The organism is Allobaculum sp. JKK-2023 (genome assembly GCF_034745455.1).
Taxonomy (GTDB): Bacteria; Bacillota_I; Bacilli_A; order Erysipelotrichales; family Erysipelotrichaceae; genus Allobaculum.
On sequence record NZ_JAYERV010000003.1, the window covers coordinates 865,073 to 922,743 of the forward strand.

Below are 57,671 nucleotides of genomic sequence, written 5' to 3' on the forward strand. Positions count from 1 at the left end.
ATACTTTCTGACTTTTCTTTCCCGGCTGATCTTTCTTTTTCACTTGCCAGCTTGTTTTCGCTTCTTTTTTCCAGCGTATTTTTCTGTCGCTGTTGCGGCGTGTGGTTTTTTTCTTGTTCTGGCGTGTGTTTCTTTCCTTGTTCTGGCGCCTTCCCCTTTTCCAGCTTTTCTTCAGCGGCAAAATTTTCGGATGAATTCGTTGGGCTGGAAGAATCCGCCGCACCGGAAGAATCTGCCGCCTTGATATGGTAGATCAGGCTGTCCTGCACGGCCATAATATAGGTGCCCTGCTCGGTTTTGATCGGGTGGTATTCATCGGGATCTTTCCAGAAACTGCGAAGAGCGCCGCGTTGGTGGGATTCTGTTTTTTCGGCAGTCCTCTTGGCGGCCGATCCTCCCTCTTCCACATCCGCATACCGCACCAGGCTTGAGCCTTCGGATTGAATGTAGTCCTGGGACAAAGCCATTTTCAGCGCTTTGGCAACAGCTCTGGCCATGACATGATCGTGCCGGCCGCCAAATTCCCCATCGAGTGTCCAGGCCGCCTGCTTACATTCAAAATCAAACCAGGGAGACTGGACCTGGATAAACAGCGGATTGGAAAAATCAGAGCGGGTAATCCCCGCAATGATCGCATTGAGTTCAATCAGATTCATTGGCCGGCGGATAAACAATCCTTCCAGCAGGCCGTCATGCCAGTTGAACAGGTCTTTGGTAAAAACATCCGTTCCGGCGACATATCTTGAATTGGAGACCATGCCATACAGAAAATCCCCTTCACAGGCATTATCCTGCCATGAGATTTTCATCGTTTCGCAATTGTTTTCCCAGTGCGCAAAGTCCACGGTATTGAGCGCTTCAAGAATATAGGCCGTTGGACCCAGTCTTTTCTTTTTTTCCTGCGGTGTCTTATAGGAAACGCTTGTGCCCACGCCAAAGGCTGCGACATAGCTGAAATATTCGTCATTGAACTGGCCGACATCCAGATACGTCCAGCTCTCCCCCGCTGCAACTTTGGCCGCCGGCAGAATTTCCCTTGGAATATCATGTGTATTGGCAAAGTCATTGACGGTTCCGGAGGGCACATAGCCTAAGATTGGCAAATCATGGCCCGCAATCCAGCCATTGATCGCTTCATGCATCATGCCATCCCCGCCGCAGACAACAATTCGATCATAGAGATGTCCCTGGGTTTCAATCATGGATTTTGCATCCCCGGCCCCCTGCGTCGGGTAGACGGTCACCAGATATCCATTTCGGGTAAGTTCATCTACCAGTTCGGACAACGATCCCTGAATCCGGCCATCCCCGGAGCAGGGATTGTAGAGCATGAGCATTTTGAGCATCGCCAACGCCTCCTCATTTCTATGTGCAGTTTTGTTTCTTTTTTCCCTTACTTGTCGATTATACTTGTTTCTGTTCCTTATACTTGTTTCTGGTTTTCTATTGCTTGTTTCCGGTTCCTGTTTGACTCGCTTCTGGTTTTCTATTGCCTGTTTTCCGATTCCTGTTTGACTTGTTTCTGGTTTTCCTGGTTCTTCTTTTGTCTTCCGATTCGACTTCTGATCCCTTTGTGAGTCTTTGAAGATCTGTTTTTCTGTTGTCGAATTGTCTGGCGAACATTTTTCTGCGGGCAGACCGGCAAGAGATCGTCACTTCAGAAGATCATTGTAATCAGTTCAACCTGCTTCGAAAACACCATTCTTCGCATTTCTGTTTCACTTTTATATCCGTCTGAAAAAATGAAAAGAAGTTTGTTGAAATGGTACGGGTGTTTCACTTTGGAAAACCTTTCATCGTTTCCTTCCCTTTGAATCCGGTCTGGTTATCCGCCGAGTTTCTGCCGGTTTTCAATTATGATCGGTCTGGGCAGTTGAAAACTCTATTTTAAATAGACCAGACGCTGCAACAATCCTGATCCGATTGTACCGGCTGAAACTGGATTTCAGCGGCTGTGCGCTTAGGATTTAGCTGGCGATTTTCTTTCATTTCCTTTGGAGGATCTGCCCTTGCCTGATTCCATCAGGACGTTCAGTTTTTGTGAATATGAAAGCGGGCGGCTTGCCAAAAACTTTGCCTGAATGGGGATCAAAACCAAAAGTACAAAGTCCAAACGCGCTGGAAGGTGGCAAGGGCGCCTTGATCATGTAAAATAAGAACGATCTGCCCAAAGGATGTAGATCATCTTTTTTGTATCCAGTTTCAACTGGAGACCTTGTTTGAAGAACTTTTTGTTTTCTTTGTTTTTTATTTTTTTGTAAATCACGCCATGCTGGCCGGATGCTTTTTTTCGGGTCGAGTGTGGCGATCGCTGGAAGGGGGCTGCTATGAATACCATTCTGGCTTTTGGCGTTCCGTTTGGGCTTTCGGCCCTGTTGATCCCATTTGTCAAATGGATCTCAAAACTGACGGATGCCTGGGCCAAACAGAACAGCCGGACGATCCACCATGGCATTATTTCGCGCATTGGCGGGATCGCAATTTTTCTGTCCTTTTCAATCGGGATGATTCTGTTTTTTAAACCAGACCGCTCGATTCTGGGGATTTATCTATGTACCTCGCTCATGTTTTTAATTGGGCTCTGGGATGATTTTGTCGATCTGCCTGCCAAGTTTAAATTTCTTTTGCAGGTGCTGGCGGCCTTGATTCTGCTCTATTATGGCGTCGGGGTCGATACGCTGCGCATCCTTGGCTGGAAGATTACCAATCCCGTGGTATGCGCCGCGTTTACCGTGGTGTGGGTAGTCGGCATTACCAATGCGATCAACCTGCTGGATGGTCTGGATGGCCTTTGCGGGGGCATGATTCTGGTCGTACTTTCGATTGTCTGTGCGATTTCCATTGTGGACCGGCGCGGGGACATGGTGCTGCTGTCTTTGATTTTAATGGGATCAATTTTAGGATTCCTGCTCTATAACTCGCATCCGGCTTCCATTTTCATGGGCGACTGTGGATCGTTGTTTTTAGGCAGTACGATTGCTTCCCTGTCGCTTTTAGGCTTTAAGTCTTCCACCATGATGACCTTAAGCTTTCCGATTCTGATTCTGCTTCTGCCAATTATTGATACGTTCTCGGCCATTTTAAGGCGAAAGATCAAACGGATCCCGATGGATCAGGCGGATCGTTCACATCTGCACCATCAGCTGATGAAGCGCTTTGGCCAGACCAACAGCGTCATCATCATGTGCGGCTTTACATTCGGATTTGGATTGAGTGCCTTTATTTACATCTACAACCGGATCGCCGGTCTGGTTGTCATGTGTGTCCTTCTTTTCTGTATTGAAGTCTTTATTGAACGAACCGGCATGATTTCTTCTTCATTCCATCCGGTGCATTCGATCTACCGGGCTTTTCGCAAGCTGCTGCGCAAGATCTTTGGCCGGCAGAATTTTGAAGATCTGTTTGATCAAAGTGAAGACAATTCAAAAACAGGATCCAAAGCGCAAGCCGATGCCAAGAAGGACTCTGAAGCTTCTTTTCAAGAAAAGCAGCCATCCACTGCAGCCAGTGCTTCCTTGAAGCCTGGAAAGATCGCCCGCTTTGTTTCAGATTCTCAGACAATGTCCTTTACGGATACCAGCCTGGATCTGAAGATTCGCGATGAGCTGATGGCTTCGATGCACGAAGGCCGGGATTCAACGCTGGAGCTGAGTGATGTCCTGTTTGAAAAAACGCGTCTGGATTCAGATTTCAATGCGGCTGATCTGAATGCTGGCAACGTCACCGCTGCTTCCCTTTTCCGTCCCCAGAAACCAAAAGAAAAGAAGGACCGCCAGAAAGAAACCGTGGGCAATTACACGCACACCGGCGTGTACGAGACTTCAACGCCTGAACAATCATCGAATGCCGCCATTCGAAAGGATGGATCAGATTCGAAGATAGCCAGTGTGGATGAAATCACCCGAATTGCGATTGAACAGGCTTCCCATCAGGAACGAAAAGAAGCCCAATCCATCATGCAGGCACTGACTGGAATTGAAGTGAGGGCATCCGATCAAGCCAGATCCGCCAAAGCGTCTGATTCAAACCAGACAAAAGACTCAAATCCGGCTTCCTATCCACTGGTCGACGTTTCCAAGACGTCGATGCAGCCCCGAATGGATCTGGCCATCGAAATGGACGAAGCTTCAAAAACATCTTCTGACGGATCCAATGAGACTGAAACAAGATCAAAATCCGATTTAGAGTCTGAACCCAAAGAGCATTAGACTCTGCATTTCTGTTCTGTTTGGAATTTTCAATCTTTACCTATCACCCGCTGCTTTTGCGGCGGGTTTTTTCGTGCGCTTTGCATCCATGCATCTGAAACTATCCTTCTGGAACCGGTGCATATCAATCTCTCTAAAGATGAGAGAAAAACAAAGAGAAAAAAGAAGAGACTGTGATTGATTTTGATCAGAAACCTCTGTACAACAGCTCCTTTTTCTATTTGTTTTTCTCTTTCTGATCATTTAATTAATTTATAAGTTAATCTATCAATCTGTATATTAATATGTACAAATAAAGTAATTTATTTTTTGTACGCACCATCCTTCAGATGCCAAAAAAAAAAAACGAAATCCGCTCTGGAATTTCGGCCGGTTTCGATCGGGTTGAATATCAAATGGCATTCCTTTTTCTGTTTCTGGTCCATTTTTCACTGCGATAATTGTGAATATTTCAGATAGAAGATTCAATTTTATACCTGCAAAATTTACGCATTTCCTTTGCATGCCTGCCGTTTTCTCAAGCAAAATCAAAATGGAAGAAGTATCTATTAGAATTAATATTAAAACGAATGGATCATATTTATTTTATTTGTTTCTTCATATACTGGATATTTAAAGGACGAATCTGCTTCAACTTCACGAAAGCACAAAAAAAGGCCACCGGATAAGCGAGAGAGAATATCCAGCAGCTTTGTTGAAGAGCCCAGGAGTGTCAGGAGGGGTTCAAAGGAATCTGGCTGCAGTGAGAAATTTGTTCAGGATTTCTTCCAGATCTCTGATCCTGATCACGGGCAGAAGCCTGTCTCCCGTGTGTACAAAACCGACCGACTGGTATGTACAGGGACGGGATTGCACTCAAATTATTGCGGACTCTTCGGCTAATTATTTTAACGGATTTTTACGAAATTTCAGTACCAAACGATAAATCTCGATCACTTTCTGACGAAGATAGCACTTTTTATTTTGTGTCCGTTTTCAAACCGGTAAAAAAAGACACAATCTCTCTTTTTAAAAGAGAACCGGTTTGCGAAGGAATGAACAAGACCTGGCCAGAAGCTAAAGCCATTTCTTCTTTTTAGGACTCTGAAAAATAAAACTTCTCTTAAACCGACACCTTTCTCCTTTACCAAAACCTTCCTGGCTTGGCTTGGGTTGACAAAGAGGTTTCGAATCAGATCCGGGAAATTTTTTCAAAAAAACTGGCAAACAGCAAAACAGATTCCGTTTTTTGCGTATATGGAGTCAGAAGGATACGCAAAATTATGAAGAAAACACCTAAACAAAAAGAAGCAGTTCGAAGTCAAAAACTGTTTTGCCAACAAAAAGTAGATCAAATGGTTGCTGATTCCTGTTTTCTGGATAATTCATTCAGCGGATCAAGCAAAAGAAGAAAGGCGAAAAATTATGACAAGTACTTTTAAAGAGCTTTTTGATGAAATAGTTGAAGAAGCAGTCGAAGAAGCCTTCGAAAAAGACCTCAAAGAAGCAAAAGAAAAAGCCTGGCAAGCGCAGGAAAAAGTCGGGGCTCTTACGCAAATATTGTGTTTAGCTATCATCATTATTATCGACGATAGCAATTGCCGCTAAGCCCAATAACCCAAGATGCGATAGGCCAACTCATCTCGAATTAGGTATTGATTATTTAATCAACAATATGAATGATGCAAGCTTATTCATTCGCTAGGATTACTCGTGTTAAAAACTACATTTGCGTAAGATCCTTATTTCAGACCTGCCTGCTTCAAGATTTTTGATTTCAACCCTTTTAATGGAGCAGTTGAGAAAACGAGACCAAAAGAGATGAGTAAAACCTATAATTTGATATCACAGTTGTGTGGGATATCCCACTTTGGAAGGAGGCTGCTTTATGGAAGTGACCAACCAATATAATGCACATCTCGACGCGAAAAAACGTTTAACGCTTCGGAGAGCATCGTTTCAATACTACAATGTAAAAAAATATGCTAATAGCTGTATTGTTTTGGAACCGCGCCAGTTAACCAAGCCAAAAAGCATTTCTGCTCGGACACTCAAAGCAATGGACCAGGCAGTTCGCAATTTTAAAGTTGAAGAAGTTTCAGAACCGGTTGATCTTTCTGACTTTTGAGGACTTAGTGGATGAGTAAACAGTACCCATGAATTCGTACAGCGTTTTTAGATCGCCCCCTGAGTACGACAACATGTTTAGATCTTCTGGGATACCATTCTGAAAAGATCTCACTGACCCCATGGCAAGCCATGGGGGTTGAAATACACCCCTGTTGCTTGACAGGACAGCTTCGGCTGTTGTCTGTGAGTAGCCTTGGTGAATATTGTCTTCGGACGATACGAACTCCGTTGTTTATGTCATCACACCTTAGGATATCGTTCTAGTCTTAAGCTCTGTGGCTCTGCTTTAAAAACCTGTTCGGGGTAACAGGCGGTGAGTTTGAACGTAAAAAGCATTTACAACATTGGCGAAGGACACCTTACAGCCTTCGGGCTGGTTTATTTACCGAAAGGAGGCATCTGTAATGCCGGAAGCTTTGACCTATGTTCTGGACATTGATGGCAATCCATTGATGCCGACCAAACGATGCAAAAAGGTTTGCAGACTCTTAAAAGCAAAGAAAGCTAAAGTCGTAAAGAGAACTCCTTTTACCATTCAGCTTTTATATGAACCTGATAGTCATGTGGTTCAGCAGATCACATTAGGCGTCGACGCAGGATCTAAACATATTGGATTGTCCCCATGTACAGACGCAAAAGAACTCTATGCAGAAGATGCAAAGTTGAGAACCGATGTGTCTAAAAAACTGACCGCAAGAAGAGAGGCGAGAAGAACAAGAAGAAACCGCAAAACAAGATATCGAAAGCCAAGGTTTAACCACCGGGTGCATTCAAAACACAAAGGATGGCTGGCGCCTTCTGTGGAACAAAAGATTACATGCCATTTAAATGTCATCCGGAAAGTGACAAAGATCCTGCCCGTTTCAAAGATCGTAATCGAGACAGCCTCTTTTGATACACAGAAACTGAAAGCACAGCTTGCAGGGCAAAAACTTCCTGAAGGCAAAGATTACCAGAATGGTGAAATGAAAGACTGGCTCAACATCAGAGACTATGTACTGTCCAGGGATGGATACACTTGCCAGTGCTGCAAAGGAGAATCCAAAGATAAGGAACTGCAGGTCCATCATATTCATCAAAGAAAAGATGGCGGCAGCAGCCGTCCGGAAAACCTGGTTACGCTCTGTAAACACTGCCATCAGGAATACCATAAAGGAAATATCGAACTTCCAGATAAGATTCTTAAGCCGGCTTCATTTGCAGATGCGGCTTTTATGGGGGTCATGCGAAAGACTCTGCTGGAAAGAGCGCAGACAGAATTTGCTCCCATTCCTGTAGAAGAAACATTCGGATATCTGACCAGAGCAAAACGTCTTGGGCATGGTCTTGCCAAAGAGCACTACGTTGATGCGAGATGCATTGCAGGCCATCCAGAAGCAAGACCCGCTCAAACCGTCTTTTTTAGCAGGAAAGTGCGATGTCATAACCGACAGATTCATAAATTCAATCCTTCTAAGGGCGGCATCAGAAAACTGAATCAGTCCGCAAAGGTCATTATGGGCTTTCAGCTGTTCGATAAGATCAGATACCAGAAAACAGAGTGTTTTATCTTTGGAAAACGAACATCAGGCAGATTCGATATCAGGATGCTTGATGGAACCAAGATATCTGCTTCTGTTTCCTGGAAGAAATTAAAAAGACTTGAGTCATCGAATGGATGGCTTATTGATAAGCGACAAAACAATATTGTAAACATTGAATAGGTGGTGTAGGCGGCAATTCCTCCCCACAGCAAGCTATGGGGTTTCCTTGCCGCATTAGATGACGCATATCTCAAAGAAGAAAACCACACAGTTGACTGCGTTTGTCTACCGTGCGCATTTTGAATATAATATAAGCACGAAAGGATGGTGATTCCATGAATGAGATGGCAAGATTAGTTCAAAATCACGATTATCTGACACCGAAAATTGCGGGACAATCCGGCGTTTCAAAATATGAATTCTATAAATATGTCCATGAGAATGGGCTGGAGCCTGTAAGTCGGGGAATCTATTCTGCGAGGGACGAATGGATAGATGAATTATATGTTCTGCATCAGAGGTGCCCTCATGCTGTTTTTTCCCATGATGAAGCATTTTACTATCACGGGCTGACAGACAGGGAACCAATCGTTCATACCTTTACCATTTACAGTGGATATAATACGCATCGTCTTACAGCAGATGGAAGTAGTAAATCGTACACAATTAAAAAAGAGTTGCTGGATGTGGGGAAGATTATTGTGAAAGACAACAATGGCAATCTGATTCCGATGTATGACCTGGAAAGAACGATCTGCGACTTAATGAGAAGTAGAAGTTCCATTGAAGTACAGGATTTTAGCTCCGCTCTTAAGAGGTATGTTTCCAGAAAAGACAAAAATCTGAATCGGCTTATGGAGTATGCCAAGCTGTTTCGGGTGGAAAATGTGATCCGCAGATATATGGAGGTATTATTGTAAAATGCAGCTTACGCCAGAGCAGGTTAAGGGAAGAATAAAAAATGTAGCAAAGAAAAATAATGCGGATGCCAGAACGCTCATGCGTATTTATATGATGGAACGTTTTCTGGAACGACTGTCTAACTCTAAGTATAAAGACAACTTTGTCATCAAAGGTGGGATGCTTGTGACTGCAATGGTAGGAGTAGCTAACCGTTCTACGATGGACATTGATACAAGCCTCAAAAATCAGAATCTCTCGGCAGAAGATGCCAGAAAAATTATTAATGAGATAGCAAACATTGATCTTGATGATGGGGTAGTTTTCGAAATCAAGGAAGTTTCCAATATTATGGATGAAATGGAGTATCCGGGAATTCGCCTTACAATAAACGCTATGATGGAAAAACTGATCACACCAATGAAAATCGACATCTCAACAGGAGATGTAATTACTCCACGAGCAATCGAGTATCAATACAAACTGTTGCTAGATGGTCGCAGCATTCAATTGTGGTCCTATAATCTTGAAACCATTTTATCCGAAAAGCTTCAGACAGTCCTTGTGAGAGGCCTTCTGAATACAAGAATGAGGGATTTCTATGATATAAATATGCTCCTGTCGATCTATAAGCAGGAGATTGATGAGGATATTCTGAAAAAAGCATTCCAAGCAACCTGCGAAAAGCGAGGGACCGAGAGCCTGAAGACAGAAGGAACTCGAATTATCACTGCGGTTGAAAAAGATACACAGTTACGCCACCTGTGGAAATCGTATCAAAAAAAATATTCGTATGCTGCGGATATCAGTTACGAGGATATTATTGGAAGTGTGAAACACCTATATCGTAAAGTTTAATATTTCATCTCCATTCATCTCCTGCTAAAGAGTTCTGTCAGAAACGATAGAACTCTTTTGTTCTGTATAAACGTAAATAAACATCGCTCATTTTAAACTAGAATAAACAGTACCCATGAAGTCGTACAGCGTTTTTAGATCAGCCCTGAATCCGACAGCATTTCGATCCTCTGAAATACCACTCTGAAAATAAATAGCATCAGTTGGTGTATCCACCATTTTATATTCGACACTTCGTTCGCCCCAGCCACAAAAAGAAAAATAGTGTGAATGATAAAGGTATTCCTCATTCACACTATTTTGACTGGTTCTTATTTTTCTGGTTTTTTTTTGGCTCTGACATTGAGAAACCAGGAGTTCGAAACCAAATGATTCAAATTGTATTGAAAGACAGTTCGGCTAAACCTGACCGTCAGCTTTCAAGCTTTAAAGTTCGCCAGTTGTCTTGAGATATTCCAGATAACGGCTTAAGGCATCCTGCCAGGCAGGAAGCTGTTCAAAGCCATTGGCACTCAGTTTTTCCAGATTGAGACGGGAGTTGGTTGGGCGCTTTGCCTTGGCAGGATACTGGTCGGATCCAACAGGAACGACTTTCACTTTGTTCATACCTGCCTGATGGAAGATTTCTTTGGCAAAATCGTACCAGGAGATAAAGTCACCGGTATTGCAGACATTGTAGATACCGTATTTATCGGTTTCGATCATATCGACGGTCAGTTTGGCAAGGTCAACAGTATAGGTTGGCAGGCCCACCTGGTCGTCAACAACGGTCAGCGTGTCTCTGCTCTTGCCTAAACGGATCATGGTGCGGATGAAGTTCTGTCCGCTTGCTCCAAATACCCAGGAAATACGCAGAATCCAGTTTTTCGGATTCTGAAGAACGTAGTCTTCGCCTTCGGATTTTGTTAAACCGTAAACATTGAGCGGGTTCTTTTCGTCGTCTTCTTTCCATGGCGTTGTTCCCTGACCATCAAAAACATAGTCAGTGGAGAAATACATTAATGGGATATCGAGATCGCGGCATACGTCCGCAATATATTTGGTTCCTAATGCATTGACGGCTTCAACCGTTTCGAACAGTTCTGGTTCTTCGGCCTTATCAACGGCTGTCCAGGCTGCGCAATGGACAACAACATCGTAGTCACCACGGGAGATGACTTCTTCAACCTGTTCTTTGTTTGTGATATCCATTTCGGCAACATCAACGCCGACTGGGTTGTATCCTCTTTTTCTGGCTTCGATGCACACATCGTTGCCAAGCTGGCCTTTGGCTCCGGTTACAAGGATTTTCATAATTTCCTCCTTTGAAAAACCGGATACAGAAGATTCGATTCCGGATCCGGCTGGTTGATTGTATAAGAATTTTAGATGGAAGCGGGTATTCGTGCTCCAATCTGAAAAAAGTGTTCGTTTAATTGTTCACTGAATGGCTCTCTGCTTAAAGAGGGCTTCAGGTTTCAGAAAATGTATGGAATGAAAACAATCTTCAAAAGATAATTTCGATTGTCTGATTCAGGAACGGGTACTCTTATTCAGAAACACGGCCCTTGTCGATGTACATTTTCTGGAAGTAGTTCTGATAGTCACCGGACAGAATGTTTTTCCACCAGTCTTCATTGTCGAGGTACCACTGGATCGTTTTCGCAATTCCAGTATCGAAGTTTTCTTCTGGCACCCAGCCCAGTTCGTTTTCGATCTTTGTTGGGTCGATCGCGTAACGACGGTCATGGCCTTTGCGGTCTTCGACGTAAGTGATCAGGCTTTCTGGTTTGTCTACAGCTTTTAAGACAGTTTTTACAACTTCAAGGTTTGTCTTTTCGTTGTGTCCGCCAATGTTGTACGTTTCGCCGACTTTCCCTTTGCGCAGGATCAGGTCGATGGCTTTGCAGTGGTCAAGAACGTAGAGCCAGTCACGAACGTTGGCGCCATCCCCATACACTGGTAATTTTTCATCCGCTGTTGCACGGGAGATCATTAATGGGATCAGTTTTTCAGGGAACTGGTATGGACCGTAGTTGTTGGAGCAGCAGGAAATCGTGATGGGCAGACCGAATGTGCGGTGGTAAGCACGTACGAACAGGTCAGCAGCTGCTTTTGAAGAAGAATATGGAGAGCTGGTGTGGATTGGTGTCTCTTCTGTAAAGAACAGATCTGGGCGATCCAGTGGCAGGTCACCATACACTTCGTCCGTGGATACCTGGTGGAATCTCTTGATGCCATATTTAACGGAAGCGTCCAGGAGAGTGGTTGTTCCCAATACGTTAGTCTGAACGAAGATGGATGGATTTTCGATGGAACGGTCAACATGGCTTTCAGCAGCAAAGTTTACGACTACATCTGGTCTTTCTTTTTCGAACAGGTTGAAGATGAATTCGCGATCCGCGATATCGCCTTTGTAGAATTTGTAGTTTGGCTTGTTTTCTACGTCCTTGAGGTTTTCAAGGTTGCCCGCATAGGTCAGTAAGTCGAGGTTGATGATTTCATCTTCCGGATGTTCGTTGACCATGTAGTTGACGAAGTTGGCACCGATAAAGCCAGCGCCGCCGGTTACTAAAATTTTCATAGAATACTTCCTTTTCTAAGTGGTGCAGATCTTTAAGGTCAATGATTCTGACAGGCAAAGCCTGCTCATTGGCCCAATGGGCAAGGCAGGTGTTCAGGCCTGCCTTGTTTTTTCTTTGGGGATCTGCGGGATGCACCCATTCAAATGCATGGGATATTTCTCAATTCTTCCAGGAAGGAAGAGGGGGTTTGCTTGATTGTATTGCTTAGTTTTGTTCCTGTGATCAGGTTCTATTCCTGTTGACAGGTTTTGCTCCTGTGATCAGGTTTTGCTGGTGTGATCCAGTCCTGCTGGGGATTCGAGGATCGATTCCTGTTTTCAGGGGCGGGTTTTGCCGCTTACTTTTTGATCATTTCTTCATAAACGAAGTGATTGTTGCTGTCGGCAAGTTCAGGCGCGATTTTGTCTTTATCAGAAAGAATGGCTTCGCGTCCTTCTAACAAAGTTCCCCAGTCTACATTAACGGTTGGATCATCGTAGCGGATGGCGCCTTCGGATTCTTTGTTATAGACGTTGTCGACTTTGTAGCGGAACTCAACATCCGGGCTGAGGGTTAAGAAACCATGCGCAAAGCCCTGCGGGATGAAGAACTGACGATGGTTGTCTGCAGACAGTTCACAGGAGACCCATTTGCCAAAAGTCGGGGAACCCTTGCGGATATCCACCGCTACGTCAATGACACGGCCTTTTGTGCAGGAAACGAGTTTGGATTGTGCATACGGCGGATTTTGCCAGTGCAGGCCTCTGACTGTTCCTTCGGCTGCGGAAAAGGACATGTTATCCTGGACGAAGTCGACATCAATGCCCAGTTTTTCATATTTGGGCTTGGAATACGTTTCAGTAAAGTAGCCGCGATGATCGCCGAACACATCGGTGTCGATGATCAGCACGCCTGGAATTGCGGTTTCAGTAACTTTCATGATGCTTTTGTCCTTCCAGACTTAAGGCCGGCCAATAAAAATCCTGTGCCACGCCTTTCAGTCTTTTCTTATTTCTTTCTGTTTTCTGTAAAATCTCTTCTTGTTTATAAGCTTCTAATTTCGAAATTTAATCAGATCAATATGGTTCTCTATGGTATTTTTCTATATTCTAGGAACGTTTATCGACGTATTTGCGGTCAATCAGCTTTTTGAGGTAGGCGCCATACTGGTTCTTTTTATAAATTTCGTAAGCGTCTTTTAACTGATCGAGTGTAATCCAGCCCTGACGGAAGGCAATTTCTTCCAGGCAGGCGATTTTGCGATGCTGGTGTTCTTCGACAGTTTTAACGAAGTTGGTCGCATCCACTAAGGATTCATGCGTCCCGGTATCTAGCCATGTAAAGCCATCGCCAAGCAGTGTGACATTCAAGCGGCCCTGATCGAGATAAATCCGGTTCAGGTCGGTGATTTCAAGTTCGCCGCGGGCGGATGGTTTCAGATTTTTTGCATAGTTGACAACGTCGTTGTCATAGAAATACAAGCCGGTTACCGCATAGTTGGATTTGGGGTTTTCCGGTTTTTCTTCGAGCGAAATGGCTTTGCCGTTTTCATCGAATTCCACCACGCCAAAACGTTCCGGGTCTTCAACATAGTAGCCAAAGACAGTTGCGCCTTCTTTGCGGTTGGCGGCTTCTACCAGGCGCTTGGTCAGGCCATGGCCATGGAAAATGTTATCACCCAGGATCATGGCAACGGAGTCATCACCGATAAATCCTTCTTCATCTGCCAGGATGAAGGCCTGAGCCAGTCCATCGGGGGAAGGCTGGACTTTGTAGCTGAGATTCAGACCAAACTGATGGCCGTCCCCCAGCAATTCTTCAAAGCGGGGGGTGTCCTCAGGGGTTGAAATGATCATGATATCTTTAATTCCCGCTTCCATCAGAATGGACATTGGATAGTAAATCATCGGTTTGTCAAAAACGGGAAGCAGCTGCTTACTTGTGACTTTGGTTAAGGGATAAAGTCTGGTTCCGGACCCACCGGCAAGAATAATGCCTTTCATAGATTACAGATCTCCTTTTACATTCAGGCTTATTTTAACCACTAATCGTGCCAAATGAAACTGATTGCCATTTCAGGGGCTTATGTAAGCCTTCAACATTGATTTTCGGTCTGGATTGCGTGATCCTTGGCCAGCTTACAGGAAAATGAAACATTTTCACTTCTTTTTTAGGATACAGGTGCCTCATTCTTGACATTTGTCTGAAAACAAATTCAAAAAGCGTCCAGCCAGAATCTGGCTGGACGCAAAAGATCAACGAAACTTTATTTTTATGCCCGCACAGGCGGAAGAATCGGTTTGCCAAACGAAAGACTGGCAAGAAAAGCAAGATGAAACAGACCAGAAAAGATGGGCCAGAAAAGAGGAATCAGCAACAGAAGTGGATCACATCTTTCTTTTCCCAGTTCAATGCGCTGTTCAATTGTTCTATGCGCTTGTTCAATGCCCTATTCAGCACCTTCTTCAATAGGCCCGGATTCAATGTGCGCGGGATTGTGGCTTGCGTTTCCAGAGTGCTTTTACAATCTGCATGCGCCAGCGAATCTGCTCGCCTAAAGAACTTGGATGGAGTTGGCTGGCATTGTGATCATGGCGCCTGTAATCCACGAGGACTTCATCAATGAATTCAACCTCTCCCATGCGAAGTGCCTGCAGGCCGATCAGCTGATCATGCATGGGGATGGGCTTGGGAAAGGGCAGGCAGGCATCAATAACGGGTTTGGCCACTGCCATGCAGCAGCCAATGAACGAATTGCGGACCAGATTCTGGAAGAGACCATTTTTCGAGCCATGGGCTTTCATAAATGATGGTTCTAAAGTCTCCATCTCTTCGGAGCAGATTCTGGCATCGTGAACTAAAGCCGCCAGCTTTGGATTTTTCGCAAATTCATGGCGGATGACATCGAGCTTGTCACCTTTCCAGCGATCATCCTGGTCGGAAAGAACGATGACCGGATTATGCGCATAGCCAAGCGCATTTTCAAAGTTGGCAATCAATCCCTGCCCCGGCCCATGAACAAGCAAAATGTTCAAATCGACATTGGTACTTTGAATATTCTGAATAATCTGCTGGGTATTGTCGTTTGAGGGATCCAGGGAAACAATCAGCTCATCCTGATGCTCCATCTGGCAGACAATGCTCATCAGCTGTTCGCGGATGTATGGCTCGCCATTATAGGCAGCCAGCACGATCGACAGTGCCGGCAGATCTTCGTATTCTTCTGTTTCCAGTGCAGATTGGGCATGGAGATGTTTTCCCGAAGTCGGTTCATACCGGTCAATCGGGTCAATAGTATCGGCCATGCGAAATAATCTGGCCGGATTTTGCGTAGCCAGAAACTGTCCGGACAATTCACGAAAGGAAAGAGTATCGAGGAAGTCGCTGACTGGACTTTCTTTTCCTGTCCTGGCGGGCAGGGCTTTTGTATACATAGGGTTAGTCGTCATCTTGGTGCGGGAGGTTTTGAATCTCCTGCGCTTCCCTCCTTTCCTTTACTTATTTTAGGTGGTATTCAGTTTCTTCTTTCAGTTGATCTTCAGTTGCTTTTTTGGCTGATCTCCAGCCACCTTTTTAATCAGTCTTCAGTCTTGATCGCTTTAGACCTGATCTCTATGGACCGACTATGAACTGTTATACCATTTCTATGAATTCGAGAAATCCAAGCTTGTATGGATGAATCTGTTTCTCTGAATCCATTTTTGAACGTCTATGACAGTATCGTAAGCTACAAACGGCCAGATTTTCTTTTTCACGCCCTTTACAGAAACAGATGAAAGTCAGATCGTATCAGATTGCTGTCGATCTTCACTCTCTTTCGATCAGATTGAAAAGATCAGGAATACAAATTCAGGAAGATGGGAAGTCAGAAACTGACCTGAATTTTACCCGAATTCCTTTTCTTCCTGTTTTTTTCTTCCTGTGTTGCGAAGTCATTTCTTTTCCATCATCGTTTTCAGATCCATGCCCAGAGTCAGACGAAATCCCTTTGGAACCGGGGCAAAAAACAAAGGCAGAAGAATCATCGGATTTCTTTTTTTCAGACTTCTCGCCCGACGCGCATACATGTTGGCAACTTTATTCATCCGCACCTGTTGCCAGCTGGAAGCATGAAAACGTTTAGCCAGGGTCGAAAGTGACTTTTTCTGTTCGGCTTCTAAAAGGGCCGTCTGTGTGCGGGTCACGTAAGAAGTCCGGCGCGCAAGGCCCAGGGTGTTGGTTCCATGCTGGCGATACCCGATTAAGGGCTGGTCGAGATACCCCAGACCATTTTGAATGGCCGCAATCGCACTGATCGCCCAGTCATGCGGCAGATTCAGATCCACCGCCCTGTTCAGATACTGATCTTTAATCTCTCTGGTTAAAGCCAGGGTGCAGCCCGGGGCAAAATTATAGCCCATCAGATCTTCAAATGTGATTGGCGTAAATCCGCCGGGAATGACAGGCTTGCGGATGAGATTGTGGTTTCCATGATGGCTGGATACCTTATCTTCAATTTTTCTGTCTGCTCCATCAATCAGATCAAAGCTGCAGGCCAGAACCTGCAGGCCGGGTCTGACATCAAATTGCTTGGACATGATCTCGACTTTATCGGGGTACCACAGATCATCATGGTCGCACAAAAAGATCAAGTCTCCGCTTGTGGCGGCTAAAGCGTCCTGAAAAGTCGAAATAAAGCCCTGATTGGCTGGGTGAACAATCACCCTCCAGTTTTTCAGATGATGTTTTTCAATATAGGCGTGCAGCCTTTGCACGGTGTCATTGGTGGAGGCATCATCCACAATGATGACTTCATCGAACGGGACACTCTGACTGTTCAGACTGTCCAGCTGTTTTTCAAGATATGCATTGGAATTCCAGGTTGTAAGTGCACAACTGATCTTTTCTGTTTTCATCCGGTTCCCCTCCCCTCATGGACATATTCCAAAGGAAATTGAATCCTGATTTGAATTCGGTCATGAATTCAGGCTCGAAATGCTTCTGGCTTTGACTCCTTTAAATTGAATATGAATGATGCCGCGTCTAGGACTTCAGTCATTTTTGTTTTTTATTGAGGCAAAGCCAGCCCCTTATGCATTTGTGTCTTGCCAGGCTTAAAAAAGCGGCAGACCAGGCCGGTCTGGGATCCAGTTTGTGATCTGAATATGGGTTTGTGATCTGAATACAGATTTGTGATCTGAACATTGGTTTTTGATCTGGAATGCAATTTCAAATCTGATTTTCTTTCGATCTGGGTATCCGAATCCTTTTGCTCCTGTTCCTGTTCCTGTCTATTCTTGTCCGGATCAGGCTATTTCTTATCGGATATGCAAAGAATATCATCTGTTTTCCAATGGTATTTATCGTTTTCAGATCCTTTGGCATGTCGTTTCTGAGGACTGTTGATGACTCTAGGTCTTGTTTATTAAAACAAGATTGAAAACAAGCCGGTAAATTACCGGCTTGTCAGAATCTTATTTAAACGGCTTTCAAACGCATCGATTGAAAGCGTTTGTGTATACAGTCTGCGCGCATTGGCCCGCATCTGCAAGTTTTCTTCTTTGAGCGATTCAAGAACCTGTCTGGCGGCAAGTTCAAGGTCATCATGGTCAATGTTGATGCCGCACTTGCTGGTGTCGATCCAGTCATGCAGATCCCCCTGTAAAGAGTTGACAATCGGCAGGCCGCCTTTGAGATAGTCCAAAGACTTCATCGAAAGGCCAATGACCACTTCCGGCTTCATGAGATTAAGGCCAAAATGGCAGGCGTCAAAGATATCCTGCTTGGCCTGGGGATCATAGACCAGACCATGGTCAATCACATGGACAATGCCAGAGAGCTTTTCAACCATTTCCTCTTTCTTTTCCCCGTTGGCAATCACATGCAGATCAACAGGCATGCGGCTTGCCAGTAAGGAAAGAAAGGCCTGCATGGCCTCAAGGTCAATGATGTTATTGACGGAGCCTAGATAACACAAAGAAAGCCGATTGGCAGGAAGATTCAGTTTCGAATCGGTCTTGTCATCGGGAATGGACCAGTACAGGATTTGTGGACGGATTCCCGTCTGCTGCTCAATTCGACTTGCAAACAGGCCGCATTCCGCAAAGACTTTGTTGGCAGCAGACAGATGCGCATTGCGCAGATGTTTCCAGATCCACGCCGGCGGTGTTTTCTCAAAGCCTTTTACGGGCAGAGATTCGGGCCATAAGTCAATGAGATCAAAGTACAGCAGCACTTCTGGATGTTCTTTTTTATACTTGTCCATTTCACGGGCAATCGTATTGGCTGGCACCAGCGCATGAATCCGGTCAGGCTTCCAGGCTTCCAGATACTTGCGGGCATCTCTGGCAAATTCGGCATGGCCAAGCAGCCGCTGCCAGGAAAGATTTTTCTGATACGGCCGATGGTGCAGATAGTCTACGCCCCGCTTTCTGGAAGCGGGCGCAATGGGGGCTTTATGGCGATGCGAAAAATCCGGTGTCAGAATGATGACTTCCTCCCCGCGTGCTTCATAAAAAGCCTGCAGCTGCAGACCACGGGAAAGATAGACGTCACTGATGCACAGGATCGCAGTACGTATCGGTTTTCTTTGGGATGTATTCATAAAGGCGACCTCTTCTATCTAAGTGCGAAAATAAACCGCTAGACCGACCAGAAAGCTCGTCAGAATAAACACTGAAATCCATAAGAAATATTTTAATTTGCTTAACAAGGCCTTTTTTGTCATATCGAGACTATTATAGGAAATCCCGCCCACTTTTCCAAACTCTGCCATCAGGATGCAGCCGGCCATAACGCAAAAAAGAAGGAAGAAGCCTGTAAGCGGGTTCTTCCTTCTTCAAAAAGCAGAGGATTTCGATGATCTCAATCCTTTCCATGATTCAATGATCTCGATCCTTTTTATGCTGGTGGATGATCAAAGTTTATGCAGATGGATGGCCAAACTGTATGCGGGTGGATGATCAAAGTCTGCTCTGCTGTTTTTCGTTCTGGCTATTTCCAGTACGACCAGACGATGGCGGTTTCGGGCAGAACGTCATCGTAGTCCCACAGCTGCTCTGTGCGGGAGATGTTATTTGGATCATGAATGACCAGCTTGCCATCTTTTTCTTTCGCTGCCACCATGAAGTGGCCGACCTGGGTGAATTTACCCGGGACCATGTTGAAGATCAGCTTCTTGCCTTCATTGAGCGCCTGGGAAATTGACTCCTGATCCACTGGAATCGTCTCAACGTTCAGACCATATTCCGTGGCCGCTGCACTGAGCAGATCATGAGCACTGCCGGCTCCGCTGACATAAAAGCCGTTGTTTTCCGCATAGCTTTTTAAAACAGCTGGCGTAATGGTTGGATCTTGCAGAAGATAGCTGAACACCATGCTCAGACTCGTTGGTGCGCATCCCGCATAGTACATTGTGCTGTCACCATAAGGCAGATACCCCCAGTCCAGTGACCACTGATAGAGGGCCGGCATCTCCGTCAGGGATTCGCTGAGTTTTTCTGGCGGGTTCTGGTACTGGTCGCGCTCGGGATAGGCTTTGACAAAGTCATAGCGTTCCGTGTTATTGAGATAGAACAGCAGAATATCGTTATCATATTCACTGATATGGTCCAGGAAATACTTAGCCTGCGTGGCAGTGGTTGAATTGGTTTCACTGATATTTCCCTGGGCATCGGTGGAGTATCCTTCCAGGGCACTGGATTTTAAGGCGTCCAGGGTTTCCTGGGCGATATCACCGCTTGGCTGCTGGTTCTGGATCTGGCTGATTTCGCTTTGGAGTTCTTGCTGGTGCTGGACAGATTGTTCATAGGCAATGCTTTCCTGTCTGGCAATTTCGGCTTTCTGTTTCGGAATGAAGTAAAACTGCTGCAGGCAGAACGTAATCAGGGCGATCAAAAGCAAAACCACAACCAGTCCGCCGCCAAATACAAGCATCATCCGGCGTCGTCTGATTTTTTGGCGTCGTCTTTTGCGGGCTGCTTTTTGAGCAGGCGTTAAAGGTCTTCTTGAAGGTTGGGTAGAATTTGGCATTCAGGTTCCTCCGTTTCTTTCCAATTTCTGTTTCTATATTTCATTTTTTCTTATTTTCGTATTTTCTTGTTTTCGACTCATCGTTTCTTCGCTTTTTGCTTCTAAGGCCAGGTGTAGTGGGAGCGGGATTGATTCAGGGACGAATCCTTCAAGGACTCAAACATACCCTGTGGGCATTAAAAAAGGGGAAGCAAAGTTCCCCTGTAGTCTATCAGATTTTATATCTGCTGTAATTCAAGCCCGTGATCTTACCAAAACGATCGACAATTGGTTTGAATTTTATTTTGCAGCAGCTGTTAAATCCCATCCAAACGATTTGATGCTGCTTATTCGTATGGTGAATACAGCTGGCCATATGGATCTTCATACGCCGCTGATGGCTGCTCATAGGAAGAATATGGATCCGTATACGTTCCATGGCCGCCGGAGTCTTCATCGCCGCCATACCCTCCATACGGGTCATACACACTGTCGTTGTACTGGCCGCCATACGGATCGCTTTGAATCGGCTGGGTAACCGTACCATCCTGGTTGTAAAGATCTGTATGATCAACTTCATTGTCAATGTAATTGTGGTTGACATTGGTTTCATACTCATCGGTTTCAACCGGCTGATCGGCTTCAGTCAGATTGATGGTCTGACCCTCTTCCACCTGACGGATGAGGGCGTCCGCTTTCTGAATCTCTGCATCGTTGAGCATCGTTACTGACAGGTTCTGTCCAGCCGATGGGCTCCAGGCTTCGGTCGGCTCACCGACCAACGCATAGGACTGGAAATTCCAGCGGGGGAAACGCGAAACTTCTAAGGTCAGCAGCGACTTGATCTCATTGGCACTCATATTTGTATCAAACGCGGTCGACAAGGCTTTCATGACCTCTGGATAGCGCACAACCATCGTTGGCGATAGCAGAGATTTCAGCAGGGCCTTTAATACAATCGACTGATTGCGGATACGCTGCATGTCGCCATCCACATAGGCATGACGTTCACGGGCAAAAGCCAGAGCCCGTTCCCCATCAAGATGGTTGGTTCCCGCGTGCACCCCTTCAGTACCATTGGCATAGAAGGTTTCGACTTCCAGGCCCGGTTCTACTTCCACATCAATTCCGCCCACCGCATCCACGATGTTGATCAGTGAGGAGAAATTGACACGCACGTAGTAGTTGATTGTAATGCCAAAGGCATCTTCAACTGTACTTTCCGTTGTACCAATGCCAAACAGGCCCGTATGGGTCAGTTTGTCTTCCATTCCGGAAACCATCTCACAAGCCGTCTGGTTCTTCTTACAGGAAACTGGCAAGTAAGAATCACGCGGAATGTTGATCATTAAAACCTGAGCGGTTTTTGGATTGACAGCAACCAGCATGTTCACGTCAGATCGCGAGTTGCTTCCGATGGTTCCATAACTGTCGTTTGCGGAGACAAGGACGATAAATGGATCCGTCATGATATTGGCGACCGGATCCGGACGGTTAATCGACGATGGATCGCGGTCCGTGTAATACAGATAATTATCAACCATATTGGTGAATGTTGTCAGCGCGTTGTATTTATTGTAGTCATTGGCCTGCTCATACAGCGCGTCATGGGCGATTTCCGGAAAAGCAATCGCATTCACTTCACCGTTATAAAGGGCATCAACTAGCTCATACACATTGTCATAATTCACGATCTGCGGGCTTGCGCCAGCCTTTTCAAGCTCATTGAGCATGCCGGTTGTTCCCGTCAGATCCACAGCGGATGCAGTCCCAAGAATGGTTGAGGAACCAAGCTGCTTAGGTTCTGTCAGCTGCGAATCTTTCATCGCATAAACCGTTACCGAGTTCACCTGTTTATCGGTCAGGTTGGTCACCTGTGAGAACATGTCATCCGTACTCTGCAACATGCCGCCGCCAACAAAGCTTCCAGCTCCAATAGCACAGACAAGAAAGCACATGACGAATTTGGTAAACCTGCGACGGGTGTAAACCAGCCAGATCATACTGAGCAGGGTTGTTAACACCACCAGAATCCCGCAAAGCAAAAGCAACAGCTGCCCCGGCAGAATATTAATCCGGATGAGCTGATATAAAAACCACACGACGCCGGCAACTGATGCCAGCCATAACAGCCACGAAAGTGGGCCTGGCCTTCGCCTGCGGTTTTGTTTTTTCGATTTTTTTGAACTTGCAGGCCGTCTTCCAGAACCGGAAGAGCCCGAAGTGGAATAGGCATTCATTCGTGAAGCATTCGAACGATTGGACGTTCTTGCTCCCTGTTGATAATAAGGATCAGATCCGTATCCAGCTCCTGATCCTCTCGATGTCCTTCCAGTCGCCATACTTTCGTACCTCCAGAGAAATCCATCGTTAATAATAAAGAACACAAAAGCTAAAAGCAATGTCTTGCGGATTACACAGGACTCACGATATCGTCCTTTTTGGCTTTCTAAACCGGGTTTTGTATCCTTTTTTTATCCTATTGGCACCCAATCCGATTCATTTTTCAGAAAGTCTACGCCTGAAAGCCATACCCAGTCCATTCGACTTTCCAAAATTTCACACATCTTTTCGTTTTCAATTTCTTTAGAGATGCCTGTTCGCATTTGCCAGAGAGAAACAAATCAATGACAGCAAGTTCTCTTCTTCTCTCTTCAAAAACCTGAAATTCTCTTTTTTCCTTCCAAAGTCATTTCAATCCTCCTGTCATGTTGTCGAAACCTTAAATCAAATTTATTTAAGATGATTCAAACGATTTTTCCCCAATCAGCATTCTAAGACAGCTCCCGTTGCTCAAGAAAAAGCACCATTGCTTTTTCATGGATCTTGAGCGATGCTTGTTCCCACGATCCTTGGGCTTTTCTACACTTGGCAATGTAAACCTATGGCTGGACTTCCACCAGCAAGTGAAGCGTCATGCCTGGCACACGAAAACAGGTCAGCCGATCTTCTGTCGGCTGACCTGTTTGTATTTTTAAAGTGGATTATTCTGAAAGTGACTTAATTTTTAGCCACTGGCATCCTCGATGAACAGTAACAGAGAACTAAATCCGCCCTGTAAATGAATATAAAGTCAATAAACAAAGGCAATATAAGATCATGAAATTATTTTGGAACCGCATAAATCCAATTGGCCTTATCACCACAATTTCCAAGCATAGTATTAAAAAAATCTCTATCTGAAAATTCTGAGCAAGAGAGGACGAAGACAGCATTTCATATGATAGGCAAGGATACCCCATCCAAATTGCAAGGCAGTTTGGGTGGGGTCATCTAATGCGGCAAGGAAACCCCATAGCTTGCTGTGGGGAGGAATTGCCGCCCTCACCTCCTGTTCGATATTTATACTGTTGCCTTTTGTTTATCCACAAGCCATCCATTCGATGACTCAAGTCTTTTTAATTTCTTCCAGGAAACAGAAGCAGATATCTTGGTTCCATCAAGCATCCTGATATCGAATCTGCCTGATGTTCGTTTTCCAAAGATAAAACACTCTGTTTTCTGGTATCTGATCTTATCGAACAGCTGAAAGCCCATAATGACCTTTGCGGACTGATTCAGTTTTCTGATGCCGCCCTTAGAAGGATTGAATTTATGAATCTGTCGGTTATGACATCGCACTTTCCTGCTAAAAAAGACGGTTTGAGCGGGTCTTGCTTCTGGATGGCCTGCAATGCATCTCGCATCAACGTAGTGCTCTTTGGCAAGACCATGCCCAAGACGTTTTGCTCTGGTCAGATATCCGAATGTTTCTTCTACAGGAATGGGAGCAAATTCTGTCTGCGCTCTTTCCAGCAGAGTCTTTCGCATGACCCCCATAAAAGCCGCATCTGCAAATGAAGCCGGCTTAAGAATCTTATCTGGAAGTTCGATATTTCCTTTATGGTATTCCTGATGGCAGTGTTTACAGAGCGTAACCAGGTTTTCCGGACGGCTGCTGCCGCCATCTTTTCTTTGATGAATATGATGGACCTGCAGTTCCTTATCTTTGGATTCTCCTTTGCAGCACTGGCAAGTGTATCCATCCCTGGACAGTACATAGTCTCTGATGTTGAGCCAGTCTTTCATTTCACCATTCTGGTAATCTTTGCCTTCAGGAAGTTTTTGCCCTGCAAGCTGTGCTTTCAGTTTCTGTGTATCAAAAGAGGCTGTCTCGATTACGATCTTTGAAACGGGCAGGATCTTTGTCACTTTCCGGATGACATTTAAATGGCATGTAATCTTTTGTTCCACAGAAGGCGCCAGCCATCCTTTGTGTTTTGAATGCACCCGGTGGTTAAACCTTGGCTTTCTGTATCTTGTCTTGCGGTTTCTTCTTGTTCTTCTCGCCTCTCTTCTTGCGGTCAGTTTTTTAGATACATCGGTTCTCAACTGTGCATCTTCTGCATAGAGTTCTTTTGCGTCAGTACACGCAGACAATCCAATATGTTTAGATCCTGCATCGACGCCTAACGTGATCTGCTGAACCACATGAGTATCAGGTTCATATAAAAGCTGGATGGTAAAAGGAGTTCTCTTTACGACTTTAGCTTTCTTTGCTTTTAAGAGTCTGCGGACCTTTCCGCATCGTCTGGTCGGCATCAATGGATTGCCATCAATGTCCAGAACATAGGTCAAAGCTTCCGGCATTACAGATGCCTCCTTTCGGTAAATAAACCAGCCCGAAGGCTGTAAGGTGTCCTTCGCCAATGTTGTAAATGCTTTTTACGCTCAAACTCACCGCCTGTTACCCCGAACAGGTTTTTAAAGCAGAGCCACAGAGCTTAAGACTAGAACGATATCCTAAGGTGTGATGACATAAACAACGGAGTTCGTATCGTCCGAAGACAATATTCACCAAGGCTACTCACAGACGACAGCCGAAGCTGTCCTGTCAAGCAACAGGGGTGTATTTCAACCCCCATGGCTTGCCATGGGGTCAGTGAGTCGCACTAAAGGATCCATAAGCATCCCAAACCTGATTCAGGATATCCAACTCATCAGGGGAGAAATTGAAGGATGGATTATCTTTCGGAATATCCATCCAGCCATACTCTTTATATTTCTGGTATAAATCCGGAATCACTGGTCCGTGGACCCAGGCTTCAATTGGTTCATTGAACAAGTGATACTGCATTTTTTCAGCATTTTCATTCAAAAGAGCTAATGTCCAAGCATAAGCATAATAAGTCAGCTTTTGCAGTTTCTTATTTGACATTGACTATTTAGAAAGAAAGAAGTTTGCCGTTTCAGAAGCATTTCTCATAATCGATTCCTCCCTTTATTATTATTTTAATGGTACTTAAGCATGATACAAAATCTCAATCCTCATTCTTTTCACTTCAAAGAGCGATTAGAAAGGCTTCAGCAAACCGAACAAAAACCGATATCATTCAGCAGCATCTGTAAACATTATACATCCAAAGCATTATCCACGCTATAAATCCGCAATAAAAAGCTTGGATTATGCGCAAAATTCAGATAAACCGTTAATGCTTTTTTAACGACATTTATCTCCATAGCAAAGTGGCCACTCTTGAATTTATCCAAATAAGCTTGCAATTCCAAAAATTACACAAGTCACGCTGCAACACTTGAAAGTTCAGTTCTGGTTAAGAAAGCTATCCTAGAAAAAGAGTTTCACTCACCACAACAAAAAGATGAATCTTTCTTTTCACTAACAAGCAAATTAAATCCGATTTCGTTATTCTCATTCCTTGGGTTTTATCAAAAAATCATCAGGCCCGTCTTTTTCAACAGTTTGAAAACCTCTCTTTTCCAGAAAGCTCTGGTCCTGTTTCGTAAGACTACAACACGAGCAGAGCTTTTCCAATTCTCAGATGAAAAATTTCGAATTCATATCTGAAAATTGGAATGTAGAGCACTGGTAAGACTAGAAATCCCTGTCTTTTCGGGTTGAACAGCCTTGATCCTAGGGAAAGAAAACATAATCGATGTCCTTGCCATAGAAGAAAATCTGAATATTTCTTCCAATGATTTTTTTCAAACTTCTAGCCACGAAAAATCCCCCAGACATTGATTGTCTGAGGGATGATGGTCTAGAGTTTTCTTCCTATCTTCTGCCGGATTAACCACGGTTCTGAAAGAAGAAGTTAGGGATGGAATCATCTGTATCCGATTCAGTTACAGATGTGGAAACTCCGCTTGGTCTTGGAGCGGATACTTTTGGCTGAGTGAACAGGCCTGGGTTAGCCGTTGTATTGCTTGAAGCCGCTGTTTTTTTAGGAGCAGCTTTGCTGGATTTTTTCGCGTTTGGCTGATCATCTTCGAAACCTGTCGCAATGACAGTAACGATGATTGCATCGCCAAGCTGTTCGTTAATGGCGATACCGAAGATGTTGTCGAGTTCACCGCCGGCTGCATCCTGGATCACTGCAACTGCATTCTGCGCATCATAGAGGGAGACTTTGTCGCCGCCTGTGATGTTGATGATCGCGGATTTAGCGCCTGCGATGTCGGATTCGAGTAATGGAGACTGGATGGCCTTTTCAGCAGCGGCAATGGCTCTGTCTTCCCCTTCTGCCATACCGATACCGATCAGAGCGCGGCCCTGGTTTTGCATAATGGAACGAACGTCCGCAAAGTCAAGGTTAACAAGCGCTTCAACAGAGATCAGATCAGAGATCGTCTGAACGCCCTGGCGAAGTACGTTGTCAGCAGCCTGGAACGCTTCTTCGATTGGTTTGCGGCCGATCACTTCGAGCAGGTTGTCGTTGGAAACAACGATCAGGGAGTCTACGTATTTCTTCAACTCTTCGATGCCTTCTTCCGCATTTTTCGCACGGCGTTTTCCTTCAAAGGAGAATGGACGGGTAACAACGGCAATGGTTAAAGCGCCTTCTTCTTTGGCAAGTTTAGCCACCAGTGGGGCTGCACCGGTACCGGTTCCGCCGCCCATACCCGCTGTAACGAAGACCATGTCAGCACCTTTTACGGCTTCACGGATGTCGCTTTCGCTTTCTTCAGCGGCTTTGCGGCCTACATCTGGGTTTCCGCCAGCACCAAGACCTTTTGTGGCATCGTTTCCAAGAACGATTTTGTTTTCGGCTGCGGAGCTTTTGAGAACCTGTACATCAGTATTTGCGACGTAGCAAGTGATTCCCTGAACGTCATCATTGATCATGCGGTTAACAGCGTTGCTTCCGCCGCCGCCCACGCCAATGACACGGATATCTGCGTTCTGATTCATTTCTGGCATATTGCTTTCTTCCTCCTGGTTTTCTGTCTGGATTTCTGGATTGGTAAAAAACAGTCTTCTTCGATTTTGGGGTTTGCTTCTGGGTGATAAATCGAAGCTTAAACTGTCTGGTTCGATAAGCTTTGCGACTGCTTTCTGGCGTAAAGCTGATCAAGAGGCATGTGGTCTGAATGGATTTCTTCTGTTTAAAAGAAACAAGAAAGGATTCAGGATAAGTATGCTCTTGTCTGTCCATGCAAACAAAACGATCTGCGACTCGATCCTGCGATCTTTTTGCAGGGACAGGCAAAAGGAAAAACAGAACGAAAGAAATCCAGAATGACAAAGGCTGGATTTCTGATTTTCGATCTCTTTTTGCTTCTACTTCGTTTTGACTGCCGTTTCTAATTTTACCTGTATAAAGGGCTGTCCCTCAGGTTTTTTGAAGTTTTTCAGCTAATTTCTTGTAGGATGTTCACAGTTGACGGAATAGTAAGAAATGACTATAAAATGAGAATTTTATGAGATCGTTTTCTTTTTCTATCCACTCTGTCTTCACCTTATGTCCTGTTGTATGTAAGACATGTACGGGCAGATGGTTGTTGTGAACATGATCAATCCCTGCTTCAAAGCAGCTTTCAAGGATTGCTTTTGGCTACTCTTTATTGGCAAGCATTGCTTTTTTGAGTTTGCGGGTAAAGCCGCCTTCGGCGTCTTTAACATAGCGGGTAATGGATTCGATACTTTCTTCCAGCTCGTTGTTATTGACGGAAGTCTGATCACCGCGGTTGTTGTACTGCTTGGAATCCATCCAGCTGTAAATCATGCCAAGATCACAGACAAAGGCTCCATTGCGGGCGCCAATGGTGGAAATGGCATACACCGATGCCGGGGCGTTAAAGCCGCTGCAGAAGTTTTTCAGCACGGGGATGTTGGCTCCCTGGCCGGTGATCAGATAGCGGGCTGGCATCGATTCAAGAATCTTGGCACATCCGGCATTGATGTCGGCAATCCAGCTGCGAATCTTGGGCAGGACGGCGTCGGCAAGCTGACGGGATGTGATTTCGATGCGTTTGTCCTCCTGTTGTTCAATATAGATGACAACATCCTGCGTATCCATCTCACGGGATTCAAACAGATTTTCGAGAAGGCGCCATGCGGTCTCGTCGGATAATCCGTATTCTTCCTGCAGGGTCTGAATAAAGGAACGGTAGCCCTTATCCAGGGTGGTTGTAAATGCGATCTTGTTCTCGATCAGAAAAGCGAGCGTTGTATGGTCAGCTTCAAGATCGATCAGAATGACTGGTTTGTCAGCAGACTGACTTAAAGCGCCAGTCTCTTTGGCAGCTCCATAGACATCCAAAACCAGATCCAGGATCTGCAGGCCGGCTTTTTCAACGGCTGCTGCGTAGGAGTAGACGATCTCTTTATCGGCATAAAGCAGATCGACTTCCATATCAAAGGATTCGGTATCTTTGCCCAGTGGGATTTTATCCTGACGGGCTCCATCCACGAAACACTCAATTCTGTTGACGTTTACAAGTTCTTCATTTTCAAACTTCTGGGCGCCCAGCGCGCTTTTGAGTCCTTGCTGGATATGGAAACGGCGGACGGTATGGGTCCCATCTTCAATTTCCACATGGACTTTATTGTTAACCGGTCTTACGTTTCTGGCAGGAATTGCCAGCAGAACGCGTTCGATGCGATAGCCTAATGCAGTCTGTGCCTGGCGGACTGCCGTTTCGATTGCATCGGCTACTGCTTTTTCATCAGTGATCCGCGCATTGCGGATGCCATTGTGTTCTACACGTTCGACACGGAGAATATTGCTTCGATCATTAAAGATTTCTGATACAACCAGACGAACCTCGTGATCCGAGATTTCCAGGGCTGCATAGACACTTTTTTTGGCCATGCGTTTCTCCTTTACTCTGCCTATCATTATAGCCTAACGGCGCTGATTTTCAGTTCGTTTCTGTCTGGACCAGGTTACTGATCCAAAACAGGATCATACCACAGGAATTCATTTGCTGTCTAAGTCCAGTCCATCTGTGGCAGACCTATTTTATACAGAAAGAAATAAAGTGCTCCACCGATTTCAGCTTTCACGCTAAAAAACTTGACTTTGCCATCAGCTCCCAAATTAGATCTGAATTTTGTGAAATTCACTTTTATTGACATTCAGATGATTTCTCCTCAGCACCAGCGTGAAAATCTTTGCTTTGCCTGGCAAGCCATTTGCACCAGGCAAGAAAAAAGCAGCTTTCCATTCACGAAAGTTCGAAAGGAAAACTGCCTGGCAAAGATTCTGTCTGGTTTCGTTTTTTTGGGCTGTCCTGGGCTATCGCAATCATGGCGCCCATCTTCTGGACTCGTATTCTTAGCATTAGTCATCTCATGCGGCAATTTCTCCCCCTAGCTTGCCGTGGGAAGAAATTGCCACTCTACAGCTGCCGCTTGTCTTTGACGTTCTTACTTGTCTTCTTCAAAGCTCATCTCTTTATAAATGATCACAGCACTGTCCAGATCCGTAATGACGCCATTCACCCCCATGCGAAGATACTCACGGACTTTATCGATCGAATCTACCGTCCAGACCCAGATCTCCTTGCTGGACTGGTGAACCTGATTGATAACATCCTGGCTGACCAGTTTCTGGTCCAGGGCAATGGAATCAAGCCACTCCATCTTCAATGCTTCGTTGTAAGTGTTCCGGTCATTGACCAAATACTGAACAAACATGTTTGGAAGCTCAGTGCGGATGTTTTCGAGAACTTCCGGATAGAAGGACTGCACCTGAATGTTTTCAGCCAGCTGAGGATGGCCGCGCACGACATCCAGGAATGGGGCTGGATCCGGGCTGTCATCCTTGAGTTCAACCAGATAAATCATCTGATCGCGATAGCGTTCAATGACCTCGGACAGGCGATGAAGCTTTTCTCCGTTTTTCATCAGGATGCCATCCAGTTCGGCACTCGTATGATCCGTTATCTTCCAGTTGGATCCGGAGATGCCAGAAAGATTGTTGTCGTGACTGACATAGAGCACGCCATCACTGCTGGCATGAACATCCAGCTCAATCTGCGGACATCCCGATAAAAGAGCCAGATCAAAAGATGCATAGGAGTTATCCAAGCTGTCATTGACAAACCCGCGGTGAGCAAAGACAGGAATGCGGGAAAGAGATTTGCTGGAACGGTTTAACAGCCGCTCGTTGGCAAAGGCAATCATCTGTTCATCGCTGAATTCACCGCTGGACAGATGGGTATCGACAATCGAAGGCACGATCAAAGTATGCATGAACACCAGGCAGCAGGCGATGGCGATCAAAGCAATGAAGAACTTTTTGATTGCACGAATCAGGCCGCGGCGCAGGCGTTTTTTACGGACTTTTGCTTTTACGGTTTTTGAACTCGAAACAGAAGTCGATTTTGGCAAGCGGCTCTTTGGGGCCGCTGGATTTGTTTTTGGATAGTGATCTACCATGCTCATTATTGTAGCCAATCCAGATTGGAGATCAAGCCGCCCTAAATCTTACATTTTTTCAAAATTTTTACGCCTGTGTCTTCTGCTGTCTGGCTTGAGCAGGTTTTCTTCTTCTTTGATCTTCTCCTTCTGATCCTCTTCTTTGATCTTCTTTTTCTGATCTTCTTGTGCACGAAACCGACTGAGCTTATCAGGAGGTCGATTGACGGCTGTGGAAAACTTGCGGATTTTTCTGGTGATCTTTTAAAAATGACTGTCATGGGTTTGGATGATGCGGATCCATCCCCTGCGTATCTGAAGCTGCGTATCTGAAGCGTTTGCTTTTGCAAAAAGTGTTTAGAAATTAGTATTTCATCATCCGTTTTTGACAGGATTGAATATCAATCCTGCAATGTTCCATAAAAGCCGCAAAAAATTATGATACGTCATGTTAAAATAACCGCATGAAACAGGTTAAACATGTAAACCAGGCGCCAGAAGGCGCTGATGAAAAAGATCTTTTCCGTTCTGACTGGAAAGAAGATCTTGACGATGACAATCGCAAAAAGCTGTCCCGTGTACAGCGCAATCAAAAGAGAAACTTCTGGATTCCCTGTCTGGTCGTTGCCATTGCTTTAGGCGGTGTTTCCCTTGGAGCTGCCTATTGGATGGATCACAAGGAATCCTCCAACCCAATCGTTCAGTTGCAGAAAGCGGAGGAAAAACAATATAACGACTATGTCAACTGGGTGAACAACCTGGAAAAACCTGCCGACTGGGATGATGAGACCTTTGAAACTCTCAAAACTGCTGCTCTCAATGCCTACAGCACAGCGGATCTTGAAGAACTCAATAAAGCCGTAGAAGGGGATGCCCAGGCTGCTGCCAAATTCGAAGGCCAGACGGAAGCCAAGGTTCAGGAACCCATCAAGCAATATGAAGACCTCTTCAACAATGCGTCTAGCTATCCGGCCAATATCGTCGCTCTGGCCAAAGATCCGGGGCTGGTGGCTTTTGTTCTCGAATATCCAAACCACGCCAATGATTCTGGAACGGATGTAACCCTTGGCGATGTGACCCAGCAGATGCCAGATCTGAAAACCTTTGATCAGGCCTGGGGCTATGTGCCTTATCGTGACTCCATCATGGCGATCAGCGGCGGCGCTCCAACTGTCATTGCGGATGTCTTCAGCTATTGCCTGGACGATCCAACGATCACGCCGCTTTCCATTGCGCGCTGGGCCAAAGAAGCCGGCTATGAAAACAATGAAGTCAGCGAAGCTGAGGATTCCATCTTCTCAGGGGCAGCCTTAACCTATGGTGTTCCTATGATTCCGCTTGCGCTTTACAAAACCCAGATTACCGACCACGTTTCGCAGGGATATCCAACGATCATCGTAACGGGTTCCTATGAAGCGCCCAAATACTATGCGATTGATAGCGTAGACGCCAATGGACAGTGGGTTGCTTATGATCCGACGACATCAGCATCTCCAGTGACTCTCGATCCAGATACAACCATCGATACTGTCATCAAAGCGTACTCGTTCTGGTAGAGCGATCTGTCAGGATCCTCTTCTTAGAGAATTCAGTTTGAATCTGACCGGCCATGCGGCCGGTTTTTTCGTGTCTTGCGGTTGTGGTTTTCTGGAATTCTGCTTTCTGGCTAATGTTTCTTCCTGATGCCTGGCTGGTCTCTCATTCCAGAAAAAAAGACTACTTCTTCAATCAGGAGATCAAAGAAGCAGTCCTTTTGTGACTGGTCTGTTGGATACTCAGGTTTCAGTCTGGATCAGCTGGAATGAGCTTGGGTTGGTTCAGTCTGGCTTGGATTCAGTTTCGTGATTCAATGCTGAACACTATTCATCGCTTTGGGCGTTATGGATGTCTTCCGACATGTCAGGCTGTGTGCTTGTATCGTCACCTTCAGATGGCTGAGTCACGCCCTGACCTGGATTGACTGGTGCATCTGGTCCTGGAATCAACTCCTGGGTTCCTGTTGTCAGGAAGTAAACTTTGTTGCCGCAGTCATCAACTCCTTCCAGATAATAGAAATAGTTGTTGGGAGACTGCTTGTTCCAGTTCGTTCCGGCACTGTACAGATCTGAGAACGTCCGGTAAACGGAAGTACCGGCTGGCTGATTGGAAATGCCGCATGCGGTTGGGTTGTTTGGCACAGTGGGCGTTGATGGGGTTGATGGATCTGTTGTCTGGTCATCGTCAGGATCCGGCAAAGTGACGTCGGTCGTCGGATTGGATGGATCAGTTGTGGTGTTGTCATCCGGGATGGTGGTGTAATCCTGCTGGTTGGCATTGGCATCACTGGCCTGGGAATCGTCATCGCTTTCGGATGGAACCAGCTCATTATCAAACTGGTCCGTGGATTTGATTGGGGTGTTGTTGCCCACAACATTGATGGTTACTTCCAGAGAGTTAGAGTTTCCAGATTTATCCGTTGCGATCAGGGTAATGGGATAAGCACCGACTTTATTGACATCAAAATCACCATCAACACTGAGCGTCACGCTGTCTTTATCGGTCGTGCGGTAGACTTTGGAGAAGTCAAAGTTTGCGGTTCCTTTTGGGATGGTCACAACAGCAGCCGGAGAGACAAATTCTGGCATGACCGTATCTTTAACGGTCAGCGCAACCGGATACTTCTGCCCCTTGTAGTTGAGCGTAATCGTATAGCTGCCTGTTTCCAGAAAGTCTTTGTTGGCAGTGCTGACTGTTTCGGAAAACGCGTTGTAGTTATATTTAGAGTCTGTCTTCAGATCGGAATCAACCGTAATTTCATCAAGCACAGTCTGGGAAGGCTGTTCGAGAAGATAATCTGATGCTTTTAAAGAGACTGGCTCACCAAGCTCTACCGTCTTGGTAGAGACGACTTTGAGGTCGCCTTTGGAGTTGCCTGAGCAGCCAAACAAGCACTGGCTGATCAGAACTGCACCGGCCAGGCTGGAAAGCAATTTCTTCAGTTTCATATGTACCTCGTTTCAAATTCAAAGCAGTATTGTACTCGTTTTTTACAGGAATCAAAACCTCCAGGCAAAACTTCCCCACAAGCAAGTGGGGGAATCAGTTCCATCGTCTCCATGATACGCCAATATGTCAGTCTAGACGATCTTACAAAGTCTTAATTATTGACCATCCGGTTTTTTCGGATATAAATGAAATCAAAAGAATGGAATGGAGTGACTATACGAGTAGAATATGAATATTTACCTTGATCTGTTCTGGACCTTTTTCAAGATCGGCCTGTTCACTTTTGGGGGTGGACTGGCAATGCTTCCTATGCTGGAAAAAGAGGTCGTCACCAATAAGCATTGGGCAACCTATGATGAACTGGTGGACTATTACGCCATCGGTCAGTGTACACCAGGCATCATCGCTGTCAATACTGCCACATTTGTCGGATATTCGCAAAAAAAGATCACCGGGGCCATTGTGGCGACAACCGGAATTGTTGCCCCTTCGCTGGTCATTATCCTGCTGATCGCTTCCCTGCTGACTTCATTTGCGGATCAGCCCATTGTCCAGCACGCTTTAGCCGGCATCCGGATTGCGGTGTGCGTCCTGATTGGTCAGGCCGTCATCCGGCTCTATCGCAAAGGGGTCAAAGATATCTTTGGAATAATCCTGTTTGTGATTGTCCTGGCGCTGACCTATTTCAATCTGATTCCCGTTTCCGTTGCGGTTATTGGCGCTGCGGCGGCTGGAATTGTCTATTGCCTGATCGTCCTCAAAAAGACCGGTAAAGATCCGGCCGCAAAATCGGCTGGCGAGGGACTGCCTGCGCGAAAGAAAGAAGTTGCCTCTGCCTCAGGAAATGAATCTGACAAAGGAGGTCAGTGAATATGAGTTCTGCATCTCTTTATCTGATCCTGTTCTGGGAATTTTTCAAAACTGGCCTGTTCTCTGTGGGCGGTGGTCTGGCGACGATTCCTTTCCTGTACGAAATGATGGAAAAGTATCACTGGTTTACCCAAAGCGATTTGCTCAACATGATCGCCATCTCCGAGTCTACGCCTGGCCCGACTGGGGTCAATATGGCGACCTACGTCGGTTATCACGTCACGGGGGGAAGCATTCTGGGTGCCGTCATTGCGACAGTCGGGCTGGTAATGCCAAGTGTCATCATCATCTGCGTCATTGCGAAAGTTTTGAAAGCTTATCGGGACAATCAGTATGTCCAGGAAGCCTTCTATGGCCTGCGCCCGGCCACCTGCGGGCTGATTCTGTCCGCTGCCATTGGTGTTTTTGCGAGTGTGCTTTTTCCAGCCAACGCCCTGGTGCTGGATGGTTCCTTCTGGATCAATGTCGGCCTGATGGCTTTAGCTGCCCTTTTTGCCTGGAAATTTGAAAAGCTGCACCCGATCGCACTGATCTGTATCTGTGCGGTAGTCGGCATTGTTTTACAGCTGTAAAAACAGATTTATCGTTACCGAGTTTACAGGCTTTGATTTTTCATGGCATAAAAACCATAAATGAGTACAAAACTGTTCTCTTCTAAAAACAGGAAACAAGCGGAAAAACTCTTTCAAATCTGGTTTTTCCGCTTGTTTTTTTATTCTCGATTATTTTTAAGCTTGGCGCCCGCGTTGGCAATTGCATCCGCCTGAGCCTGGAAAAGGGCATAGGCCTGGCCAAGACTGACCTGATCAATCCGGTGCAGATAGTCACGGCTGACATTGGCCCCATGAACACTCAGGTCACTGAACTGAATGGCCACGAACAACAGATCACTCTGGTTGACACCATAAAAAATTGTGCAAGGTTCGTCTGCAGAGCTTTGTTCCATCTGGCCTTCGATGATCGTTAAAAGATCATTAGCAGGCGCATATAAGGCCGGATACTGGTTAAGGGTGCTTAGAACTGTATTCCAGTCCAGTTCATTCCCTTCACTGGTTTCAATCATCTTCTGAATTTCTGCAACATCCAGACCGCTCTGATCTGACAGATCCTGAACTGTGAAGCCATTCTGGGAAAGTTTTTGTTCAATCCATTGACCGTTGATTTTCATCCTGAATTCCCCGCTTTCCTGTCTTGTCTAAAGACCGAATCTCTTGTTTAAAGATCGAATTCAGTTTATCACCAATCTCAACCGCCTCTTTTTCCAAAGCCTGAAGACAGGCCACGTCTTCTCTGAAATCTCTGCCACGTCATTGGGCTCAAAACCTCTATCCCTGCAAAGTACTCAACCAGATTTTTTACTTTCCATCTGCCTGTTGGGTCTGGTGGACCTGTTCAGCAATTGTTGGCTCCCTCAATTGCTGGGCTGTCCAGTCCGGTTCTTTCTTTTATGAAGGTGTCCTGCTTTTCAATATTGGAAACCTTGCATTTCGTCTCTTTTACATAGTGATGGACAGCTGAGCTGTTGCGGTATTTGTTATGGAACACCAGATAATAAATGAAGCCCGAAAGAAGCAGCAGCCAGGGATACCATTGACCCTGATCGAAAACAGTAAAATGCAAAATCAGTGCCGCGATCAGCCCCACAAGCTCGATGACAGCCGAAAATAAAAGCAGCTTTGGCTTGTAGATGGGAATACTGCCCATGGTTTCTTTAGTTCGTGCATTGACGGCTACATAGTGAATGATTTTCTGATCGTTCTTTTCTTCCTGGAAACTGTACAGCCAGATGGGAAGATAGGCTGATTTCCACTGGCGGCCTTTAAAAACCAGATTGCGCGAATCCCAGCGCACGCCGCGGTCATATTGCGAAATGGTTTCGTTTACCCGGTCTTTTGCGATCTCTTCACATTGCTTCTGGACCACAGGGGACAGCTGGTCAACATTGACATCCCTTTTTTCTGAGGTGTACCCATGCAGATAATTGGCATTCCATCGCACACAGTTTTCCGTGTCAAAAGGCATAATCGAGTTAATGATATTGTTGGTCCGATCGCGGGAATGGACATCCAGTTTGTCCTGGCTGGACTCAACTGTCAGTCCTTCAATCCCCAGATCAAATTCCCGATCCACGTTATACAGCTTCGCATCGTAATATGTTTTTTCCTTGTCGTTTTCTTTTCTGGTGTATTGACGGCTTTCGATTTCCCCCTGCCCGCCAAACGAAGCATGAGCATTGGCATCAATGACCATATAGGGCAGATAAACACCCATGACATTGTCAGCCGTGAATTCTTCCTTGAACTTTGGATGAGCGAAAAGCTGCCGTTTTCCAACAAACTGTTCGATGCATTCTTTGGCTTCCTTCTTATTGACTTTGAAAGGCAGAACCGCATCCGGCACGGCTCCATTGCAAATCTGCTTATTGAGCGAAAGGATATTCCGGCACCAGTGGCATCTGGCCTGCGTCTGGGTGTCCGTATCGATGACTACTTCGGCTCCACAGCTGGAACATTTCAGCGTCACAATCTGATCATCGGCATCCGTCTGAATGTCAGCAGCCCCTGAGCCGATGATTTCTCCTTCAAGATGCTCAATATCTGTTTCCATTTCTTCGAATTTTTCTGGTTCAAATTCATTGCGGCAAAACAGACAGCGAAGCTTCTCCGTTTTGGGGTTCAGAGCGATTTCTGTCGACCCGCACTTGGGACATTTGGTTTGTCCATGTTCTTTTCCCTGATCGGTCTGAATGATTCTTTCTTTGTTTTCTTCCATCAATTGACCTGCTTTCTTTTCTGATCCAATCCTCTTTTCGGTCTTTCTTACGGCTTGAAATAAGAAATGCTTTCACAACGGATTTCTTTTGTGAAAGCATTTTTGCACCATCAATCATGTCACAGTCATGGCAGCTGCTATTTTTCTAAAGTCCTAACAGTTCTTTTTTCTTCTGGTTGAATTCTTCCGGCGTGATAATTCCGCAATCCAGCAGCTGCTTATATTTCTGGATCTCGGCAAACGGATCAGCTGGAGCTGGGCCGGTCGGCTGCTGATACTGAGGTTTGGCAGGCTGCTGGAAATTTCCCATGATACCCTCTGCTGCATTGACGCCCATGCCCATAAAGGCCATTCCACTGCCGCCGCCATTTTCACCGGCCGCCTGAAAGCCGCGCGCGACGGCCTGCTGCATAAATGAGTTCCCCCGGGCACCGGAAAGCGCATCGGCTTTCTGGGCATCTTTAACAAGGGCTTTGGTGTCCGCATCGTATTCAATCGCCGAAATGGCGACTTTGACAATTTCCAGGCCGCGGTCGGAACGCCAGGCATAGCCCTCTTCTACCGCCTGGGACAGGCACTTTGCAAAACCAATCTGGTCAGACTGGATTCTGGAAATCCGGTTTCCTTTGGATGGATCATTGCAGTAGATGGAAAAAGAAGCGGACAGGCTGCTGACCACTTCGTTAAACAGCTGGTCGGCTGCTGGATTGTCATAGTCGGCAAAATCAAACACTTCACTGTCCGGGCGCAAATAGCTCACCGGAACAAATCGTTTGACAAACAGAATCGGGTCAACGATTTTCAGAGTGTACGTTCCGCGCGTCATCGCGCCGGCCTGTGTGGCCAGAAACGCATCATCCCAGTAAATTTCTGACTGAGTTCCAAACTTGTTTCCCGGGATTTCCTTTAAGTTGACAAAAAAGATCGTCTGTTCCCTACTGGGAATGCCGCCGAATTTAAACCGTTCCCACGAGTTTTTCAACAAAGAACTCATCATCCCGTCGCCCGCAAAAATGGATTGGGAATTCTGGTCCTCACTGGTATAAATAAAGCCTCCCGGTTCGGCAATGCAGCCCGTAATCTTTCCATCCTGCATCGTAATGGCGCAAGTTCCTTCAGGCACAACAATCCGGCTGCCGTTGGTAATGATATTTTCCGATCCTTTCATATTGGCTCCGCGACGCCGGTCTGTTTCTTTTCTTCTGGCCCCGAATACGGCACTCGTTGCATTCACATCATCGCGTGGGACAATGAAATCCCTCCACTGGTCAGCCAGTGTTCCGCCCATCGCCCCGGCAAAAGCTTTTATAAATCCCATATTGATCTCCTTCTTCCTTTTACGGTTCAATTTTCTGTTCAGCTTTCTATTCAGATTTCTGCCTGAATTTCAGTCTTGTATCCATCGGTTCTTCTGGAAAATTCCATTTTCAATCTTTGTTTTTGTTTATACTTCAGAGTCAGTTTCTGATCTTGTTGTGACAGATGGCCGCCGCTTTTGGCGATGATGCCATTGGCTCCATCACCTGCGCCAAACCCTGCCTTTTACTCTGCCTTTACCATATGGAAGGTGTAGTAGTTCTCGTCGTCCGAATAATCAACATTCAAGGTTCCGTCTTCATTGACCCCGACAAGAATGGAAGGTGTCTCACATTCAATTCCTGCCGTGTCGCTAAATGCATACCAGGCATAGGTTCCGAGTTCTTCTTTCTTATAGACCACCGTCACTTCTTTATTGGCGTTAAACTCCAGGCGAAGGGCATCATGAATATCATCGACGCCATCCATCGTGGTCGACATTTCATCTTCCAGCAGTTCTTCCACGCCATCAGACATCCAGTTTCCGATAAACGCTTTTTCTTCATCCGACAGGTACAGCGCCGGATTGGCGGCCTCAGTTCCTTCTTTGGCAAAGATGACCTTGATCCCTTCTTCTCCCATCAGGTCATCAAAGGTAATGGTGTCGTCACCAATCGTTCCTTCAATCTCTTCCCCTTCGAGTGCAATGGAAATCTCATCGTCCTGAACCTTATACGTCCCCTGGCCTTTCGTTCCATCTGCATTGAAAACAATCTGGTTTTCATTCTCGATATCAAAAGAAAAGCCATCTTCAAACATGTCCTCAACCGATACCGAAATCCCCATCATTTCGGCAGAAACCGCAATCCATTTCCCTGTATATGGATTCTAATTCTGCTCCGTTCCACCGTCTTTGGCTGAACATCCGCCAATGCTGAACAGACTGATGACCAAAGAAGCTGCCAATGGAACCTTCATTTTTCTTTTCATTTGATTTCTCCTTTTCTCTCTTCTTTTTTCTTCATTCCAGCCTTGTCCCAAAACGGGCCGGCCCGTTCGAGACAGTTCTGGATGCGTTTCCACTATACGGAGACGAACTGGACTTTTCCCTATCAGAAATGACAGTCTTATTTGGATATAAAAAAATCTGTACACAGTTTGAATGTCTGTGTACAGATTTTTTCTTGTCCTAAACAATTAGTTTTTCTACAGGCCGGGAATGATAAAGTCCTGATTGATCAAATCCGCGATCAGTTTCACCCGGTTTTCGTATCCCGTTTTCTGGAGCAGCTGGGTAATGTGGTATCGGACAGCTGAGACACTGATATACAAGTTCTGGGCAATTTCCCGATCAATATATCCCTGGGCCATCAGGCGAAGGACATCCAGTTCGCGGTCAGAAATTTCGGTAGAGGCCATATTCCCAATGTGGACAATTGGTGTCGTGTCCGGATAAATTGTTTCACCATCCATCGTGCGATCCATGACGTCTAACAGTTCTGTTCCCTCAATCTCTTTATACCAGAAACTATCTGCGCCAGCCAGACGAGCCCGGTCAATCAAATCCATGGTCGTCATGCTGGTTACAATAATCACTTTGATCTCTGGAAAATGCCGCTTAATCCGGGCGGTTGCTTCGATGCCATCTTCCCGATTGGCCGTGCATACATCCATCAAAATGAGATCAATCTGGTTTTGCATGCATAGGAGTTCGGCCATGCCGGCACTGGCGGTCTGGACGGCCAGTTCATAGCGGTCAGAGTCTTTCATATAGCCAATGATGCAGTCCCGCGACATTTTCTTATCTTCGACAAGAAGGACTCTTACCATACACGCACCTCGCGCCTGAATTTTCTGAAATAAAGAGCCTGCTTACGCAAAACCAAAACACCTTGACGTAAATCCTGTTCATTCGAAAACCAGATTTGGTCTGCCCAATCCATCTCCATTGTAAAAGAAAACATGGAAAAATCAGGCGCTTTCTGGATTGGGCAGGCTCTTTTCTTCCAGTCTGATACCTGCATCGTGTTCAACATCCTTTCTTCTCGTTCTTCACAGATCCACCGTGAATCTCCTGGCCAAGATCTATGCCAGTCTCTGTGCTCTCTGCTCACATTCAGGGAAAGTGCCATGGCAGTTTTCTATGCCTAAGGCAGCCTGAGGATTATTTTAAACGCTGGAAAACTTTCGATTCTCATCTGTCCCTGAATCCTTTCAATCCGCTGGCGAAGGCCCGCAAGGCCTCCACCCTCCCGGATTGTTGTTTCAGGAGGCAACCCATTGTTGGTCATTGTCGCAATTAAGCTATTCCTGTCATTTTTCAGGATGATTTGCACTTCATCTCCATCGGCATGACGAACCGTATTGATCGCACATTCCCGAATCGCCGCCATCAACAATCTTGCCTTTTGCTCATCGGCAGGAAATTCTCCCTGGATCTGAAGTCTGACACCGATTCCCAGAATGGTCTCTGTCAACAAAGACAACTCCTGGTCCAGGTCAAAAGCAGGCTGGTCCATCTGCCCGTCGGTGACCAGAACGGAAGTCACCCGCTTCCATCGCGAAGCAATGGCCTGCAATTTTTCTTTGGGAAGGCTGTCCTGATTCATGAGATTTCGGGTCAGTCCAAGCAGTTCTCCCATCTGGTCGTGAACCCGGGTTTTTGCGGCCATGTTTTCTTCTTCTTTTACAATTTCATCCAGCTGCGAATAGAGCCGGACAGCCCGACTGTTGATCGTTTTCAGCCGGCGATTTTCTTTTTCCAGCTCTTTTTGGGCCTGATAAAGCGTAGTCACATCAATTGCCTGCATCTGGGTATAGACGTTTTCTTCACGATCCGTCACGCGACTTTTCGTAAAGCGCCAGATCCGGCCTGCCAGCCAGCAAAGAACAACCGCCCCAGAATTGAGCGCATCCGTGTTTTGGGATGACATCAGCCTATCAATGCTTTCACACGAAAGATCGACCCCGTCTTCTCTTTGCTGCACTCGTTTCGCGTCCTGAAAGTAAGCATGCAACGCCCGTTCAAGTTCAGATAAATGCTGAAGATCCTTTCCCATCAGCTCGTAACAAAGCTGATGCATGCGTTTATTGCATAAAACGATCAAACCGTTCGAATCCGCAAAACAGATTCCCGTCGGCAGATTGTCAAAGCTTTCTTTAATCGACGAGCGGCTGATCCGTTTTGAAAACCATCTGATCATCGTTCAAATCCCCTTTATCGACAGTATCAGCCTTTTTTGATACCTTCAAAATACAGCGGCTCATTCCCTCTTGCCAGCAGATGGACGCCGATTGAAAGCGTTGGACCAGCCGACTTAGATCATCAGCCCCTGAAAGCAGCAGGGTCAGTTTCCAGTCCTGGTCATCCTCTCCAACCAGAACGACCAGATCCGTGATCGTTTCCAGCGAACATTCCACACACGCTTCATAAAAGTCAAAGAAGGTCTCGACCAGCTCCAGTGGCAAAACACCGTTGAGCTGAAACTGCAGACCGCAGGAAATCCGGTTGGGCTGAAGATTCGACAAGGACTCCTGTAAGCAGAAGCAGAGTTCTTCAGCCGGAAGCATCCGGACTCCTTCGCCAAGCATCACTAAATTGGTTCGCCGCTTAATGTAAGCTCCAATGATCGTCATCCAACCCAAAATCTGGCTGATTTCTTCATCGTGCTGCGCCTGTTCCAGCCGCTGAACATATGAGGCCAGCAAATCAAGATGCAAGCGAACCGGTCTTTCTACGGCTTCAAACAGTCTTTTCTGTTCCTCAAGCTGCCTTCTGCGTCGCTTCTGTTTGTTTTCTTCTTCAAGCAGCCCATTGTAACTTCTGAGCTCTTCCCTGGTTCCTTTCAACTCTTCAATCAGGTTCATCAGCCCGGAAATATCTTCCTGCCAGAACACAAAGCCTCCAAAGATCTGCGCTGCGCAAAGACGAATTCCTTCTTCTACAATAACAGGCTCTTCTTTTGCCTGCGCAAGGCTTTCTTGATCAAAGTCACCGGCATTTTCAGACGCATAAATCAAATGGAGATTGCGATCAGTAATCTGGGCCGCAATGGTCGAAATCTCAAAGAGCTGAGCATAGCGGGTGTTGGACTGGATCAGGCCGCATTGAATGCAGCTTTCAAATGTCATCCCGATCAGCACACAATAAACAGCTGTGATATCCCCCGCAAACGGCTTAACGAGCTCCCACATGACTACGCACAAACTTCCATAGATTCCCATCAATGCCATCGGAATCATCGGCAGCCAGAGAAAGGTCTTCTTCTGAGGAATCGAGCACTTGCAGATCATGATTCCAAGAGCAATCGCGCTGCATACCGCCATCCAGCAAATCACAACCCAGTACAGCTTCTCATAGCTGTAGCTTTTATCCGACCAGGCTGGATACGGCTCTGAAAACGAAAAGACAAGCTGATGAAAATCATTGGTCAACACCAGCAAAGCCAGTCCTGCTGTCACCAGCCAGGCAAGCTGGATCCACCCAGATGGCTGGTAGTGTTCAGGTTTGCGTAAAGCAAGAGCGGCAAACAGGGATTGAACTGGTATGGTCAGCATCGGAATATAGTAGGCATACCAGAGAAAGCGGCTCAAAGCCGGATCCGCCCCGAATGGAACGAAAAAATACTTGATTGTTCGAAGCCCAAACCAAAGCAGCATGGATCCAGCAATTCCGAGCAGATACAGGCGCAGCTGCTTTTGGATAATCCGTCTGGCAAGCAAAACTGCCCAGGCAATGATCAGAAAAAGGTAAATAGCCGAACGGGCAAGCCCAAAGACGGAACAGATTTTGCAGTCCAGAATTATCCCGCCAATGCGCAAAGCCACCGCCAGGACAATTAAAACGGCCGCGCCCACCATCAACTGCCTGGTCTTTCTGCTTGTTTTCTGCAATCATCCACCCCCTTTAGGCCAACTCGCCCCTTCAATAAATGAGTAGAATTTGTCCTCGGAAGGATAAAATGTACTCATCCCTGTCTGCGAACAGTGTTCGGCATTAGCCGGCGGTCGAAGGGTTAAATTGAATGGTGATCCAAAGCCTTGTCTTTTGGACTCCACTCTGAATCTTCAATCTTATCTAAGTCCCGCTTTACGCACCGCACTTTCCGGGGAAAGTACAGCTTGTAATTTTAAGGGGCATACCCCAATCTCGCAGAATTGGTCCCCCTCAAAGCCCGTCCGGCGCGGTACAGGCCTGAGTTTTAAGAAACCCGAAGATTTCACAAAACAGCTCCGGCCGGGCTTGATGAAAGCTCGGACAGTCATTATGGCTGTCTATTCATTTGTTTACTTGGTTAGTTAGTTAGTTAGGGAGTTATGGTGTTACTTGACTGGTTACTTGTTTTGTTTCTTGTTTTGTTTCTTGTTTTGTTTCTTGTTTTGTTTCTTGTTTTGTTTCTTGTTTTGTTTCTTGTTTTGTTTCCTGCTGATTCTTTAACTGCTCGATTCTCTCTTCATAAAGCTTCTTAATGCTCTCTCGGGGAGTCCATTTGGTGATTTCCGGATGATTCTCATAAATCCATACAAGATTGGACGCCGCATTGATATCGGCGTTCATTTCTTTGTGTACAGGACAAAACGCCTTTTCATGAGCTGATTTGTCGCGGGTAACTTTTGCTCCGCAGATGTGGCAGTACTGGGAACTGTAGGCCTGATTGACATACGAGACTCCGATCTCCTTCAGGCCGGCTTTGTATTCGATTCTCTCCTGCAGGACGCCATACATCCATTCCGAAAGCAGGCGGTTCATTCGCTTATACTTGCTGGCCGCCCCTCGGATATCCAGATCTTCCATTACAATATGACCGATATTCTGGTCTGTCTTCAGGACCAAAGCGATTTCTTCGTTGATCAGGCATTCCAGATGGGCCTGGATCTTTCTGGACTGGCGGGCAAAGGACTTTCTACCACGGGTATTGTTCTTTCTGATCCTTTCTGCCTTGCGCAAAAGCGAGTATGTTCGTTCTTCGCAGGCTTTCTTTTCCTGAGGGGAAAGATCTGGCTTTTTAGAGGCAAACTTCTCCTGGTCAGCCTGCTTTAAAAGATTTTTTCTTCGATCCCGCATCCGGTTTCTCTGAACTCCTCGCGCACTCAGAAAATCAGAAGCAGGATAAAAGCATTCTTTGTAAGTTCTTTGGTCTAAAGTTTCAGCCGCCTTGCTCTTGTTTTTGCGCAACGCCTGTTTTTTATCTTCAGTTTTCTTCTTTTTAAGTTCAGCAGACAAAATATTATTGGAAGTGCTGAGCAAAGAAGTAATTCCAGCATCTACGCCAACGTTCTTCTCTGACTTGGAAGGATGGTTTCTTACTTCGACAAGTCTCTGGAAGACCAGACGGTTTTTTTCACGGTCATAGAGCACAGTAAGGTTGCCTCTGGTCTTTTCTTTTTTGGATGTATAGAAAATCCCCCGGAGTTTGACTTCAAATGGCTCCTGGTTTCCTAACCCCATCAGCTGAATGATTGTTGTATTCTCTTCATGACGGATTGTATAACCGTTTTTGTCAATTCTCATCCAGCTGCCTTTGTTGGTATGAACTGGTTTATGGTACTGTCGATACCTTCTTGCCGCATGAGTGAGAAGCCGGTGGATTCTGACAGGATCGCATTTTTTCAGGCGGCCAGCGATATCTTTATTGGAAATCTCCAGAGGCTCAAACCGATGATTTCGAATGATTGGTTTAAACAGCGAAGGCGTCTTGACCACATAAAATACAACTGAGGCTTCCTGGGCATTCATCTTGTACTTCGTATAGAGTTCATCCTTGATACGGCGGATGATCTCTTCCTCCATGGATTTACGGTTTGTGATGATAGACTGCATAGCACATGTCCAGAGCCATGAAGGAAGCATTCCCTTTGGAAAAGAAATACCCGTCAATTTAGCTACGTGATTGGTCGTATCTTTAAGAAGCTGTCGTTTTTCAGCGCGGATTTGGTCCCGGCACTTTTTCCAGGACTTTCCCATCAACTCAATGGAACAGCCAAAAGGAGCAAGAAGGTTATAGGTTTCTCTCCAGGCGAGAAATAAGTTATCTGCCTGTCTGCTCTGGTTTTTGTCCAGTCTGACGGACACCATCTGAATTGTTTTTTTCGATCGACTCATCTTCGTTGTCCTCCTTGAGCAGTTTCCTGGTTTCTTCAATTATTTCCTTATTCTTGTTGCTACGTGAACCATATAAGATATAAGCGGCCAGAAAAAACAGTAATGATGGCAATCAGGTCGTCTGTGAGTTCCTGGGCGCTGTTTCGTTCTTCTCCCTGATTGATGATTACAATTTCTGTCTCCATCTTTTTGGCAAGATATTCAACCAGTTCAAAGCCGAAACGCAGCAGGCGGTCTTTGTGGGTAATGACAATGTGGCTGACTTTTCTGTTTATAAGCAGATCTATCAGTTTAAGCAGACCTGGCTTTTTGTAATTCATTCCAGATCCAATATCCTCAATAATCTGGTATTGCCAGCCCTGCTTCTGCATATAGATCTCAACAACATCTGCCTGCCTTTCCAGGTCCGCCATTCTTTTCTTTGTAGAAACACGGCAATAACCAATGGCGGTTCTTTGCGACTTTTCTGGAGTCTTCCCAAGATAGACATCCAGCTCTTCAGAATCAAACATATAATGGCCGCCAATAGAAAGATGATAAGGCAGGTTATCAGTTTTGATCATTCTGTACAAAGTATGTCTGGTAACTCCAAAATACTGGCAGACCTACGCGCTTTCTATTTCTATATTTATTGTACATTAGACGCAAAAAATGCGCAATAAAAAGACCGAAAACGCATTTATTTTATTTATCCAGATGGGCCTGACAAATGTCCCTTTCATGGTCAGGTTGACTAAAAACGTTCGCAATTAATGATCATAACAAACTCTAAAATGTTGATTTCAGGCGTAAACGTTCATATATAACAGACAAAAATTTCTTTTAGCGCTTTTGTCGGTCGCATCTTATCCATTATTGAATCTCAAAAGCATCTTTCAGAGGGCTTTCATCCCCATGGCAAGCCATGGCGTATTCGCCTAGCTTGATAACAAAGGACATGTTGGTGACGATGGACATGCAAAGAATAGTGGACAGGTGAAAAATGGAGGATGAGCCGATAACGGAATTTCAATCATTTAGCCCTTATTATTTTAAAATTGCCTTATTTATCCAACTGTTAAATCCCGTTTTACCCAGAAAAACACCTTCCTGCAAGACGAGCCTGATCGATCACAAGCCTGCTGCTCGCCAAAGAGCAATACAGACTGTTTTTTATCCATTGAATTCATCGCATAAAATCACCACACTTGTAAAGTTTTTCGGGCGTTTTTTTAGCAGTTTTGAAATAATATGCGCCTGTTGGTCTGTGTATTCACCTGTGTGTCGTCCCTTCCAGCTTTATCTTGATCTCCAACCTCATTCGGACATAATTACCCTCATTTCTGGCTGCCAGCCGCTCCCTTTCCTGCTTTTATGCACTCGTAAAAAAGGCAGAACCCGTAATTGGATTCTGCCTGAATACTTGCTGTTCATTTTATCGATTTCAAACTGCACAGCAGCCTTTTGCAAGGCTGAAGAACAGTTGGTCTGATGTTCAGGGGCGATTAGCAGCCTTAAGCAGCAATCAGGTTATCCGCAAGAGTTTCCATTTCAGGAAGATCGGATTCTTTCATGCTGGTTTTGATGGTGACGACTGGATCTACATACGTCAGATTCTGCTGTTTTGCCAGGATCTCTTTCATGGTCTTGGCAGCACTTGGAGCCCAGGAACCATTCTGGATCATACCAATTGTGCGGTTTCTGAATCCTTTGTGCGTCAGGATGGTTAACATTCTTTCCATTGGTGCAAAGACACCGGCATCATAAGAGCAGGCAATCAGCAGGATTTTTGGATAAACAAAGCACTGGGCAACCGCTTCATGCACATCGCAGCGGGTAACGTCCATCAGTTTTACGCTCTGGCCTTTGCTTTCAAGGATATCTTTCATCTTCTCAGCAACCACGTTGGTATGGCCATGGATGGAAGCAACCAGAATCAGAATTCCTTCTTTTTCCGGTTTATAGCTGGACCATGTGTCATACAGAGAAATGTAGTGGCCAAGGTTTTCTGTTAACAGCGGGCCATGAGTCGCGGCAATGGTTTTGATGTCCAGACCTGCTGCTTTTTTGAGCAGAGCCTGAACCTGCGGGCCATACTTACCAACGATATTCAGGAAGTAACGACGGCCTTCTTCCTCCCAGGGTTCATCGGCATCACGCGTGCCGAATTTACCAAAGGCATCAGCCGCAAAGAGAGTTTTGTCTTTGTCATCGTAAGTGACGATCACTTCTGGCCAGTGAACCATTGGGGCAGCGACAAAGTGCAGTTTGCGGTCACCTAAATCAAGAGTATCGCCTTCTTTGACGCTGATTTTGTTTTCTTCCGGAATTGGATGAACCTGGAAGTTTGGCATCATCTGCCAGGCTTTTGCAGAAGCAATGACTTTTGCTTCCGGGTGTCTTTCTAACAGAGCATCGATGCTGCCGGAATGATCCGGTTCAAGATGCTGGATGAGCAGATAATCAAGAGGTTTTCCTTCAAGGACTTCATCAACATGAGCCAGCCATTCGTCAGTTTTACGGCGATCCACCGTGTCAACCAGCAGAGTTGGACCTGCTTCACTTTTAATCAGGTAAGAGTTGTAGGCAATGCCATGTGGTACTTTGTACTGACTTTCGAATAAGTCAATATCGTAATCATCGCAGCCTACAGAAAATACGGTATCAGATACTTTTTCCATAGTGGTCCTTTCCACAGGAGAGCTTTCTTCTCCTTCTTATACCTTCTATTCTACCGTGAATCAGATGAACCGGACAGACTGATTCGATGCCTCACTACCATATTTGAAAAAATTATTTTCAATTTTTCTTTAATAAAGGCAAAAACCTGTTCTCAGATTTCTGTCTTGATTTGTTTTAAGCGTATTTGTTTGCGGAATCATTTTGAGTCTGAATCTTTTCTACTTCCTCGATGGAAAGACCAGATGCAAATGCGGTTCTTACGCAAATGTAGTTTTTAACACTGGTGATCAGTAGGGATTGTCCGCAATGACAGTCCCTTTTTTGATCATTTAAATAAATTAATTATCTTTATTAGGTTTGTTAAGCATCTATAATCAATAACCTTATTGCTCATTATTGCTTATTTCATTATCATAGAATTTCATGCTCTTTAAGGGGTTTCTGAAAGGACTGTGGTGACAATGAACAAACTGAGTTTTATCCGTATTCACGAAGAGAATAAGCCTGTTCACGATATTGAGTCCTCTCTCTTTGGTGAAGATTTGATTAAAGACGCTGACCGACAGGATTATCGGGACAAGTATGGCTGCCTCCACTTTTTTCGTATTCATGCTCCAGAAACCGGGAAAATCAGTGGACCAAACGGTGAAAAATGTATTTCCACAAATGGATATCAGGAACGCATCTGTCAGATCATGCCTGTTGGAGGCCAGACTGCTTATGTTCATATTCGCCAGGAACGCCTTGTCTACTTCAATAAGCATGGTAAGAAAGTTACTTTTGTGCTTCCTGTCAAGGGATACCGCTTTAATCAGCGGAAAAGTGACGAACTTACTGTTTTTCTGCTGTCTATTTCACTCTTCTGCTCGGCAAATGTGGCAGCACACGTGTGCCAGTCCATGGGCATTGATGTCTGCCATGATACCATCACCAGAATCTACAAAAACATTACAATCGTAGATAACCCTGATATCAAGGCCATTGGTGTCGATGACGTCAGTTCCAGAAAAGGGCGAACCTACCACACAGCTATTTACGATCTGAAAACGCACCAGGTTATTGCGCTGCTTGATGGAAGAGATGGCCAGGCACTTAAGGAGTGGCTGAAAAAACACCAGAAGGTTAAGATTGTAACCCGTGATCGTGCTTCCGCTTTTGCTTCAGCGATTTCTGAGATCTTGCCAGACTGTACTCAGATAGCAGACCGTTTCCACTTATTCCAGAATCTTGTAGGCCGTATTAAGGATATTTTGAAGTGTGAAATTCCATCTACACTCTATGTAAAGGATGGAGAGATTACTTCAGTAAAACCTGAGACAGAGAAAGCCGCGCCTGCTGTTCCAGAAAAAGTGGAATATGACAATACACCCGTTGCCGAAACAAACTGCCAGATCATCAAAGACAAAGCCAAAAGTGACGATTTTTACGCAGAACAGTATGAAAGACAGGCAAAAGTCTGTTCTGATAAGTACGCAATGATCTGTTCTTTGCGAAAAGAATGGGCTGAGACCGTGAAGCCTAAGTTCAAGGATTTTCAGGAGAAATATGACATCTCCTATCCTACTTTAAAAAAATACCTGAAGATGACGGAAGAGGAAGTTGAAGGAATAAAAGAGGTTAGAAAGCGACCAAAGTATAAGACAGACATGGATAACTATATCAATATAATTTATAAAATGGTTATTGATGGCCATAAACCCGCTGTCATCTATTCATACCTGCAATCTAAAGGATGCAGGGCCTGTTATGGTACGGTCTTGCATTATATTCATCAGATGAAGAATACTCATCTCAAAGACGAACTCATAAAGCCTTTTGACTATGACAGGGGCACTGAAGCGGTTCAGATCAAACGCTACGACATCGTGAAATACATGGTAACCAGCGATCGGGACAAGATGAAGGAGACTGAAGTTGCGAAAGTGTACGAACAGATTCTGGATAAGTATCCTGCAGTGAGATTCTGCGATCAGCTCTGGAAGGATTTCCATGAGACATTGATGGGAGACAATCCAGATAAACTTGACTGGTTCTGTACCAAATATGAGGAGAGTAGAATCCAAGGCTTTATAAACGGCATAAAAAAAGATATTGCGCCGGTCAAGAACGCAATATCCTATGAGCATAGCAGCGGGTTCGTTGAAGGCGGCAACTGCCGCTATAAGCTTGTCAAACGTACCATGTTTGGCAGAGCCAACATTGAACACCTGTTCCATAAGTTTTATGCCCAATCTAGTATAACGTGTGGTGGATTAAATGCCAGAACTTTGTTAGCAGACTGGATTGAAAAATCACGTTGGGAAGACAAAACGGTCATTTAAACAATGATCATGAATGAGAAACAGTCAGAATGAGAGGCTTCTACTGATCACCAGTGTTAAAAACTACATTTGCGTAAGATCCGCAAATGCCGCATCTTCCAAAGAATATTTTCCACTTTCAAGCATTCGAAGAACTGTTTGTTCCTTCTCTTCTTCATGACCTTCTTTCCAGCTCTTGTCCCTCAAATCTTCCATCGATTTGCACATAATATCAGCGCCCTCCTTGCTCTCTTTAAAAAAGAGCACTCTAGCATCCAGCAGGCTGTAATGCATATCATCTGCTTTGGTGCAGGAAAAATCATGCATCAACTTGCCAATCGGGGATTCATCCCGATACGCACCATTCACGTAGATTGTATGCTGGCCATTGCCAATCCTCTGGGTTGTTTCTGTGATACGTTTTTCTTTAATAAAGGCAAAAAACTGTTCTCAGATTTCTACCCGAATGATTTCAAAAGTGTTAATCAGTAGAAGCAGACTCTACCTGGATTTTTTTTACTTCTTCTACTGATATTTTAGTAATGGATGCCACTTCTTCAAGAGATAGTTTTCCAGTCGCAAGCATACCAAGTACATTTTCCCTTATCGTTTGGTCACGACCTTCTTTCCAGCTCTTGTCCCTCAAATCTTCCATCGATTTGCACATAATATCAACGCCCTCCTTGCTCTCTTTAAAAAAGCGTACTCTCTCAGCCAGCAGGCTGTAATGCATATCATCTGCTTTGGTACAGGAAAAATCATGCATCAGCTTGCCAATCGGGGATTCATCCCGATACGCACCATTCACATAAAGAGTATGCTGGCCATCATCAATAATTTGGCCAGTTTCTACGATGCGCTTTTCGAAATGATAAATCGGCAAACCACAGCCGATTACATCATGTTCAGTGATGAAAATGACATAAGGAATTGCGTAAAAATAAATCCCAATTTATTCAGACTTAAGCCCCTTGATTATATAATTCCAATGTGCTTCATTCCCGAAATGTGTGATGTCGATTTTGGACATTTCCTCATCCGATACCTTTTTGCCAATTGGATATTCGTGATCGTCTACAACGCATTTAACCTTCAGTCCGGTTTTTGTCGTTGTTGAGCTGATAAGCTCAACTACTGTCTCGATATCATAAAGCGGTTTGCCCTCCCAGTTTCGGGTGATATAACAAAACAGCCGATGTTCGACCTTGTTCCACTTGCTTGTTCCAGGAGGAAAATGGCTGACCCAGATCTCCAGTCCTGTTTCTTCAGCGAGTTTAGCCAGATCTTCTTTCCATAAACGGCATCTGCTTCCGTTGCTTCCTCCACCATCACAGTTGATGTATAGGCGCTTTGCATTTGGAAAGGTCGGTTTTCCGACAGTATTCCACCATCTGCGGATACTTTCTATGGCAAAATCACTCGTATCGTGATCTGTTCCCAGATTTACAAACCCTGTATTGTTATTGAGAAGATAGACCCCATAAGGATTGACCTTTCCAAGTTCTTTATCCAGAAAGTCATGGTCCAAAACAAGTCTGGGATCATGAGCCGGCCGGTATTCCGTACCGTTATTTTTAAAATTGCCAAGGTTCTCTTTCTTCTTTGTATCTACAGAGATGACTGGGTCCCCCGCGTCAAGGAATTCTTTGACGGTCGCGTTAATCGTCTGAAACTGTTCATCACGGTTTGGATGCGGTTTGCCTGCCTGAAGCATCTTCTTGTTGTTCTGACGGCTATATCCTTCTTTTTCAAGGAGAATGCCAACTTCAGAAGGGGAGACAGAAATCTGATATTCTTCCATGAATTTTTCGGAAATTTTGGATTCAGAAAGAGTGGTCCATGACAATGGATTCATCGGATTGCCATAGGTATGGTCGTCAATGATCATATGAAGGTCATCCAAAATCTCTGGGTGATGGTCTATGACCGTTTTACGGCCTGATCCCTTGAGCCTTTGGCGTCCCTGCTCTGGAGTTGGAACCTCCCCATGAAGTTCTTTTCTGCCCCGCTCAATCGTTTTAGGGTCAGTATGGGTAACGGTTTGGACATAGTGCTGAGTTCCGTATCCACACTTTTCGCAGATCCAGGCAAGAGCTTTTCGATTTGTTGGTTCATCAAAGCTGTCCTGCATGGCATTGTAGAATTCAAGGTAGTAATTAACTTCATCACTGGGTTCGTAGGCTTTCTTCATTATCCATACCTCCAAAGGAAAACGAGTTCTTCGGTTAAAGTATAGAACGAATGGAAGCTAAAATCAGAAACACAGTTTTGTCTCAGTGGATTCGGTCGGACTGAGAAAATCAATTATGGGAATTATGTGTAGCATTAAATATGGAATTACTTTTACGAAGTTCCTAAGTTACCGGCAGATCCTCGACTTTTTCCCCTTTTGGAAGAAGGTTAGAATCAATCTGGCTGTGGTGGTATCTGGCACGCACAAATCCTGCTCCTTTATCTGCCCGCTGAATCTCTACATTGATTGTACATCCTGAAATCGTTCTTGCTAAGACATCCAGTTTGACTGATCTGTTGGTCAAGTTGTCCACAAAAGCCTGTGTATGAACCTCAATCACCTGTAAGTTTTCCATGTCCAGGATAATTCGCAGGACAAACTCAATATACCGCGGATCTCCTTCAAAGCACTTTGTCATAAAATCGTCGTCTAAAAGGCGAAAATTTCGTAACCGCTCCAAATCTTCTTCACGCCATCGATAAAGCTGTTTCTTCTGTTTTAAAACCATTATTTCCTTCCTTTCTTCGTACAGGGACAAAGTAATCTTCCTGATTCTGATTTACCTGGTCGCTGTGTACGTAAATCTGTATCAGCAGCCGTTTCGCTTTGCTGGCCTGCAGCCTGACTCGATACCAGACTGGCAAGGGAATTTTTGCTGTTTCAATCGATATTCTCGTTAAACAGCAGGTATCGAATCGTTGAAGAATTCGGTGAAGTGAAAAGAGTTAGCTGGCTGATGCTCGATCTCACAGTCTTCTTTAAAGAACACCTCTATTTCCATGGCCAGCCGGCCGGAAAACGAGGATCTTTCTGACTAGAATAGAAGCAAACAATTTAGGACCGCCGATACTTCAACTGAATCCTTCTCCTTCCCCTGACACTCCCATATACGCGAAGCTGGGAAATCTGTTTTCTAACTGGCGTATTTTTTTTGCTTTTTTGAATTGAGCGGGATATTCGTCTTCTTTCCTTTGATCTGGCCCAGACAATAACTTTCAGAATCTGGCTGACAGTAAAGAAGCCTTGGCAGTCATCCCAAAAAGATGAAGCTGTTTCGTTGATTACAATGAAGCCATGGAGGGATACGAATGAAAACGATCAGAGAATACTGGCTGATGATCAAAAAGACGCACGGAGACAAACTGCTGCTTGGCTTTGTGATCTTCTATTTTGCAGACTGCTGGATCATCATGTTGTGCGATCCGGCTTTGGAAAATTATGGTGATGCTTTATGGATGGGATTCAGCGTAGCGACAACGATTGGGCTTGGGGATTATTCCGTCACTGCATCTTCCGCCCGCTTTTTTACGATTTTGCTTGGTGTGTACGGTTGTGTAATGGAAGCCTATATTCCCGGGCTGATCGCCTCCTACTACCTTCAGTCTCTTTCAAGGCGCCGGGATGCAATTGTCAGAAAGCATCTGAACGATCTGCAAAATCTCGACAGCATGACTCAACAGGAAAAGCGAAATCTCTCCCTGTCGATTCGAAAGGAAGGCACGCGATGAAAAACCTGGATCTGTTTGCGATTATTCTGCGCCAGACAAAAACCGTGCATTTTCTGGTTTCCTTTGTGGTGGTCTTTACAGTCCTGATTTTGTTGATCTGGCTGGTCGATCCCAATATCAAAACACTTTCCGATGCCATCTGGTTTGGATTCATGCTGGTGACAACGACTGGATTTGGGGATTTGACTGTCAGTTCCCTGGCAGGAAGAATGCTGGCGGTTATTCTGGGTTTGTATGGCATCCTGGCCATTGGTTTTATCACTGGAGTTGGAGCCAGCTGGCTTTTTGAAAAAGTCCGGGAAAATGGCAGCGGCTCGGTGGCCGGCATGGTTTATCAGCTCGAACATCTGGATGAACTTTCGGATACCCAGATTTCAAAACTGTCTGACCAGCTGCGTAAGACTGATTCACAATTTTCCGACAGTACATCCAAACCCGGAAACCAACAGAAAAATTGACGAGATGGATTCAAAGTTCAGATTCTTCTTTATCGATTCACGCTTCATAAAAACCACAAAGAGGGCAGCTTGTAAAAGTCTCGTGTCTTTTACCGGCTGCCCTCTTGATTTGGAGAACAGAATAAAATCTTGAAACAAAAGCAAGCTGGAATCTTCCTGCTTTAACCAGCAGCTGCAGACGATGCGTCTTTTAATTCTTCAGAGTCCAGGCGATGAACAGAGTTGAGGTCTTCACTGGAGACTTCGGTTTTAACAGATTCAATGATCCACTTGCCATCCTGAAGCCGAATCGTAATCTGATAGAAAACAGGTTCAACTGGCATCTCTTTGATTTCATCTTTCAGGGTGACCAGAACCTCATTGGCATATGCCCCATATAAAGAACGCTTCATGGCCTCTTCTCCCTGAAGCAATGCCCCGGCCGCCCCCAGAAAGTCCCGGCCAAGATAGCTCAAAGCCGCTTTGCCAGAAGCTTTGGCAATCAGCCCGGCATTGATCTCATCCACAGGAACGGCCATTCCCTGGACATGGACAACGATTTTGTCCGCTTCATATTCAATCGAACGAACGGTGCAGTCTTTCATTGTTTTCACAAAAATCTGGGTGAGCAGATCGGCGCTGGCCTGCTCAGTCTGGGCGAGGTCTCCATACTGGTTCAGATCCTGCAAAAGCATCTGATAAAACTGAGTCAGGGTCGACTCGTCCGAAATTTCGATCTGGGAAGTTTCAATCGTCTGGTATTGGCTGGCGATCGACTGAATGGTCTGGGAAAGCCGCCAGAACATAACGCCCGCAAAGCCGCCTGCCGCAATCAAAATCACAAGCAGGACAATCGCAAAAGTTTTCCAAAAATTTTTCATGGCTTTATTGTATCGACAAGCTGAGCGCAAAGAAAAACATCCAAATGACTTTTTTCTGGCCAGCGAATAAAAAGGACTGTTTGTTGGGGTATGAAATGACTGGCCGCTTCAGACGTTCCAAAGCAGACGACCTTCAGGTCTTCTGGGCATAAAAAAAAGGTGCAACCTTTACGATTACACCATTATCTTCAAAATGGAGCAGGTGATGAGAATCGAACTCACGTAGTCAGCTTGGAAGGCTGAAGTTCTACCATTGAACTACACCTGCAGTGGTGGAGAGAGGCAGATTCGAACTGCCGAACCCTAAGGAACTGAGTTACAGTCAGCCGCGTTTAGCCACTTCGCTATCTCTCCAAAAAAAATGCGATCTTGCGATCACATGGTCACATTCAAAGTGGAGCAGGTGATGAGAATCGAACTCACGTAGTCAGCTTGGAAGGCTGAAGTTCTACCATTGAACTACACCTGCAAGTGGTGGAGAGAGGCAGATTCGAACTGCCGAACCCTAAGGAACTGAGTTACAGTCAGCCGCGTTTAGCCACTTCGCTATCTCTCCAAATAATGGTGGAGGCTAACGGGCTCGAACCGCTGACCCTCTGCTTGTAAGGCAGACGCTCTCCCAACTGAGCTAAGCCTCCATCACTTGAATGCCTGATCATCATAACTGATTTTCAGATCGAACGCAACTCTTTTTTTCAAAGAATTTTTCGATTGAAATTCAGCTTGGTGATATGAGAAGTTCTTTGTCATCCGATCGGATCTGCTTTTTGCCTGTCCGTTCGAGATGGTTTCGAACCTCACGAGCGTTATCATGCCCGATTTGAAGCAAAAGGTCAAGTCTTTTTATTCAATCTTTTTTCGGCGCTGAACATGTTATCATATTTGCGGCCGCCAGCTGCCCTTTTTACCGCTCTTTTTTGCCGGCGTATCTTTCATCAAGGCAGCAAGGCGACAAAAATCCACTTCTTTGTCTTTGCAAAAAACTTTTTAAAAGTCTATGCCATGGAAGCGAGACCAAATCCGGAAGAGATCGGCCTTTCAGCCAGATTCTGAATTTCTCTTTACTCTCAGCCCTGATTTTTGTTGCCTTCAGTGGCAGAATATGGAATTCTTATCTGTCTGGGTTCCTGAATCAGACGATTCTGTCGATGAGACTCTTTCTTCTTTCAGACTTCCCCCTGTCTTCCGGCATCCAGATTCATCGCTTTCGTGACGACCATACGATAAACTTCAATGTCTTTATAACCACTATAATTTCTGGCCAAACGACATTGAAGCTTACCTGCTGAAAATAAAGACAGCCCGAAACAGCTGTACATTTAGAAATGAGGGAAACACAATGGAAATTCTTACCCTGACTCCAGAACAGTACGGACAGTTTCTGGAAGACTCCAGAATGGCCTATAACTTTATGCAGAGCATGCCATTTGTGAACTATATGAAAGCTCATGACGAGATTGAAATTTATGGCGGTGCTGAAAACGGAAAGCTGCTCTATGCCCTTCCAGTTATTTTCCGCCCGGCCATGAAACTGTTTAAATACGCATCCAGCCTGCGGGAATGGGTGGCTGCAAATCCAAAACTGCTTCAGGACGAAACACGCCTCCAGGATTTTGTTGCCGGCGTCTCCGCAAAACTGAAACAGAAAAAAGCCATTGTCTGGCTGGTGGAAAGCAGCATTGAGTATCAGCAGCATGACCGCAACGGCGATGTTTTAGAGGATGGCTTCCAGAACGAAGACTATCGCGAAATGCTGACACGTATCGGCTTTGAAAAAGGCTGCTTATGGCGTGGCTATGATGAAAGCAGACAATCCCGCTGGGTTTCCTGGATCGACCTCCAAAAAAACATGCC

The 57,671-nt window shown here is 45.4% G+C and carries 45 protein-coding genes, 5 tRNA genes and 1 pseudogene (2 of these 51 running past the window's edge); 15 read left to right on the plus strand and 36 right to left on the minus strand.

Annotated features, from left to right (window positions below):
* On the minus strand, nucleotides 1-1,346 hold the 5' portion of the coding sequence (locus tag U4956_RS03480; protein WP_323089058.1) for a diacylglycerol/lipid kinase family protein. The gene continues 244 nt to the left of window position 1, outside the view; 1,346 of the gene's 1,590 nt are visible here — the first part of the coding sequence; its start codon is at nucleotides 1,344-1,346; its stop codon lies off the left edge, out of view.
* A gap of 981 nt (nucleotides 1,347-2,327) precedes the next feature.
* Between U4956_RS03480 and U4956_RS03485 the strand changes: the two genes are divergently transcribed.
* The 7 genes from U4956_RS03485 (at nucleotide 2,328) to U4956_RS03515 (ending at nucleotide 9,598) form a co-directional block, all read left to right on the plus strand.
* Entirely contained in the window at nucleotides 2,328-4,208 is a 1,881-nt protein-coding gene (locus tag U4956_RS03485; RefSeq protein ID WP_323089059.1) for an MraY family glycosyltransferase, read from the plus strand.
* 1,262 nt (nucleotides 4,209-5,470) lie between these two features.
* Nucleotides 5,471-5,629 (plus strand): hypothetical protein, encoded by a 159-nt coding sequence (locus tag U4956_RS03490; RefSeq protein ID WP_323089060.1) that lies wholly within the window; start codon nucleotides 5,471-5,473, stop codon nucleotides 5,627-5,629.
* A complete protein-coding gene (locus U4956_RS03495) occupies nucleotides 5,613-5,795 on the plus strand; it encodes a hypothetical protein (protein WP_323089062.1) in 183 nt (60 codons plus the stop codon). The genes U4956_RS03490 and U4956_RS03495 overlap by 17 nt, the downstream gene beginning before the upstream one ends.
* Before the next feature lie 280 nt (nucleotides 5,796-6,075).
* A complete protein-coding gene (locus U4956_RS03500) occupies nucleotides 6,076-6,315 on the plus strand; it encodes a hypothetical protein (RefSeq protein ID WP_323089063.1) in 240 nt (79 codons plus the stop codon).
* Between the two features lie 406 nt (nucleotides 6,316-6,721).
* Entirely contained in the window at nucleotides 6,722-8,020 is a 1,299-nt protein-coding gene (gene iscB, locus U4956_RS03505) for an RNA-guided endonuclease IscB (protein ID WP_323089064.1), read from the plus strand.
* Nucleotides 8,021-8,175: 155 nt separating this feature from the next.
* Nucleotides 8,176-8,760: an abortive phage infection protein gene (locus U4956_RS03510; RefSeq protein ID WP_323089065.1), complete on the plus strand. Its 585-nt coding sequence runs from the start codon at nucleotides 8,176-8,178 to the stop codon at nucleotides 8,758-8,760.
* Between the two features lies 1 nt (nucleotide 8,761).
* On the plus strand, nucleotides 8,762-9,598 hold the full coding sequence (locus U4956_RS03515) for a nucleotidyl transferase AbiEii/AbiGii toxin family protein (protein ID WP_323089067.1): 837 nt from the start codon (nucleotides 8,762-8,764) through the stop codon (nucleotides 9,596-9,598).
* A 426-nt stretch (nucleotides 9,599-10,024) separates the two neighbouring features.
* Here the strand turns inward: U4956_RS03515 and rfbD are convergent, their stop codons facing one another.
* The 4 genes from rfbD to rfbA form a co-directional block, all read right to left on the minus strand.
* Nucleotides 10,025-10,891, minus strand: a complete 867-nt coding sequence (rfbD, locus tag U4956_RS03520; protein ID WP_323089068.1) for a dTDP-4-dehydrorhamnose reductase — start codon at nucleotides 10,889-10,891, stop codon at nucleotides 10,025-10,027.
* A gap of 235 nt (nucleotides 10,892-11,126) precedes the next feature.
* Nucleotides 11,127-12,161, minus strand: a complete 1,035-nt coding sequence (gene rfbB / locus U4956_RS03525) for a dTDP-glucose 4,6-dehydratase (protein WP_323089069.1) — start codon at nucleotides 12,159-12,161, stop codon at nucleotides 11,127-11,129.
* A 338-nt stretch (nucleotides 12,162-12,499) separates the two neighbouring features.
* On the minus strand, nucleotides 12,500-13,081 hold the full coding sequence (gene rfbC, locus U4956_RS03530; RefSeq protein ID WP_323089070.1) for a dTDP-4-dehydrorhamnose 3,5-epimerase: 582 nt from the start codon (nucleotides 13,079-13,081) through the stop codon (nucleotides 12,500-12,502).
* A 169-nt stretch (nucleotides 13,082-13,250) separates the two neighbouring features.
* Entirely contained in the window at nucleotides 13,251-14,144 is an 894-nt protein-coding gene (rfbA, locus tag U4956_RS03535; protein WP_323089071.1) for a glucose-1-phosphate thymidylyltransferase RfbA, read from the minus strand.
* A 196-nt stretch (nucleotides 14,145-14,340) separates the two neighbouring features.
* Here rfbA and U4956_RS03540 point away from each other — a divergent pair, with 196 nt between their 5' ends.
* Nucleotides 14,341-14,613: a hypothetical protein gene (locus U4956_RS03540; RefSeq protein WP_323089072.1), complete on the plus strand. Its 273-nt coding sequence runs from the start codon at nucleotides 14,341-14,343 to the stop codon at nucleotides 14,611-14,613.
* 8 nt (nucleotides 14,614-14,621) lie between these two features.
* Here the strand turns inward: U4956_RS03540 and U4956_RS03545 are convergent, their stop codons facing one another.
* The 10 genes from U4956_RS03545 to U4956_RS03590 all read right to left on the minus strand — a co-directional run bounded on the left by U4956_RS03545 (nucleotide 14,622) and on the right by U4956_RS03590 (nucleotide 30,799).
* On the minus strand, nucleotides 14,622-15,575 hold the full coding sequence (locus U4956_RS03545; RefSeq protein ID WP_323089074.1) for a glycosyltransferase: 954 nt from the start codon (nucleotides 15,573-15,575) through the stop codon (nucleotides 14,622-14,624).
* A gap of 498 nt (nucleotides 15,576-16,073) precedes the next feature.
* Entirely contained in the window at nucleotides 16,074-17,036 is a 963-nt protein-coding gene (locus tag U4956_RS03550; protein ID WP_323089076.1) for a glycosyltransferase, read from the minus strand.
* 539 nt (nucleotides 17,037-17,575) lie between these two features.
* Nucleotides 17,576-18,724, minus strand: coding sequence for a hypothetical protein (locus U4956_RS03555; RefSeq protein ID WP_323089077.1), 1,149 nt, complete (start codon nucleotides 18,722-18,724; stop codon nucleotides 17,576-17,578).
* A gap of 389 nt (nucleotides 18,725-19,113) precedes the next feature.
* A complete protein-coding gene (locus tag U4956_RS03560) occupies nucleotides 19,114-20,151 on the minus strand; it encodes a C39 family peptidase (protein WP_323089079.1) in 1,038 nt (345 codons plus the stop codon).
* A gap of 326 nt (nucleotides 20,152-20,477) precedes the next feature.
* A complete protein-coding gene (locus U4956_RS03565) occupies nucleotides 20,478-22,472 on the minus strand; it encodes an LCP family protein (RefSeq protein WP_323089081.1) in 1,995 nt (664 codons plus the stop codon).
* Nucleotides 22,473-23,472: 1,000 nt separating this feature from the next.
* Nucleotides 23,473-24,759: an RNA-guided endonuclease IscB gene (iscB, locus tag U4956_RS03570; protein WP_323089083.1), complete on the minus strand. Its 1,287-nt coding sequence runs from the start codon at nucleotides 24,757-24,759 to the stop codon at nucleotides 23,473-23,475.
* Between the two features lie 289 nt (nucleotides 24,760-25,048).
* On the minus strand, nucleotides 25,049-25,327 hold the full coding sequence (locus U4956_RS03575) for a Panacea domain-containing protein (protein WP_323089084.1): 279 nt from the start codon (nucleotides 25,325-25,327) through the stop codon (nucleotides 25,049-25,051).
* An 870-nt stretch (nucleotides 25,328-26,197) separates the two neighbouring features.
* Complete coding sequence (gene ftsZ, locus U4956_RS03580; RefSeq protein ID WP_395529491.1) at nucleotides 26,198-27,328, minus strand: cell division protein FtsZ; 1,131 nt, start codon at nucleotides 27,326-27,328, stop codon at nucleotides 26,198-26,200.
* A gap of 634 nt (nucleotides 27,329-27,962) precedes the next feature.
* Nucleotides 27,963-29,222 carry a hypothetical protein gene (locus U4956_RS03585; RefSeq protein WP_323089085.1) on the minus strand — a complete coding sequence of 420 codons (1,260 nt, stop codon included), beginning with the start codon at nucleotides 29,220-29,222 and terminating at the stop codon, nucleotides 27,963-27,965.
* A 557-nt stretch (nucleotides 29,223-29,779) separates the two neighbouring features.
* Nucleotides 29,780-30,799, minus strand: coding sequence for a glycerophosphodiester phosphodiesterase (locus U4956_RS03590; RefSeq protein ID WP_323089087.1), 1,020 nt, complete (start codon nucleotides 30,797-30,799; stop codon nucleotides 29,780-29,782).
* A 437-nt stretch (nucleotides 30,800-31,236) separates the two neighbouring features.
* On the opposite strand from U4956_RS03590, the gene U4956_RS03595 reads away from it, so the two are divergent.
* Nucleotides 31,237-32,328, plus strand: a complete 1,092-nt coding sequence (locus U4956_RS03595; RefSeq protein WP_323089089.1) for a hypothetical protein — start codon at nucleotides 31,237-31,239, stop codon at nucleotides 32,326-32,328.
* Between the two features lie 303 nt (nucleotides 32,329-32,631).
* Here U4956_RS03595 and U4956_RS03600 read toward each other — a convergent pair whose 3' ends face one another.
* Nucleotides 32,632-33,756: a hypothetical protein gene (locus tag U4956_RS03600; protein ID WP_323089090.1), complete on the minus strand. Its 1,125-nt coding sequence runs from the start codon at nucleotides 33,754-33,756 to the stop codon at nucleotides 32,632-32,634.
* Between the two features lie 229 nt (nucleotides 33,757-33,985).
* Between U4956_RS03600 and U4956_RS03605 the strand changes: the two genes are divergently transcribed.
* Together U4956_RS03605 and U4956_RS03610 are read left to right on the plus strand one after the other, a co-directional pair.
* A complete protein-coding gene (locus tag U4956_RS03605; protein WP_323089091.1) occupies nucleotides 33,986-34,627 on the plus strand; it encodes a chromate transporter in 642 nt (213 codons plus the stop codon).
* Between the two features lie 2 nt (nucleotides 34,628-34,629).
* Nucleotides 34,630-35,199 carry a chromate transporter gene (locus U4956_RS03610; RefSeq protein ID WP_323089092.1) on the plus strand — a complete coding sequence of 190 codons (570 nt, stop codon included), beginning with the start codon at nucleotides 34,630-34,632 and terminating at the stop codon, nucleotides 35,197-35,199.
* A 140-nt stretch (nucleotides 35,200-35,339) separates the two neighbouring features.
* Here the strand turns inward: U4956_RS03610 and U4956_RS03615 are convergent, their stop codons facing one another.
* The 10 genes and pseudogenes from U4956_RS03615 to U4956_RS03660 all read right to left on the minus strand — a co-directional run bounded on the left by U4956_RS03615 (nucleotide 35,340) and on the right by U4956_RS03660 (nucleotide 48,457).
* On the minus strand, nucleotides 35,340-35,795 hold the full coding sequence (locus U4956_RS03615; protein WP_323089093.1) for a hypothetical protein: 456 nt from the start codon (nucleotides 35,793-35,795) through the stop codon (nucleotides 35,340-35,342).
* A gap of 224 nt (nucleotides 35,796-36,019) precedes the next feature.
* Nucleotides 36,020-37,399, minus strand: coding sequence for a TFIIB-type zinc ribbon-containing protein (locus U4956_RS03620; protein WP_323089096.1), 1,380 nt, complete (start codon nucleotides 37,397-37,399; stop codon nucleotides 36,020-36,022).
* A 145-nt stretch (nucleotides 37,400-37,544) separates the two neighbouring features.
* Nucleotides 37,545-38,717: an SPFH domain-containing protein gene (locus tag U4956_RS03625; protein WP_323089097.1), complete on the minus strand. Its 1,173-nt coding sequence runs from the start codon at nucleotides 38,715-38,717 to the stop codon at nucleotides 37,545-37,547.
* Nucleotides 38,718-38,941: 224 nt separating this feature from the next.
* Nucleotides 38,942-39,544, minus strand: coding sequence for a hypothetical protein (locus U4956_RS03630; RefSeq protein ID WP_323089100.1), 603 nt, complete (start codon nucleotides 39,542-39,544; stop codon nucleotides 38,942-38,944).
* 357 nt (nucleotides 39,545-39,901) lie between these two features.
* Nucleotides 39,902-40,525 carry a response regulator transcription factor gene (locus U4956_RS03635; RefSeq protein ID WP_323089102.1) on the minus strand — a complete coding sequence of 208 codons (624 nt, stop codon included), beginning with the start codon at nucleotides 40,523-40,525 and terminating at the stop codon, nucleotides 39,902-39,904.
* A 317-nt stretch (nucleotides 40,526-40,842) separates the two neighbouring features.
* Nucleotides 40,843-41,898, minus strand: a complete 1,056-nt coding sequence (locus U4956_RS03640) for a PAS domain-containing protein (RefSeq protein ID WP_323089103.1) — start codon at nucleotides 41,896-41,898, stop codon at nucleotides 40,843-40,845.
* Nucleotides 41,855-43,588 carry a hypothetical protein gene (locus U4956_RS03645; RefSeq protein ID WP_323089104.1) on the minus strand — a complete coding sequence of 578 codons (1,734 nt, stop codon included), beginning with the start codon at nucleotides 43,586-43,588 and terminating at the stop codon, nucleotides 41,855-41,857. The genes U4956_RS03640 and U4956_RS03645 overlap by 44 nt, the downstream gene beginning before the upstream one ends.
* A gap of 421 nt (nucleotides 43,589-44,009) precedes the next feature.
* Complete coding sequence (locus tag U4956_RS03650; RefSeq protein ID WP_323089105.1) at nucleotides 44,010-45,797, minus strand: zinc ribbon domain-containing protein; 1,788 nt, start codon at nucleotides 45,795-45,797, stop codon at nucleotides 44,010-44,012.
* A gap of 22 nt (nucleotides 45,798-45,819) precedes the next feature.
* Nucleotides 45,820-46,369 (minus strand): annotated as a pseudogene (locus tag U4956_RS03655) (IS607 family transposase); the annotation flags it as partial.
* A 921-nt stretch (nucleotides 46,370-47,290) separates the two neighbouring features.
* A complete protein-coding gene (locus U4956_RS03660; RefSeq protein WP_323089106.1) occupies nucleotides 47,291-48,457 on the minus strand; it encodes an FprA family A-type flavoprotein in 1,167 nt (388 codons plus the stop codon).
* Nucleotides 48,458-48,919: 462 nt separating this feature from the next.
* Between U4956_RS03660 and U4956_RS03665 the strand changes: the two genes are divergently transcribed.
* Nucleotides 48,920-50,779 carry an ISL3 family transposase gene (locus tag U4956_RS03665; RefSeq protein ID WP_323089107.1) on the plus strand — a complete coding sequence of 620 codons (1,860 nt, stop codon included), beginning with the start codon at nucleotides 48,920-48,922 and terminating at the stop codon, nucleotides 50,777-50,779.
* A 63-nt stretch (nucleotides 50,780-50,842) separates the two neighbouring features.
* On the opposite strand, the gene U4956_RS03670 is transcribed toward U4956_RS03665, so the two are convergent.
* The 4 genes from U4956_RS03670 to U4956_RS03685 form a co-directional block, all read right to left on the minus strand.
* Entirely contained in the window at nucleotides 50,843-51,052 is a 210-nt protein-coding gene (locus U4956_RS03670; RefSeq protein WP_323089109.1) for a hypothetical protein, read from the minus strand.
* A gap of 187 nt (nucleotides 51,053-51,239) precedes the next feature.
* Nucleotides 51,240-51,641 (minus strand): hypothetical protein, encoded by a 402-nt coding sequence (locus U4956_RS03675; protein WP_323089111.1) that lies wholly within the window; start codon nucleotides 51,639-51,641, stop codon nucleotides 51,240-51,242.
* Nucleotides 51,642-51,710: 69 nt separating this feature from the next.
* Entirely contained in the window at nucleotides 51,711-52,949 is a 1,239-nt protein-coding gene (locus tag U4956_RS03680) for an ISAzo13 family transposase (RefSeq protein WP_323088158.1), read from the minus strand.
* Nucleotides 52,950-53,112: 163 nt separating this feature from the next.
* Nucleotides 53,113-53,499: a hypothetical protein gene (locus U4956_RS03685; RefSeq protein WP_323089113.1), complete on the minus strand. Its 387-nt coding sequence runs from the start codon at nucleotides 53,497-53,499 to the stop codon at nucleotides 53,113-53,115.
* A 580-nt stretch (nucleotides 53,500-54,079) separates the two neighbouring features.
* Between U4956_RS03685 and U4956_RS03690 the strand changes: the two genes are divergently transcribed.
* Together U4956_RS03690 and U4956_RS03695 are read left to right on the plus strand one after the other, a co-directional pair.
* Complete coding sequence (locus U4956_RS03690) at nucleotides 54,080-54,499, plus strand: potassium channel family protein (RefSeq protein WP_323089116.1); 420 nt, start codon at nucleotides 54,080-54,082, stop codon at nucleotides 54,497-54,499.
* Nucleotides 54,496-54,957, plus strand: coding sequence for a potassium channel family protein (locus tag U4956_RS03695; protein WP_323089118.1), 462 nt, complete (start codon nucleotides 54,496-54,498; stop codon nucleotides 54,955-54,957). The genes U4956_RS03690 and U4956_RS03695 overlap by 4 nt, the downstream gene beginning before the upstream one ends.
* 161 nt (nucleotides 54,958-55,118) lie before the next feature.
* On the opposite strand, the gene U4956_RS03700 is transcribed toward U4956_RS03695, so the two are convergent.
* From U4956_RS03700 to U4956_RS03725, 6 genes are all read right to left on the minus strand, one after another.
* Nucleotides 55,119-55,817: a hypothetical protein gene (locus U4956_RS03700; protein ID WP_323089119.1), complete on the minus strand. Its 699-nt coding sequence runs from the start codon at nucleotides 55,815-55,817 to the stop codon at nucleotides 55,119-55,121.
* Nucleotides 55,818-56,011: 194 nt separating this feature from the next.
* Nucleotides 56,012-56,085, minus strand: a tRNA-Gly gene (locus U4956_RS03705).
* A 2-nt stretch (nucleotides 56,086-56,087) separates the two neighbouring features.
* Nucleotides 56,088-56,171 (minus strand) — tRNA-Tyr (locus tag U4956_RS03710).
* A 41-nt stretch (nucleotides 56,172-56,212) separates the two neighbouring features.
* Nucleotides 56,213-56,286 (minus strand) — tRNA-Gly (locus tag U4956_RS03715).
* A gap of 3 nt (nucleotides 56,287-56,289) precedes the next feature.
* A tRNA-Tyr gene (locus tag U4956_RS03720) sits at nucleotides 56,290-56,373 on the minus strand.
* A gap of 6 nt (nucleotides 56,374-56,379) precedes the next feature.
* Nucleotides 56,380-56,455: transfer RNA gene (locus tag U4956_RS03725), tRNA-Val, on the minus strand.
* Nucleotides 56,456-57,156: 701 nt separating this feature from the next.
* Between U4956_RS03725 and U4956_RS03730 the strand changes: the two genes are divergently transcribed.
* Nucleotides 57,157-57,671: the 5' end (the start) of a peptidoglycan bridge formation glycyltransferase FemA/FemB family protein gene (locus U4956_RS03730; protein WP_323089121.1), read on the plus strand. 829 nt of this gene lie beyond the right edge of the window; the window shows 515 of its 1,344 coding nt (coding positions 1-515); it begins with the start codon at nucleotides 57,157-57,159; its stop codon lies off the right edge, out of view.

What these genes read in the sequence shown, in the direction of transcription:
- rfbA (WP_323089071.1), bottom strand. Translation starts at nt 14,144, where the DNA reads ATGAAAGGCATTATTCTTGCCGGTGGGTCCGGAACCAGACTTTATCCC.
- U4956_RS03620 (WP_323089096.1), bottom strand. Translation starts at nt 37,399, where the DNA reads ATGGAAGAAAACAAAGAAAGAATCATTCAGACCGATCAGGGAAAAGAA.
- iscB (WP_323089083.1), bottom strand. Translation starts at nt 24,759, where the DNA reads ATGCCGGAAGCTTTGACCTATGTTCTGGACATTGATGGCAATCCATTG.
- U4956_RS03700 (WP_323089119.1), bottom strand. Translation starts at nt 55,817, where the DNA reads ATGAAAAATTTTTGGAAAACTTTTGCGATTGTCCTGCTTGTGATTTTG.
- U4956_RS03575 (WP_323089084.1), bottom strand. Translation starts at nt 25,327, where the DNA reads ATGTCAAATAAGAAACTGCAAAAGCTGACTTATTATGCTTATGCTTGG.
- U4956_RS03600 (WP_323089090.1), bottom strand. Translation starts at nt 33,756, where the DNA reads ATGAAACTGAAGAAATTGCTTTCCAGCCTGGCCGGTGCAGTTCTGATC.
- iscB (WP_323089064.1), top strand. Translation starts at nt 6,722, where the DNA reads ATGCCGGAAGCTTTGACCTATGTTCTGGACATTGATGGCAATCCATTG.
- U4956_RS03495 (WP_323089062.1), top strand. Translation starts at nt 5,613, where the DNA reads ATGACAAGTACTTTTAAAGAGCTTTTTGATGAAATAGTTGAAGAAGCA.
- U4956_RS03610 (WP_323089092.1), top strand. Translation starts at nt 34,630, where the DNA reads ATGAGTTCTGCATCTCTTTATCTGATCCTGTTCTGGGAATTTTTCAAA.
- U4956_RS03640 (WP_323089103.1), bottom strand. Translation starts at nt 41,898, where the DNA reads ATGATCAGATGGTTTTCAAAACGGATCAGCCGCTCGTCGATTAAAGAA.
- U4956_RS03685 (WP_323089113.1), bottom strand. Translation starts at nt 53,499, where the DNA reads ATGGTTTTAAAACAGAAGAAACAGCTTTATCGATGGCGTGAAGAAGAT.
- U4956_RS03550 (WP_323089076.1), bottom strand. Translation starts at nt 17,036, where the DNA reads ATGAAAACAGAAAAGATCAGTTGTGCACTTACAACCTGGAATTCCAAT.
- U4956_RS03615 (WP_323089093.1), bottom strand. Translation starts at nt 35,795, where the DNA reads ATGAAAATCAACGGTCAATGGATTGAACAAAAACTTTCCCAGAATGGC.
- rfbC (WP_323089070.1), bottom strand. Translation starts at nt 13,081, where the DNA reads ATGAAAGTTACTGAAACCGCAATTCCAGGCGTGCTGATCATCGACACC.
- U4956_RS03500 (WP_323089063.1), top strand. Translation starts at nt 6,076, where the DNA reads ATGGAAGTGACCAACCAATATAATGCACATCTCGACGCGAAAAAACGT.
- U4956_RS03490 (WP_323089060.1), top strand. Translation starts at nt 5,471, where the DNA reads ATGAAGAAAACACCTAAACAAAAAGAAGCAGTTCGAAGTCAAAAACTG.
- U4956_RS03625 (WP_323089097.1), bottom strand. Translation starts at nt 38,717, where the DNA reads ATGGGATTTATAAAAGCTTTTGCCGGGGCGATGGGCGGAACACTGGCT.
- U4956_RS03555 (WP_323089077.1), bottom strand. Translation starts at nt 18,724, where the DNA reads ATGAATACATCCCAAAGAAAACCGATACGTACTGCGATCCTGTGCATC.
- U4956_RS03565 (WP_323089081.1), bottom strand. Translation starts at nt 22,472, where the DNA reads ATGGCGACTGGAAGGACATCGAGAGGATCAGGAGCTGGATACGGATCT.
- U4956_RS03590 (WP_323089087.1), bottom strand. Translation starts at nt 30,799, where the DNA reads ATGAGCATGGTAGATCACTATCCAAAAACAAATCCAGCGGCCCCAAAG.
- U4956_RS03485 (WP_323089059.1), top strand. Translation starts at nt 2,328, where the DNA reads ATGAATACCATTCTGGCTTTTGGCGTTCCGTTTGGGCTTTCGGCCCTG.
- U4956_RS03595 (WP_323089089.1), top strand. Translation starts at nt 31,237, where the DNA reads ATGAAACAGGTTAAACATGTAAACCAGGCGCCAGAAGGCGCTGATGAA.
- U4956_RS03545 (WP_323089074.1), bottom strand. Translation starts at nt 15,575, where the DNA reads ATGTATACAAAAGCCCTGCCCGCCAGGACAGGAAAAGAAAGTCCAGTC.
- ftsZ (WP_395529491.1), bottom strand. Translation starts at nt 27,328, where the DNA reads ATGCCAGAAATGAATCAGAACGCAGATATCCGTGTCATTGGCGTGGGC.
- U4956_RS03680 (WP_323088158.1), bottom strand. Translation starts at nt 52,949, where the DNA reads ATGAAGAAAGCCTACGAACCCAGTGATGAAGTTAATTACTACCTTGAA.
- U4956_RS03650 (WP_323089105.1), bottom strand. Translation starts at nt 45,797, where the DNA reads ATGAGTCGATCGAAAAAAACAATTCAGATGGTGTCCGTCAGACTGGAC.
- U4956_RS03635 (WP_323089102.1), bottom strand. Translation starts at nt 40,525, where the DNA reads ATGGTAAGAGTCCTTCTTGTCGAAGATAAGAAAATGTCGCGGGACTGC.
- rfbB (WP_323089069.1), bottom strand. Translation starts at nt 12,161, where the DNA reads ATGAAAATTTTAGTAACCGGCGGCGCTGGCTTTATCGGTGCCAACTTC.
- U4956_RS03515 (WP_323089067.1), top strand. Translation starts at nt 8,762, where the DNA reads ATGCAGCTTACGCCAGAGCAGGTTAAGGGAAGAATAAAAAATGTAGCA.
- U4956_RS03560 (WP_323089079.1), bottom strand. Translation starts at nt 20,151, where the DNA reads ATGCCAAATTCTACCCAACCTTCAAGAAGACCTTTAACGCCTGCTCAA.
- U4956_RS03670 (WP_323089109.1), bottom strand. Translation starts at nt 51,052, where the DNA reads ATGCATTACAGCCTGCTGGATGCTAGAGTGCTCTTTTTTAAAGAGAGC.
- U4956_RS03660 (WP_323089106.1), bottom strand. Translation starts at nt 48,457, where the DNA reads ATGGAAAAAGTATCTGATACCGTATTTTCTGTAGGCTGCGATGATTAC.
- U4956_RS03665 (WP_323089107.1), top strand. Translation starts at nt 48,920, where the DNA reads ATGAACAAACTGAGTTTTATCCGTATTCACGAAGAGAATAAGCCTGTT.
- U4956_RS03695 (WP_323089118.1), top strand. Translation starts at nt 54,496, where the DNA reads ATGAAAAACCTGGATCTGTTTGCGATTATTCTGCGCCAGACAAAAACC.
- U4956_RS03585 (WP_323089085.1), bottom strand. Translation starts at nt 29,222, where the DNA reads ATGGCCAAAAAAAGTGTCTATGCAGCCCTGGAAATCTCGGATCACGAG.
- rfbD (WP_323089068.1), bottom strand. Translation starts at nt 10,891, where the DNA reads ATGAAAATCCTTGTAACCGGAGCCAAAGGCCAGCTTGGCAACGATGTG.
- U4956_RS03605 (WP_323089091.1), top strand. Translation starts at nt 33,986, where the DNA reads ATGAATATTTACCTTGATCTGTTCTGGACCTTTTTCAAGATCGGCCTG.
- U4956_RS03630 (WP_323089100.1), bottom strand. Translation starts at nt 39,544, where the DNA reads ATGATGGGGATTTCGGTATCGGTTGAGGACATGTTTGAAGATGGCTTT.
- U4956_RS03690 (WP_323089116.1), top strand. Translation starts at nt 54,080, where the DNA reads ATGAAAACGATCAGAGAATACTGGCTGATGATCAAAAAGACGCACGGA.
- U4956_RS03510 (WP_323089065.1), top strand. Translation starts at nt 8,176, where the DNA reads ATGAATGAGATGGCAAGATTAGTTCAAAATCACGATTATCTGACACCG.